The organism is Microbacterium sp. ANT_H45B (assembly GCF_008369345.1).
Taxonomy (GTDB): Bacteria; Actinomycetota; Actinomycetes; order Actinomycetales; family Microbacteriaceae; genus Microbacterium.
The window spans coordinates 171,951-226,023 of the sequence record NZ_VOBK01000002.1 but is presented as its reverse complement, the minus strand read 5'-3'; the positions used below and the strand labels follow the sequence as shown (position 1 = coordinate 226,023).

The following is a 54,073-nucleotide window of genomic DNA, read 5'->3' as shown; positions in this document are numbered from 1 at the left end:
ACGCCAGCCAGGGATCGACCACCAGGATCGCGACAGCACTGAGCGCAAGGAGTCCGGCGCCCGCACTCGGCCGCCCGAACAGCACGGACAGCATCGCCACACCCGCCATCACCGCGGCGCGGATCACGCTCGGCTCGGGGGTCACGAGGATGACGAAACCGGAGAGCACCACGGCGGCGACGAGCACACGGGTCCTGCGTCCGGCTCCGCACAGCGCCGAGAACCAGAACGCCGCACCGACCACGATCGCGCAGTTCGCCCCCGACACCGCGGTGAGGTGGCTGAGCCCGCTCGTGCGCATGTCGTCGTTGAGGTCGGTCGACACCGCCCGGGTGTCGCCCACCGCGAGACCGGGGAGCAGACCCGCGCCAGGCTCCGGCATCCGCAGCGACCGCTCGATGAACGCGCTGCGCACCTCGGCCGCGACCGCGAACACCCCCGACGCCGGGACCTCGACAGCCGCCGTGCTCGCGAACACCACGAGAGCCGACCTCTCCCCCGCATCCGTCGACACTGCCTCACCCTTCACCCGCACCGTCGCGCCGAGATCGAAACCGTCGGCCGGGTCGATACCGATCCGCACCGGAGTCGACACGCCCTCGATCCGCCCCGGCGGCCCGATGCCCGTGAGCTGCACCTCCATCCACAACCGCCCGTCACGACCCACCGATGCCGACGACGTCACCTCCCCCGTCACCTCGACCACACGCCCATCCCACGACCCGGCACTCTCGCGAGCAGGCAGCGCCGACACCGCAGCGATCGAGACAGCGCCCATACCGGCCAGCACGACCAGAACGAGAGCCGCACGCGATGCCGCGCGATCGGCACGCCGCAACACGACCCCGCACACGACGACCGCTCCGCCCACCCCCACGAGCGCGCACCACATCGCCGCCGCAGGCACGAACACGCACGCCAGCGCAACCACCCACACCGCTCCTGCGATCGGCAGCAGGCGCAGATCCCGCCTCACACGAGCACCCCGTCACGGATCACAGCGATCATCCCTAGGTTGCTCGCGCTCTTCGCGGATCCTCGCATCAGGACACCGTATTGGCCGCGTTCGACTGCCGTGGAGCACGGTCACGACGGGCGTGGAGAACAAGACGACGCCGGCGGCGTGTGCAGAGACAGAGGACGGCGTCACTCGAGGTGCGTTCGGAGCCAACCGAAAAACGCCAAGCGCATCCGCCAGCACTGGACCGGTCAGAAGCAGTTTGACCGACTTCTCGCCGGCAGCGTGGAGACATCGGTGCTGTCGATCGATAGTTTCCGCGCCCTCGACACCACGCGCATCTTCGCCATGATGACCACGCAGTACTTCGCCGAGGAAGATCTTCTCCTGCAGCAGTTTCCGCCGAAGTTCGCAGTCAACCGCGGCATGGGCGGCAGAGGCGTCGAGCGCTTCGCCGGCTTGCGCGACGTCGGCGCCATCGACTCCTGATAGTGCGACGACCTGAGCACCTGAACGGAGACACCGTGACGGACCCAGAAGAGCACGCGCGTCTCGCACGTCTCCAGGAGATCCGAGGAAGCATGGAGGAGCTTCGGATCGAGGCTCTCGCGGAGCGTGGACGCAAGACCTTCACGACCGAAGAGACACTCGAGTTCATCCGGCGGCAGGATCTCGCCGCAGACACCGTGGCGAGCTGGGCCCTTGAGGGGCTGGAGCCGGATTCTGCCGTCCTGGAGCGAGTCCAGTCCTACGTCGAGGGAGAAGTGGTGATCGAGGAGCTGATCGAGCAGGCGACGCGACGCGCAAGCGCGGGGCCATAAGCCTGGGCGTCCCTCGGATCGCCAGACCCCTCAGGATGCCGCGCCACTGCGTCGGTCTTGCTTGGCCTCAAAACCCGATAGAATATGGCTCTGAAAACATTTCTGAGAGGAGGCGACATGACGAACGCATCAGTTCTCTTGCGCGCCGCTCGAAAGAGCCGCGGCCTCACACAGAAGGATCTCGCCCAACGAACTAACGTCGACCAGGGCCGAGTCTCGCGATTCGAAAGTGGTCGCGAGGCCGAGTTCAGCACCATCGAGCGCTTTCTCAGCGGCACCGGCCACCGACTGTATTCCGCGCCTACGCGGCGGGACGACGCGGCGACCATCGCCGCAGCGATCCGTAGGTACCTGCGTGCGGGCGACAAGTACGGTGCTCTTCGCGAGCTCATCCAGTTGAGTGACAACCTCGACTCCGAACACGGCCTTGTACGCGGGATCCTCGGCCTCGCCGAGCCGGAGCCGACTGGTGACCGCGTGTGGGATGCGGCCCTTGCAGCACTCGTGGATCTTCGCCTCAGCGAGGAGGGACTCCCCTCTCCCGCATGGGTTGACGCTCCGAACAGACAGCTCCGGGAGCCTCGAACCCTGGACGTCGATCCTGCGGACCCGATCCCGGCACCCGCGGATGTCCCCGCCGAGTTCCTCGAGCGTGGCGTCCTTGTCTGGCGAGACACTCTGGCGAGCGTCTGATGGGCGACTCGCTCGATCGCGACGACATCATCTCCGGCCTCCGTGACCTCGTCGGTGAGCTCCACACGGCCGGTGAAGTCGCGGGCATACGCCTCGTCGGCGGTGCCGCGCTCGTCCTTAGGTACTTCGACCGGCGCGCCACTGGAGACCTCGATTCTCTTCACATTCACCCCGGAAGCGATGACGCCGTCCTCGCCGCAGCCGAGCGTGTGGCGGATCGACGAGGATGGAGCGCCGGCTGGTTCAACTTCGCGGTGGAGAACGCAGACTCGGTGCCCACGTTCGGGCGGCGACCCGTCGAGTGGGAGACGATCTACGACCGCGACAGCGTTGTCGTCCAAGTCGCCTCGAAGGAGGCGCTCCTCGCCATGAAGCTCCGCGCCAATCGCCCGGGGCGCGACGTGGACGACATCCGCCAACTGCTCGCCCTGTGCAGCCTCACCACGCTGGCGGAGGTCGAGGAGCACTACGAGGACTTCTATCCCGGTGACGGCCTCACCGACCGCGCTATCGGCATGGTTGAGCGAATCCTCGACGGCGGATTGCCGACAGTGGTTCCCTCACCCGGACCAATCGACCTCTGACGTCACGGCGGGCAACGAAGTTCTCAGTGAAGGGTTTCACCCCGGTTGAGCATCGCCACGTACTCGGCCACGCGAGCAGCCCGCGAGGCGGACCGTTTGAGGTTGGTGACACGGAAAGCCGTCGAGAATCGGTTCTGCGCTGACTGGGATGCGAACGCTTGCGCTACGGGGTCATAAGCCTTGGTGGGTCGCCACCTCTTATGACCCCCGACCCGACTTCGGTGGAATCTCGGGGATTTCGTGCGCTCCCGTGCGCTCGGTTGCTCGAGCACTTCGACAGAGACCCCCAGTAATCGAGCGCATCCGAGCGGCCGGTGGATGAAATATCGGCGGCTAGATCGACTAGAGCCAGGAGCGGTACGGTGAGCGCATGACCCAACCCATCGAGACCGAGGCTCCGCGCGAGTGGCGAGAGACCTGCGGTCGGATCGGGTGGGCGGCTCTCGCTATCGCCACGACGATCGTGGTGGTGACGGTCATCGAGATACTCCTCGCCGGCCTCGGGCTCGCCCTAGGCGCCGGAATGACTGGGGAGGAGGCAGCGGGCATCATGCTCCGTGTCTGGATCACTCTCGGGGTCGTAGCTGCGATCGCGGTGATGTCGATCATCGCTTCGAAGTGGGGGCTGCTCGCCGCGTCGCTGCCAATCCTGGCTGTTCTGTTTGTCTTGGCCAACGGAAGACTCACCACCGTCTGATAGAGGTCTTCGACGGCCGTCCCGTACGGGGTCATAAGCCCGCGCACCCCGCCGGTGCTTATGACCCCCGATTGCTGGGGCACTTCAACGGAGGCCCCAGCAATCGAGCGCATCCGAGCGACGCGATCCGCCCGCTGCCACACGCAGCAACCTCACTACGCGGATGGCTCGTCGATCCGCGTGATTCCGGGGTTCCGTGTTTCCAACCTCACAAACCTCAGTTGCTCAGCGAGCCTCCACCCCGCTCGTTACGACCGCCTCCTGACCCTGATTGAGTGACCCCATGGACCCCATGCCCGAACCGATGTCGATCGACAAGAAGACCGCCCGGCACATCCGGGCGCTCGTCATCACGCAGGACGACGCGCTGAAGGGTCGACCCTTGGCGGTCGATGAAAGCGATCAAGCGCGCGCTGAAGGCAGGCGAGATCGACTGACCTGGGCTCGACGCTCACCACACACACGACCTCGAGGAGACACCGATGGCTCTCATCTACAGCGCGACCCCGCACGACACTGACGAGCTGGTTGCTCTGCGTCAGATCATCAACGACAACGAGCGCGCGTTCTCGGAGATCAGGACCATCTACAGCGTCGACCAGCGGCGTCTCTGTGATGAGTTCGACGCCCTCATGGCCGCGCAGCAACCGACCTACCCGACCCCCGAGCACCTGCAGGGCCTGGACATGGTCGCCGAGATGATGCGCTCCGGCACCGAGTACGGCGACCACCACGGATCGCTCAGGCAGGTCGATCACGAAGCCGGGCAAGCTCTCCCCCGCAGCGTCGACTTCTCATCGTTCGCCTGCAGGATCAGCATCCGCGCCCTCGCCCCGTACCGTTCCCGCTTCTCGCAGCACGCGTGGGCCTTCACGGAAGACGACATCGAGGGTTTCCGGGATGAGCTGACGAAGCGCTCGCTCGGCATCGCCTCCCATTGGCAGCACGAGGATGGCGTCGCCTTCCAGGTGTTCAACGCTCGCGTCTGAAGTGGGCTTTCAGGTTCGGCCGAACCCGCTCGAATCGGCCAGCCGGAAACGCTACACCACCGGTTTCGGTGCTACTGGGTTTCGGCAGGGGGTTACGGCGGGTCGATCCTCGGCGTGTCGTGACATTGACCAGGGCGATCCTCCCAGCCGCCGGTAACGATCGTTTCTGGCGGGGTTCAGGCGTTGGGCCCGGAAGGGCTGCCGGAAACGCTTGTCGCAACGGTCAATCGGCAGACCTTATCGGCGACCCGATGTTGGCCGTTCGGTTCGACTCGGAGCCCTACGACCGAGCCTTGGGCTGGCCCGCGCTGATATCTGTGACGATGCGCTCAGTGATTTGAGCGAGAGTCTCGTCAGGGCCGATTCGGCCTTCCTCGACAAACTCGAGTGGCTGCCAGCCGTCGTACCACTCGCGCATCTTGTCGGCGGTGAAGGTGTGGCGCAGCTCCCGCGCTGCGTGGCGTCTGACCGTCTCATCAAAGCCGACGTCGAACTGGTAGATCCGCGTGACGCCTCGGTGGTCTCTCCAGAGCCGTTCCAATCGATCGGCATAGTCGCGGAGATTGAAGATTCCATCGAGGATGACGTCGTACCCGAGGTCGAGCGATTGGCGAGCGGCAGCGTCGACGAGCACCGCTGCGTCGGCGGATCGAGCTTTCTTCTCGCCACTAGCCAGGAGTTCACGCCGAAAGTAGTCCTGGTGGATCACTGCAGTCTTGTGACCGAGATGGGGTCGTAGCGCCGCTGCAGTCGTCGTCTTGCCTGACCCGGAGTCACCGCGCAGCACGATGAGGCGGGTGCTCGCTGATCCAATGGCTGCCACGTATCCAGTCTCGCACCCCGAAAGTCTCGCGTTACGTCACGAAGCCGCCCGCCGAAAACGATCGTTTTCGGCAGACCCGGACAGGGCACTGCGAGAAGAACCAACGCGGCGATATAAACACCCAGGTATCTGCCGCACCCGCCCGGCAACGTGCCGGCGCTAGGTGCTGGCGTAGGTTTCGCGGAGGAATTGGGTCAGCGCTGCGCGGCTGGTGGTGAGGCAGGCGATCTTGGTGTCGAGGTCGTCGATCTGCTCGGTGACCATGCGGGCGAGGATGTCGTCGCAGGTGCTCGACCACTCCGATTGGCCGCTTTGACGGTCGAGGACAATCTTGATGAATCGCGTCGGGACACCGGACCGAGAAAGATCGCGGATCGAGACGACCTGGTCCAGGTCGGATTCGGTGTAGTCGCGGTATCCGTTGGGGTGTCGTCCAGGTTGCAGGAGCCCCTGGGCTTCGTAGTAGCGCAGCATCCGGGGCGCCACTGCACTGCGCCGAGATATCTCACCGATCCGCATCCGCTTACTCCTCGTACTCGGGTCCTGTGGTGTTGGACTTGACCTTGACAGTGATGTCAATCTTTACCGTAGTCCTATGAGCACTCGATCGACGCCGCCGCCCCTGCCCGGCACCGCCGGTCCGCACCGGACCTGGCCGATTCTGGCGGTGCTGACCGCGGCGACGCTGCTGACGGTGACGGTCGAGATGTTGCCATCCGGGCTCTTGCCGGTAATGAGCGCCGATCTGGGCGTCTCGGAATCAGCGATTGGGTTACTGGTGAGCGCCTGGGCGCTCACCATCGCGGTCGTGGGGATTCCACTCGTGCGACTCACGATCCGGTTACCCCGCACGCCACTGCTGGCAGCGTGTCTGATCGTGATCGCGGCAGCGAACCTGCTCACCGCGACTGCCTCTGGCCTCTCGCTCGCACTTACTGGCCGTATCCTCGCCGCGACGGCGCACGGTCTCTTCTGGGCACTCGTCGTTTCCTACGTCGCCTCCGTCATCCCTGCCGAGCGGCTCGGACGGGCACTGGCGATCGTCCTGGCTGGGCCCACGCTCGCCGGCCTTGCCGGCCTACCGGTGGCGGCGGCTCTGGCCGATGTGGTGGGGTGGCGGGCCATCTTCACCGGCCTATCTGTGGTTCTTGTCCTGATCGCCGGGGTGCTCTGGCTCATCCTGCCGCAGGTGCCGTCAACGTTGCCTGTCGGTGGCGGCGCGTGGGATCGCAGCGCTTCCCGAGTGATTGCGGTAGCGATCGCGGGCGGGCTGGTATTGGTCGGGCACTTCGCTGTCTTCACCTACCTCACAGCCCTAGTCACCCAGTTGGGCGGGCTACCCGGGGCCGCGATCCCCTTGATGCTGCTGGTGTTCGGCGTGAGCGGGGCAGTAGGTATCGCCGGATCCGGTTTCGCGTCCGACCGATACCCGCGCAGTGCGATCGTCGCCGCGGCAACTCTGGTGACGGTTGGTCTCGCCGTGCTCGCTCTGAGCTCAGGGCAACCGGTCGTGTTCATTACCGGAGTTGCGATCTGGGGAATCGCGGTCGGCGCGTTTCCCCCGATCCTGCAAACCCGGGTGATGCGCGTTTCCACGACTGCTTTCCGGCCTCTCGCCGGAAGCATCGTCGTCACCGTCCTCAACCTCGGCGTCGCAGCCGGAGCCACCCTCGGCGGCCTTCTCCTCGACCACGGTCCCACCGCCGTCACTCTCATCGCAGTCACCGCCGCGGCCGTGGGAACTTTCGCGCTAATGCTGATGCGCCCCCTAAACACCCCGCATGATGGTGCCCGCTAGCTTGCCGATTCCTCCCGGAGACGGGGCCGCGCCACCCGGGGTACACCCGCTCGAGAAGTGGGGTGCGCTGTCGCCTGCGGCAGCGAATGGGAGACTTGTCGGAGTTCGGCATCGAGGGGGATGCTCACCGCAACCCACCCCACGAAAGAAGCGTGCATGATCTCGCTATCCGCCGCCCTCGGTATCGCGCTCATCGAGCTTGGGCTCGCCCTCACCCCCGGCCCGAACATGATGTACCTCGTCTCGCGCAGCATCAGCCAGGGATGGCGCGCCGGGATGATGTCGCTGTCCGGCACGGCGGTGGGCTTCGTCGTGTACATGATCATGGCCAACCTCGGGTTGGCAGCAGTGTTCCTCGTTGTCCCATGGCTGTTCATCGCCTTGAAGGTGGCGGGTGCCGTCTACCTGCTCTGGCTCGCCTACAAAACGCTCCGCCCGGGCGGGAAATCGCTGTTCGAGACCAACGATCTTCCACGTGACTCGTTCGGCAAGCTCTTCCGCATGGGCCTCCTGACGAACCTACTCAACCCGAAGGTCGCGATCCTCTACCTCGCTCTCATCCCGCAGTTCATCGACCCCGCAGCAGGCAGCATCGTGGCACAAGGCTTCCAGCTCGGCGCGATCCAGATCCTCGTCGGCGTCGCCGTGAACGGCGCGATCATTATCGCCGCCGGGTCAGTCGCCACCTTCCTCCAACGCAAACCTGCCTGGATGCGCTGGCAGAAGTGGGTCACCGGCACCCTCCTCGGCGCAATCGGCGTGAAGCTCGCGATCGACGCCCCCGCCCCAGCGGTCGCACCATAGCCGATAGTGAGTGGGCGATCCTGAGGGGCGTTGACTCCTGGACCTGCCCCCGCCTACCTGAGCTATAGCGCGCCGGGGCGACCTCCTCGCCCCGGGATTATGGACCGAAAGCGTCTGCCGAAACCAGGTTCTGGCACACCTATACGGCGACCTCTAGAGCAACGAACCCGTCAAACCGCCAGAAACGATCGTTATCGGCAGGTCGACGGCCTCTTGGTTATACGCCGGCCAGCGTTCTGGTGACGTCGCGCCGCAGTGCGGCGATGGTGGGTCCCAGTGATGCGGTGAGGATCAGAACGAATCCGAGTGCGGTGACGATGAGGATGCTGAGGTAGTGGATGCCGGTGAGTGACATGCCGAGGCTGCTGCTGACGATGAAGGCGGTGGTGATGACCGCAATGAACGCGAGGAGCATCGCGGTGAGGGTGTAGATCACGGCTTCCAGGATCGCGGAGACGGCGATTTGTCGTTGGGTGGAGCCGGCCGCTTGGAGTAGTGCGATCTCGCGTTGGCGCGCGCCTCCTGACATGAACACGGTGGCTGCAGCGCCGATGCCGGCGATGAGCAGTGGGCCGCCGAGCAGCTGGACTGCTTGCCCTGGTTCGAGGACATACCCCGAGGCGTCACCCGACTGTTGGCGCACGTACTCGGCGAGGATTTCGACGCATGTGTAGATCCCGCCAGCCAGGCCAATGCCGACCATCAACGGGCTGATCGTGGCCGTGCTTTGCGTTACCCGGTAGCGCGCCGCGTGACGGGCGAGATACCAGGATGTCGAAACTCGCGCGGGAACGATCCACGTCCAGGCGCGCAGCGTCAACGGCAACAGCAACGGACCTGCGGCTGCCATAATCATCACGATCGCAGGGGCGATCAGGATCGATGTGCTGGTCACGGTTTGCACGTCGCCGCCGACCATCATGCTCACGAGACCGTAAGTCGCGGCGACCGCGAGCGCTGTCAAGAGGTACCGGATCCAGGTCATCCGGATCTTGGGAGGTTCAGGTTCGGTCAACGCTTGAAGCGGAGAGGTAATCGCGGCGTTCCTCGCACTCCGGAGACCGGCGATGACGACGACGGCGATGATCGCGAGGATGACGGCGATGAGTGTCGAGATGTTCGTGTGTGGTTCCACCGGGGTGCTGAAGTTCCACGAAGCGAAGAGAAACTCGAACAGACGCCGGAATGCGACCGCGGAGAGCATCGCACCAATGATCGCGCCGAGCGCGGACACGATCGCGAGTTGAAGCTCGACGATCAGCGCGACGAGAATCGGCCGCACGTTGAAGATCTGCCAGAGCGCGTAGGAGCGGCGTTGCAGCGAGACCGTGAGGTTCGCTGTCGAGCTCAGGACGACGAGTGCGGTGAATCCGGAGAAGATCAGGACGGGTGAGCTGGCATTCTGAAGTGCCTTGCGGGTAGGTCCCTCGTATGCGTTCGCGGTCTCCAGAAGGCCGGCACCGATGCTGGCCGTGAAACCGGCGGCCGCGGCGACGAGGAGTATCCCGACCCAGACGCGCGCGTTCGCGCGGAGGTCGGACAGAATCAGCGTGATCACGCGTTCTCCCGTGCTCGCGCCATAGCTTCCAAGACCGCCTCGGGTGTCGGAGTGCGCAGTTCAGAGTGGATCAGCCCGTCCCGCAGCACAAGCACCCGATCGGCAAGCGCAGCAGCCTCCAAGTCGTGGGTGACCATGACGACCGAGCGGGCATCGGTCGTCACCGCCCGAAGCAGGCGAAGAACCTCCGCACCCGATGTCGTGTCTAGGGCTCCGGTCGGCTCATCGGCGAACACGATGGCTGGGCGAGCGGCGAGCACGCGGGCGATCGCGACGCGCTGCTGCTGACCTCCGGATAGCTCACTCGGCTTGTGGGAGCCTCGGTCGTCGAGTCCAACCTGCGCGAGAGCGTTATCTGCTTCCTCGCGGCTGATCGGTGTGCGCGCCAGACGTGCAGGAAGCGCGACGTTCTCGCGCGCGTTCAGCGACGGGATCAGGTTGTACGACTGGAACACGAACCCGACATGCTTCCGGCGAACCGCCGCTACGGCGCTCCGCCCCATGCGCGTCACATCCTCACCTGCGAGATGCACGTTGCCGGCTGTGGGCTTCTCCAAACCAGACAGGCAATACAGCAGTGTCGACTTTCCCGACCCGCTCGGCCCGACGATGCTGACCATCTCTCCCGCAGCGACTTCGAGAGAGACGCCCTTCAAGACACTGACATCCGGCTCCTTCCGGCCGCCCGGATACGACTTGGTGACGTTCGAGGCAGCAACAATTGGGCCGGTCATGCTCCCAACCTATCGACCGGTCCCGCCGGAGCACACGTCGGCAACCCGCCACTTCTGGCGTATCCGCCCCGCCACCACAGTTCAGCCGAAAACGTCTGCCGAACAGCCCTTCTGACCGACGATTGCGGCGAGCGTTTCGACCTGCCGCACGAGACCGCGCCGGAAACGATCGTTTTCGGCAGCAGCGCTCGATCGAGCGCTCCCGGTCCAGCATTGCGCCGCGATACGACAGCGGCCATGAGTCGCAATCGCTACGATTCTCAGATGCACACAGTGAGCGAGCCTTTCCGTCATGGGATGCTCGTCAGGCCGCACGGCGCACAGGTCTATTGGGAAACCTCGGGAAATCCGTCCGGGATCCCGGCTCTTTATTTGCATGGTGGACCAGGCAGCGGGCTCGGCAACGGCGGATATCGGCGCAGGTTCGACCCCGATCGCTACCTGGTTGTCGGACTCGATCAGCGGGGGTGTGGACGCAGCACGCCGTGGGCGATCGACGACCTCGACAATCTCGACGAGAACAACACTGGTGCGGTCATCGCCGACATTGAGGCGTTGCGCGAGCATCTGGGAATCTCGGCTTGGCTTGTCCATGGAGTTTCGTGGGGCTCAACTCTTGCCTTGGCCTATGCGCTGGAGCACCCCACACGAGTCACTGCACTAGTTCTCATGGCAGTGACGACCGGCAGTCGCGAAGAAGTCGACTGGCTCACGAGTGGTGTGGGGGTGATCTTCCCCGAGGCTTGGGAGCGCTTTGCTGCTGCAGTTCCTGACGGGCAGCGGCCTGTTGAGTACTACGCGCAAGTACTCCGCAGCCCTGATGCCCGCGCACGCGGTGAGGCGGCGATGGCGTGGGACGAATGGGAATCGGCACACGTTTCTCTTGACCCAGCGTGGCTGCCTGGGCACCGCCACGAGGATCCGCGAACGCGGGAGAACTTCGCTACCCTCGTCACCCACTACTGGGCCCAGGACTGCTTCTTAACCGGTGACAATCGCATACTGGAGCGCGCAAGTCGGCTCGCGGGCACCCCAGGTGACCTCATTCATGGGCGACGGGACGTGAGTTCCCCGTCAGTCACGCCGTGGCGACTGCACAAGGCATGGTCGGAAAGCCGACTGCAAATAGTGGAAGCCGAAGGACACGGCGGAAAGATCGCTAAGCAGCTGGCTACCGAGGCCATCGACACAGTCCTAGCGCGCTGACACGCGGCGGCTCAGTAGAGTTGCCGCCAAGCAGAATCGAGAACCTCGAAGCAGATATCCACTCCTCAGCCGGAAACCCCTGCCGATTGGCGATTGTGACGATCGTTTCCGGCAGCCCTTCCGAGCTCAACGCCTGGCTTGCGCCATGAACGATCGTTTTCGGCCTACGTTCCACGGATGAGCCGGTGCAGCGTTGCGGATGATTCGAGGAGCGCGACGCTGCGTTGAGCGAGCTGCGTTAGCCGGCTGGCCAGCAGCTCGTCGGCATCGGTTGGATTGGAGTAGTCCCGCAACCGCTCGAGCACGGCCGCGATTGTCGGGATGCGGTGGCCGCCGGCCCGGAGGGCGGCAGCAATTCGTGCATCGACGATGGCTTGCCACGAGTAGCGTCTGGCCTGGCTGGAACCGATACGGTCAGGGCGCACCAACCCTTCCGCCTCCCAGTGCCGCAAAGTGGACGCGGGGACACCTAGAGCGGTCGCGAGTTCGCTGATCGTCATGCTGTCACGGGAGCCGTCGAACACGTCGCCGGCTTCGGAGCGGATGAGGTCGAGCCCCCTCCTCGCACTCAGCACAGCGGCCCGCTCGGCGCTCAGCTCGGCGTGAAGGTCGTCGACGATCGCGGCGGCCTCGGGAAGCGGGGATGCCAGCAGCAGCGGCATCATCTTTCGCGCTCGAACCGGCCCGGCCGCGAGGGCGAGGCCACGGTAGGCGCGCAGCGCCTCGACGTGATCCGACCGGTACACCCTGTACCCGCGCGGCGTCCGCTCGGCGGCCGGGAGCACCCCTAGGCGCTCCAAGTCTCGGACTTGCTGTGTGAAGTATCCGACCTGACGTCCAACCTCGGAGGTACTCATCGTTGCTGTGTTGATACTTTCGCCCTCCTCAGCCCGTGATTACGGAGACAACTCCACATAAGCACTTTAGGTTGACGATTGAAGCATGGATATGGAATCGATCATCAGAACAGTTCAGACCTTCGAGGGCGCGACCGTGTTTCAGCCGGAGCCGGGGAGTGCCTATCCGGAGATTTCGTGGGGGGATGCGTACTTCTACTACGCCCCTGACGGTGTGATGCCGGAGCGCACCCAGCCATACGGAACCATCATCACAAAGGACTACCCCGACGACGCATCCTCGAACCTCGACGAGCACGGCCGATTCCGCGTCAACGTCAACGCCGGCCGTGGAGCCGTTGCACAGCTGCCCGACGGCCTCGACCCGGCATCCGTTGACACTTTCTTCCCTCACCCCCTCTACGGTGCGGGCGGGTGGATATCCGTCATCAACCCGACCACGACAGCCGACCAACTCATGGAGTGGTTGCGTGCAGCTCACGACGCGGCCCGTGCTCGCACAGAGCGGCGATCGGCCGGCTGAAGGTTCCCGCAGACCCGCGCCGCCGAAAACGTCTGCCGACTGCTGGTTCCGGTCATCGATTTTGGCGGCGCGTTCGGCGCTCAAAGCCCACACTCACCAGAAACGAACGTTCCTGGTGGACCGGTTGAAGCGGATTTAAGCGCCTCAGCCCAACAGTCGGTTTCCGAAAAGCGGCAAGGTAAGGGCCGCGCGGCCCGCCACGTACGTTCCTGCGAGAAGAAGGATCAGCAGGACGCTGCCCACTATCGGCGTCCATAGCATTGCCCGACCGTGAGCTCGGAGAAAGAACATCCCCACTCCGCTCGCGACAAGCAAGACGATCGCACCGATGTACAGAGTGTTGATCGCTACGGAGAAGGCGGAGTAGTCGCACGACGTGGCGGTGCAACTCGCGATGCTCAGCGTGGAACCGAAGGTGAAGGCGCAGGCGAGCAGCGTGAGAACGAGCTGTATGCCAACCCAACCCAAGGTAGGGACTGCCCACCACGGATCCCCCAGGGATGCTTCCTTGTCGGCGGTCCTCACTGCTGCATAGTAACCGAGCAGTGGTCGTCGACCTAGTGCTCAGATAGCCGGGATTGTATGGTGCGCATCTCGTCTTCCAGCGCCCGCCTCCGGTCATCGAGCGCTAACCCTCCGCCGACGCTGATACTCGACAGCCGCAGCTCCGCCTGCTGAGCTTCGAGGTCTCAGACGGGCACGCAGCCGATCGCGCTCTCCGTTTGAGTCTCCAGTCACCATGTCGGAATGGTACCCGCCCGGCGCGATTGTGCCGTGGCTCGTTCCTTCATGGGCCGGCATAGCTCGGTCCAGATTTCTCCGACGCCGAAACCGTCCGCCGAAATCAAGTTCTGGAGACCGACATCGGCAGGAGCTAGAACGCGACCACCTCGATCCCTCGGAAAACGATCGTTTACGGCGCAGGTTTCGACTGTTGCGATGAAGTCCGCACGATGGTCCCGCACGTTCGTCGTTCGTGAGGACTGCGGCTCGCCGCCGAGTCTGAAACGCTTGACGCGTGGAGGTTGTCTCACGGGTGACGATCAATCTGTTTTGTGAACATAAGCGTCGCGTCATCATCTAGGGGCACAGTCTCGCCGGCCGGCACCGGTTGATTTTCGTACATCACACCGCGCCCGTCAGGAATATAGCCGCGGCGGACGTAGATCCGCTGTGCTGCTCCGTAGTCCGCGTACAAACCGACGCCAAGCCCGACCACAGACGAACGCTGCGCCGCAGCCTGCTCGATCTGATCCAGCAGGCCGGACGCGATGCCGGATCTGCGGAAACGCGGGAGTACGTTGAGGTCGGAAACCTCAGGTATGCCCTCCTCAGCAAACGGCGGATACTCGGATTTCCACACAAGAGGGAGCTGAACCCGGTCTTGTGGACACCTGATCTGAGCGGCGAGAGTCGTTCGTGAAGGAGTCATCATGCCTGCAGCTCACCCGGTGGAGGTTCGTCGGAGGGCGGTCGTGCTCGCGCGGGCAAAGGAGAAGCCGGTGGCGCAGCTCGCGGCCGATCTGGGGATCAGCGAGTCGTGTCTGCGCCGGTGGATGAAGATCGCCGACGTTGACGAGGGCGTCGAGGAAGGCGTGACCTCGGATGAACGCGCCGAGCTGGTCCGGCTGCGGCGCGAGAACCGGGTTCAGGCCGCGGAGATCGAGATCCTCCGGCAGGCGTCGGCGTATTTCGCGCGGGAGGTGGTCGGCCCAAAAGGGTCTTCCCGGTGATCGATCGCCTCGTCGCCACCGGGATAGACGCGGCCCTTGCCTGTCGGGTGTTGCGGGTCTCGCGGTCGGGGTACTACGCGTGGAAGAGTCGCCCTCCGTCGGAGCGAGCACGGGTGGACGAGGAGCTGACGGTCACGATCGTCCGCGTTCACCGGGACTCCCGAACCAGCTACGGCGCGAGGCGCGTGCACGCGGAGCTGCGGCTCGGGTTGCAGATCCGATGCGGGAAGAAGCGGGTGGCCCGGCTGATGCGTCTGGCGGGGATCGCTGGGATCAGCCACCGCCGCAAACGCGGGAAGGTCCGCCCGCTGCCGGCACCGCATGAGGATCTCGTGAAACGCCAGTTCGTCGCGGACGGCCCGAACAAGCTCTGGGTCACCGACATCACGGAACATCCGACGAAGACCGGGAAGGTCTACTGCGCGGCCGTCGTGGACGTGTTCTCCCGTCGCGTGGTCGGGTGGGCGATCGCCGATCACATCCGTGCAGAGCTCGTTGTCGATGCGCTCGACATGGCAAGGTGGCGACGCAAACCCGAGCCGGGAACCGTGGTCCATTCGGACCGCGGATCCCAATACACCTCGTGGGTGTTCGGGCACCGGCTCCGCCAAGCCGGGCTGCTCGGATCGATGGGCAGGGTCGCGTCCAGCGTCAACAACGGACTCATGGAGTCGTTCTGGTCCACGATGCAACGCGAACTCCTCGACCAGCACGTTTGGCAAAGCCGAGACGAACTGGGGCAGGCGATCTTCGAATGGATCGAGGCCTGGTACAACCCGAAACGCCGCCACTCCGGCATCGGCGACGTCTCACCACTCGAGTTCGAGAACACCCATCACGCCGCTATCGCGGCATAATTCAACACACAACCCGTGTCCACCGAACCGGGTTCAGCTCCGATGCAGGTGGAGCGTGCAGAGACAGACAACCGCGTGAGCTGCGTCCCGCGCGTCAGGAATTGGTGTTGAGCGGCATCCTCAGGCTTGTGGAACGGGCGGGTTGACATGACCTCCCTGCGTCGATTCGTCCCTCGGCCGCACGCCGGCGCGGAGTCGCGTCAGTCGCGGCCACGTCGCGAGCGGCGGGTGCCGATGCCCGGAGTGCCGTTGTGCGCTGATTTGTCGGGGGCGGATGCCTCGCACAAAGGGGCGACACGCACGGTCGCACCCCCACCGGAGTCCGCGCCGCCGTTACCGCGCGGGGGTGTCGCCGACGTACAGCAATTCGCCGTCGCCCTCGCCCTCGCGCGCTTCGAGGTGCTCGAGGATGCGCGCACGTGCATCCGATTCCGCCGGTGTTGCGACGTTCGCCGGACCAGGCTCGTGCCGGTCCTCGCCCAGGTTCTCGGGCAGCGGCTCCTGGCTGTTCGCGAATGCATCGGGATTCGTCATGGTCTGCTCCACTCGTCGGCAATCTGAACTCCAGCATCATCCGGATGCCACCCGAGCACATAGTCGTTGACAGTGGGGCGCAGTAAGAGTAACCGCACGGGCACGCGTTCCCACAGCGGTCGTCGATCACCGATAGGTTCCGGGTATGACGACGACACAGATCGCCCTCGGCGAGCCTCTCTACGGAGCCTCGTTCCCACAAGCCGTCTCACGCTTCTTCCTCAAGTACGCGACTTTCAGCGGACGGGCCAGCCGGAGCGAGTACTGGTGGTGGGTGCTGGCGAACGTGCTCGTGGCCCTGGCCTTCAATCTCATCGGGTCACAGACCGACCCACAGTGGACGTCTCGCCCCATCGACGTATTCTCACCGTTCGCCTCCGGCGGCGCGTTCGCGTTGGCGAGCCCGGTCGGCGTTGTATTTCTGATCTACGCAACGGGAATCCTCATCCCCGCACTCGCCCTGACCTGGCGGCGGCTCCATGACATTGATCGCAGCGGCGCGTGGTTCTTCATCGTGCTGGTCCCGCTTATCGGCGCCATCGTGCTCCTCGTCTTCACCCTGCTGAGCGCTCGCCCCGCCGGTTCCCGCTTCGACGAGTAGTCCAGACTCTGCGAAGGAGCGGCCACACGGCGCAGTGCCGCACACGGCAAGAACGCCACATCACGCGACCCGTGAGTGAGACCGCGAAGCCCACAACCACCCGCGCACCTGAACAGAGACACCGTGGCTGACATCCAGAAGTTAGACAGAGAGATGGACTGGATCCGCGTCCATCCGGACTACATCCTGACCCATGTCGCCCACGGCAAGAGCCGCCGAGCACGGGGCTCAGCGGCTCTTGTCCAGCACGTGTCCTCGGCAGCCCTCTACCGGGCTTCGAGTAGCACCTTCGCGAGTTGATTGTCGGCGTAGGGCGACGTCGAGAACGGACGAACGGGCGTGTAGCCGAGCCTGCGATACAGCCGGTGCGCCTCGGCGAGATCATCCCGAACTGTCAACCGGAGGGTATGCACGCCGCGACGCGCGCTCAGGGTTTCGATCTCCCTCACCAACGCCTTGCCCGCGCCGAGTCCACGAACAGAATCATCGACAAACACCCGTGTCAACTCAGCGATCCCCGGCTCGACGACCTTCGCACCCCCGCACCCCCGCACCCGACGATCCGCTCTCCATCTCGGACGATGACAAGAAAGCCGGTATCTCCTCTGAGATCATCGCTGGGCTCATCGAGCATCGCCTGCTCGACCTCAGCGTCGCTCACTTCCCGGCCCCAATAGCGTCCGACGATTTCTACGAAGAAGCGTCTAATGACTGCGCGCCCGAGTGAAGACGTCGGATCGACAAGCATCATGTCGAAGGCCGTGGTCGCGTGGGACGGACCCACCGCTTCATGTTGCATGGTCTGATTCTCGTCTACCTGCGGCCATCGCAGGCGTCTCGATAGGCGATACTCCACGCCATTCGTCTTCGTCAACCGCGGCGGTCGCAGCTACACGACGACCCCCTGGGGGCCTTCGCACCGGCCATCGACGGACCGGAGTTCTCCGAATTCAAGATCTCTTACTCCACCCACAACAGCTACTCTCTCCCTTGTCTCTTCGGAAGTGCTGTCTGCACGGCGAGGGCTAACGTTCAACTATGACATTTTCCTCATCAACCAGCAGTTTCACTCCGCGGGCAACCGTCGTCGGCGGAGTCGGGATGGTGGCTGGTGGCGTGATCCTCGTCGCCACGCTCTTCATTCAGCCGGGTCCAGGAAGCATCCTCGTTGGCTTCACCAGTCAGCTTCTTGGGTTCTTGCTTCTTGCCATCGGCACGCTCCTCGTGTCCCCCTCGACCTCGCGAGCTGGTCGGTGGTTAGCTTTTTCGGGGTCGCTGATCTGGCTCATCAGCTGGTCGTGGCCCCTGTTCGGAGGGTGGTTCATACCCATCTCGATCTGGGCATGGGCATGTATCGCTGCGTTCGTGTATCTAATAGCAGCAGTCGTCTACTTTTCGCGAGGTGGTGTCATCGGAGGGATATTCAGCGCGATTCTTGCCGTAGGCTCCGTCGGGTCGGCTATCCCGTCGTACCTCAGCCCCATTTTCGCTCCCACAAACACTTACCTGGGGATCGCCCTCGGAGCTGTGTGCGCCGCGGTGGTCAGTTGGGTGACTCACAAGAACCGCAGAGAGGTTTCGATTAGGTGATGTGGGCCTCGATACCCGCGTCTCGCACAGGGCTGGTTTGGAAGCCTATATGCACGAGGACGGAACATAGATAGCCAATCTGCCGCGATCGAAGGTCGGGAATATCGAGCACAATCTCGCGCTCCGGGACCACAGCAGCGAAAGCGACACTCGCCGTCCCGCCGCACCGCCAGGGCACGGGCTATGTGCGCCCCTGCGGGATCAGCCCAGCCGAACCCCTTTGCCATTCGACGGTTATGACGAGTGCGTGGCAGGCGTTCAGAGATCCATACTGAGGGGATGGTGGAAAAGGATCGGTCGAGTCCCCCGTCCCCACAGATAGTCAGCGCATTCGGCGGTGTGGGAGCGCCGGTCTTGCTGCCCGGTGGGCGCGGCCTGACCTGGCGCGCCGGTCACGTGGTTCTGAGGCCGACCGGCGATGCTATTGAGACGACCTGGAAGTCGGGAGTACTGGCCAAGCTGCCGAAATCGAGCGAGTTCAGTGTCCCTCGGCCACTTATGGACGAGGAGGGCAGTTGGGTACGAGGCGGGTGGCACGCTATGGAGCGGGTATCCGGCGAATCAGACGAAACGCGGGTCGAAGACATCGTGCGGGCGGGGCTGGCGTTTCAAGAGGCCATCGCTGTGGAACCTCGCCCGTCCTTTATCGAGGCGTCCTCGGATCCGTGGAGTCGAGCTGACCGGATGGCTTGGGGTGAGGTGGCGTCACCGAACGATAGTCTCCTTGCGCGAATCGGGAGCGAGTGCCGGTCGATCGCAGCACCCGAGCAGGTGATCCACGGAGACCTCTTAGGCAACGTGATGTTCGCCGACGGGCACCCTCCCGTCGTCATCGACTGGGCCCCGTATTGGCGTCCTCCCGGTCTCGGCGCTGCGATCGCCGTGGTCGACGCCGTCTGTTGGCATGGATATCCCCTACGGAAGCTGGGCCGCGATTTCGGCATCGAGCACTGGCGCCAACTGTTGCTTAGAGCGTTGCTATTCCGGACCACGACGCTACACCTCCTCGGGTATTGGACCGACGATCAGCACCAACGGCATGTGCCCGTAGCTGACGCCATCATCGCCTTGCGCGACTAGTCATTGACAGCCGGTACCGGTATCGAGGGCCTGCTCCGGAACTGGAAGCGGATGGGTGGCCGCGTTTGCGGCGACCCAGCACGCCACGGGACCTTTGTGCTCCGATATCTCCGCCTTCAGGGGGATGTGTGGTCGCGGTGTGTGTGGTGCACTCGGAACACTCGAGTCGATGTGTGGAAGAGGAGAAATGGACGTTTCAAGCCTTCGGTGGTTGCGGTTGGTCAACGTGATGGCTCCCATCGGCGCGGGCGCTGCGATCGTCTGGTTCGGGTTCGCTGCCGCCGATGCGTCTGGTGCTCAGATGGCGGCTGCCAGCGCGATGTTCGCCGCAGTCGCCAGCGGGTGGGCGGGCGCTTTCGCAGCCATCAACGCAAAGTTGAGGCATCCTCCGGTCACTCGGCCGCCTCGATGATCTCTTTCAACGCGGCTGTATGTCCTCGATATGCGCGACGTCCGAGTTCTGTGAGTGACAGGCGCAGGCGTGAGTGCCCTCCTCTTGTCCGGTGTTCCTCCCGCAGGTAGCCGTAACCGACGAGCTGGGCGATGTGCTTGCTGAGGGCGGACTTCGATATGCCCAGTCGCTCCTGAAGCTCACGGAATTCGACATGCGTGGTGGCGTGTGCGATCGCGCAGATTCTCAGCCGATGCGGGGCATGGATCAAGGGATCGAACTTCGCCTCAGCCACGACCGAATGCCTTGCGGTACCGACGCCCCATCTCAAGAGTCGCCACCCCTGCCAGCACTCCCGCGATGATCCACAGCCACGGGATCTCGAGACTCACCGCGAGCACGGCCGGAACACCGACCAGGATCATCATCGCGATCATGTAGGGAAAGACCGCCTGACCATCAGGCCAGACGACCCCATACCCCGGCCTGGTGAAGACCATCCGCATACCGACACCCACCACAGCCACAAGTCCGAGGATGGTGACCACTCTCGATGGCCCCAGGGCGAGCATCTGCGCACTGCTGATCGCGGCCAGAAGCACTGCTTGCGTGATGAAGAACCACCACGGCAATGGCGGGTTCCTCGTCTCTGCCTCGGCGCGGCGTGCGTCTTCGAGCATTGCGTGCGCGTCATCGCGCCCTGGGGGTCGACCACTACCGGTTTCCATGATGGAAACAGTACCAGCCAGTTTCCATAGAGGAAACTGGGTAGATCGAACCGCACAGCACCCTACGGATAGGGTCTCGAGCGGCTGTCGCGATGGCCACGACGTACCAGTACGGCAGCGAAGATCAAGCCTGGACCGCGGCCGCCGGTTCGGGTTCGGGGCTGAAGGGTCGCTCGCGCACGGGCCACCGGAACCGCTCGACGAATCCGGTTATCGTCTTCGAGCGCGTCAGGAGGACGAACAGGCCGTAGCCGATGATCCCGCCCAGGATGTTCGTCATCCAGTCGTTGATGTCCGCGAGGTGTCCACCCAGCGCGAGCCGTGCCGTGGCCATCTGCGTCAGCTCGATGGCCAGGCTCGAACCGGCGACGATCGCCACGACCTTCCACCAGCTCGGCCGCACCGCGAGCAGCGGTACGAGCACACCGAGCGGGACGAACACCGCGATGTTGATCAGAGCATCCTCGAACCCGTAGTCGACGAACGGCACCAGGTACAACGGCAGCGGACGCGGCCCATCGTAGAATCCCGTCCCGACGCGGAGAAAGATCGGGAAGACAGTGTTGGCGAGCACTCCGCCCGCGTAGACCGCGAGGACGGCGGCGACGCTCGTCCGGGCGAGCGTGACGCGCCCGCGCGAGCGGAGCACCCAGATCAGCACCAGGAAGACCACGACTCCGAACGGGATCACGATCGGGAGCATGGGGACTTCGATGAATGTCATTCTCTGCTCCCGGTGAGTGCGGTGTTCGTTCCAGGGTCTGATCCGACGTCGCGCCTGCGCGGGCTTCCGTCTCGGCGCCGGCGAGAAGCATCGAACACGAGCGTGAGCAGGACCGGAAGAGCCATGCCGAGGAGTGCACCGATCGCGACGTCGTGCACGTAGTGCACGCCTTCCACGACGCGGCCGATCGCGACGAGCGCCCCAACGCCGACCATCGCCCACGTGAGCGCCGCTCTGGCGAGCAGCACCGCGACCACCGCCACCGCACCGAAGGCGAGGGTGGCGTGGTTGGAGGGCAGCGACCAGTCCCCCGCCGGCGGGCACTCCGCCGCTGTCACCCATCGAGAACACGGACGCGCCTGTGCGAACAACGCCTTCAGGGCTTCGCTCGTCACGTAGGCCAACAAGACCCCGATCGATGCGACCACGGCACGCGGCCGCTGCGACGGATGCTTCCACCAGACCCAGCCGATCACCGAGGCCGCAGCCAACGCGAGAAGCACGAGCGTGACCTCGGAGACAAGGTCGACGCGCGGGACGGACAGCCCGAAAGAGCTCAGCCACTTCGTGCTCACGACGCTGAAGCTGCCCGGGGCCGGAGCCAGGATCAGTGCTGTGGCCGCCATGGTGACGGCGATGAGCGGAGCGAGCCTGCGGGCGCGCAGAGTGCGAGAGGGCATGATCTCGACCATATTCGTGAGCTCAGCGTCCGGGCGTCAGTCCTGCGATGTACACGCATCAGCCCCGAGGTGGAGATCAGCGGCGAGACGCGTTGCATTCCCTGGAAGAGCACCCGCTCGGCGGGCCTACTGCGCCGCAGCCAGCTATCAGGAGAAGAGCTGGCGAAGCTGGTCGGGATCGCCGGAGTCGACCGCCTTCTGGACCGCGTCAATGGTCTCCTGATCCAGGAACATGCCTTTGAGGGTGCCGTTCCACATCTCCCTCACGGCATCCACATCACCGGCGTCGACCGCCCGCCCCGCGGACTCGATCGCCTGCTGATACGGAATCTGCAGGAACCCCTCAGGCGCGTCATTCGGGCCATAGTAAGGAATCCAGGGACTGTCGGGGTCGGGGGTGAGCCAGAGCACCTGCCCCGGCTGGATCACGCGTACGTGGTTCATCGAGCCCAGGGTGGGGTACGCGCAGAACCGTTCAGCGATCACAGCCTCCACGTCGCCGGGCTCGACCGTATACGTCAACGGGGTGCCGTCCTCATCGACTGTCACCTCGCCCGCCGCGAAGTCGCGTGGACCCAGGTCGCGGAGAGTCCCCTCTCGCGCCCAATACAGACCGCCGGTGCGGCTGATGACCTCGGACATGCCGGAGCAGGTTTCCGACTCGGTCGATTCCGACTCGGTCGATTCCGGCGCCGGTGAAGCCTCGGTCACCGGCTCTGCGACGGCCGCGGGAGCGGATGGCGTGGGCGTCTGAGATGCGCTCGGTGGGGTGGCGGTGCACCCGGCGAGCGCAGCAGCCGTCACGGCCAGTGCGACGAGTACAGGAGCGAGCTTGTGTGCGCCGGACATGACGTCATACTGACAGACGGAGTTGACCTTCTCCACGTCGATGGCTCTAAGGGATGAACTCTGTCGACCAGTAGTCGACGACGAGATTCAGGACGCTCCCCGCCGGCCGAGCTGACACCCGGACGGTCCGCGGATCCCAGAGGGTCCCCGGTACCGACAGCTGCGGAGTCGCGCCCATCTCTTCCGCGAGATCTTCCGGCGACTGCCCTGACGCGAGCCTATCGGCGGCGCACCTTCAGCCTTCTGACCGGCGCACTCGCTGGTTGTGCAGGCCCACCGCGATGATCGCTGCCACCGGGCCGACAAGAATGACCATCACAGCCCAGAGCACACCCCCGGTACTCATGAGTCCCGCTCCGAGGACGATCAGACCTGCACCTGCCGCACGCATCGCGACGGATCCGCGCGGGATCGTCTTCGTGCGTCCCCCCATCGGGATCCGATCCGCTGCGTTCGCTCGCAGAGTCCTGCCCAGAGCGACATGGAAGAGAACGACTCCGAGGACAGCGGCGACCACACCTGCGACGAACATGACATCGACGCTACCAAGCGCGCCCGGGCCGTGCTCACCTCGGCGGCTGCGAGCGCTCGGTCGAGGATCCCGACGACGCCCACGCTCGCTGGAGCGCGGCGAGCGCGGTATCGAACGCATCCGGAGCGAGGTACGTCGGGCCGTCTGCGATGTTCACAGTGCGGAGAGGATCATCGGTCGCGTGCTGAGGGAGCAGGTGACAGTGCAGGTGTGGCATCCGGTGGCCCATGACGAGGTAGTCGATCTTCTTCGATCGGAACACCTCGTCGATGGCGCGCCCCGCGCGTTGCACGTCCGCCCAGAAGGCGGACAACTGCGCCGGAGACAGTTCCGACATGTCCACGACGTGTTTCCGCAGAATCACCAGGCAGTATCCGGCGTGATGCTGATTGCGAGCGAGCCGCACATGACTGGTTTCCGTGGTGGCGACGAGAGCACTGTGATCGTTCGCCAGCAGGTGCGCGTCACCGCACATACCGCAGTGCTCCGCCGCTGCCAGCGCCGCCCATTCGTCTTCCGACCACCACATGGCTCCCACCGTAAGCGATGGCCTTCGGCTGGCAGACGGGACTCGGCAAATGCTCGGGGGTTCGCCGTAGGCTTCGGACGTGACGCCGATCTCTGACCACCCCCAGCGACGGCAGGTCAGGATCGCCGGCGGCTTGTTCGCAGGCGCAACGGCGATCGTCATCGCGGTCATCACCGTCGATCGACTCTCCGCAGGCGCTGCATCCGTGCTCCTCGGTCCCCTCGACGACCAGATCATCCTCAGCGCGTCGATGCTGGTCGCCTCTCTTGCTCTTGTGGCGGGCCTATGGAACGTGTCACCGCCGACCTGGATGCTGCCGTTCAAGATACTCGGGCTCCTCGGGGCGGTGGTCACCGTCCTCGGAGCGGGGGTCTTCACACTCTTCAGCATCGATGTCTCCCGCACGACGCTGATCGAGGGCGGATGCGACACCGGATACGTCGTCGTCGAACGCACGCTGCTGTTCGGGTCGAAGGGGACGGTCTACCAGCAGGAGGGTCTGTTCATCGCCTCACCGATGGGCCGCACCTCGGGGGACGACGCCCATGAGCCGTTCGCCGAGGGCGACTACACCGTCACAACGACGGACGGCACCCTGACCATCGAATACGGCGTGGATCGCGGGGGCCCTACCGCCACGCTTTCGCTCCCCGCGATCGTAGATCGCGTGCCGAGCTGCGGGTATGCGCCCACCAGCCTGGACACTCCGCCGGGGTCCACGGAGCCGACGACGCCGACCGAGGTTCTCACCCCGACGTCGGTGGACGCGGCGATCGATCAGCTTCTCGACGACTCGCTCACCGCCGCGGCAGGGACACCCGTCGATGCGTCGGGCACCCCGATCGACGCGTCGACAGCGGAGCGCAGTCTCGTTCCCTGTGTCGATGGATCAGGCGTGCAGCATCACGTTGATCTCCAGTTCCGCACGGATGACAACGCGACGTCGGTCGCTCAGATCCTCGGCGTCTGGGAAGACGCAGGGTATGAGCCGGACAGAGCGATGCAGGAGGACATCCGATACAGCGAGACGGGCCCGGTCGCACGCCTGACCATGCGCGATACGACGAGCATCGACGGGTTCGTGCGCATGACGATCACCTCGGCGTGTGTGCCTGCGCAGTAGGCCTGCCGCTGCACTTCCTGACCGCCGACGACGATCGATCACTCTGGTGCAGCGACCTCACTCCCCCGCATCCGTCGTGGCGCCGAGCTCGAACGGGTGAGTGAGCCGCCACCACTCGGTGGGCGGGTCGATGCGGCCCTTGATCACCACGGGAGCGGTGACGGTGTTGGGGCCGGCCGTCCAGGTGATGGTCCCCACGACCTCTCCGTCGCGGTACGTGACGGGGCGACCGATATCGGTCGTCATCTCGATGGGCGTGTCAGACCACGTCAGGATCGACGCGCCCTCGCCCAGGACGAGCGTTGCGGTCGACCCCCAGGGGGTCGACAGGGATCCCACCTCCTGGCCCTCCTCCGCGACGAACACGTCGTGGAAGCCGGAGCGGATGCCGTCGAGCGCCGCGATCACGGCGGCGTTCAGCGAGGCTCGTGACAACTCCCCCAGGATGACGCCGGTGACCTCGAGCGGATCGACCGCGCCGACATCCAGGGTCGCCGTGTAGAGCAGGTTGTGCCTGCCCTCGCCGAGGTTCCCGGTCTTCAGCCCGGTGATTCCGGCGGTGCCGAGGAGGGCGTTGGTGTTGACGAGCTGACCGCCGCCGGGGACCGAGACCGACGGTTTCGCGACGATCCGCGCGATCACCGGATGTGCCGCGGCGATCTTCGCGATGGCCAGCAGGTCGGCAGGAGTGCTCGTGTTGCTCGGACTGATGCCCGTGGGTTCCGTGACCGTCGTCCCGGTGAGCCCGTGGGTCGCGAGCCAGTCTCGGGTGGCGCCGAGGAACGCGGCCTGCGATCCGAAGATCCGTGATGACAGTGCCTCGGCGTAGTTGCTCGCGGAGGGCACGAGCATGACGGCCAGGGCGTCGTGCAGCGACATCGACGTACCCGTCGGCATGGGGGCGATCGTCGCGCCCTGCACGTAGTACGCGTCGTAGAGGTCGTGGTCGGCCTTGTCGAACGTGATGGTCGGCCCCGGATCGTACGCGTCGGCGAGCGGCACCTTCTCGAGGATGACGAGAGCGGTGATGAGCTTGGTGATGCTCGCGATCGGAAGCGGCTCCCCCGTCCCTGTCGCCGCCCAGGTTCCGCTCGCCGTCTCGCCGAGATAGGCGTCAGCGCCGGCGACGCTGATCGCCGACGCGGCAGCGGTCGATGTGACGGGAGCGACCGGATCAGTGACGGGCACTGGGGGGAATCGGGTCGACACCGCCGTCGCACCCACCGGCGCCGTGAGCGCCCACCCGACGTAGCCGCCGGTGACGGCCAGCAACAGCACCAGGCAGACGGCGGTGACGATGAGCCCTCGCCGGCGGCGTCCCCGGCGAACGCCGGGATCGATCGGATCCCCGGCGAACTCCTGCTCGCGCGTCATGAGGTCCGCGAAGTCGGACAGATCATCCACCGGCTGATCACGTGCCGTCATAAAGAGCCCCTCATCGCGCCCCACCTGTCGCTCGCAATCGTCCGAAAAGGCCATCATCGCGCATCCGCGCGACCTCCGGTATCGGCCGTTCGGGGGACAAAACCCGACGCACGGCGGGCGATGACGGGTGACGACGACGCCGTGCCCCATCCCCTACTCTGGTGGCTATCGCGAAACCCGGCCGCACGGCGGGTGGCGAACCGAGGAGGAACACGATGGGCATCGCATTCCCGTCCGGCTCGATCTCTGTCACGACCACGACAGGTGACACCGTCATCCTGCGCATCTGCGATCTGTGCGGTGCGACCGTCATCGACGCAGATGACACCGATCTCGCATTCCACAAGCGCTGGCACCGGATGACAGGATCCGGCAACTGGGTCGACCCCGCGACGCGCACCGTCCACGGCCCCGGCAGCCTTCCTCGCTGAACACCATCAGACGCCCGCGACCGCTCTGTCGCGGCGACGCAGGAGTCGCGCATGCTGCTCGATGTGAGTGTCGCGCAGCTGCCGACGACGCCCCACCGGAGCCGGCATCCGTTTGCGAGGGATCCCTGCTCCCCGTACGATCGAGGCGTGCATTTGTTCTTCCTCTGATGGCTGAGTGAGGCCCACCGCGCTCGTCGAACTCTCCGAGCTCGCGGCGGCCGCTCGTTCTCGAGCATGCCGGTCGCCATCAGTTCCGCACTCACTGCGCGTCAGCGCAGTCTTCGGTGCGTCGTCTCGAAGGACTCGAATGCTCACCCCACCCACGAACTCACCAGCGCGCCATCGCGCGCAGCTCATCGCCTCCGACATCTCCGTGACACGCGGAGCGAGGCTCGTGCTCCACGATGTCGGTCTCACCGTGACACCGGCCTCGCGAATCGCGATCGTCGGAGAGAACGGTCGAGGAAAGTCCACGCTGCTCCACGTCCTCGCGGGCACCCTGATTCCGGATGCCGGCACGGTGCACTGCACCGGCACTCTGGGCATCGCGGTTCAGGAGATGACCGCGGGCGACGGGCGCACCGTCGGACAGACCATCGCAGAGGCCATCGAGGAGCCCCTCGCTGCTCTCGCCGCCCTCGATACCGCGGCGCGCGGACTCTCGTCCGGTGACTCCGGAGCTGATGAACGGTACGCCGCAGCTCTCGAACACGCCGAAGCCCTCGACGCATGGGATGCGGAGCGTCGCGTGCAGATCGCGCTCGAGGCGCTGGAGGCCGAGACGGACCCCGACCGATCCCTGAGCGAGCTCTCCGTGGGACAGCGGTACCGCGTGCGGCTCGCGTGCCTGCTTGGAGCGGACCGTGATTTCATCCTGCTCGACGAACCGACCAATCATCTCGACCGATCCGGGCTGGAGTTCCTGACAGCGCAGCTGCGCTCGCGCACGGGAGGTGTCGTGGTGGTCACGCACGATCGGGCCCTGCTGACGGACGTCGCAGACACCATCGTCGATCTCGACCCGAGCCCCGACGGTCGACCCCGGATCTACGGCAACGGGTATGCGGGGTATCGCGAGGGTCGGAAGGCCGAACGGGAACGATGGGAACGGGAGTATCTCGCGCAGCAAGCCGAGCATGCGCGCCTGCAGGACAGCCTCAGCGCTGCGCAGAACCGTCTCGTCTCCGGCTGGCGGCCCGAGAAGGGCACGAACAAGCATGGCCGTGCCACTCGTGCAGGCGGTCTGGTCCAGAGCGTGCGTCGCCATCGTGAGCAGCTCGAAGCCCGAGCACTGACCGTTCCGGAGCCGCCGCAGCAGTTCCGCCTCCCCGAGATGCCGACCAGGGCCGGCGCGGTTCTCCTGAGAGCGGAGGACGTGAGCGTGACACGGCGCCTGACCGGTCCTGTGTCCCTCTCGCTGTCGCACCGCAGCAGGTTGGTGGTGACGGGCCCGAACGGTGCCGGAAAGTCGAGCATGCTCGCCGTGCTCGCGGGTGACCTGCAGCCCGACGCCGGGGCCGTGCGGATGCCGCAGAGCGCGCGGCTCGGGTTCCTTCGCCAGGAGACGGATCTCCCCCTCCATCGACGCGCGAGTGAGCTGTATTCCGCGCATCTGGACACCCTGATAGCTGCCGGGACCCTCGCGGCATCCGAGGCCGTGGGACTCTCACAGCTCGGCCTTCTGCGAGCCCGTCAGACGAACCTGCGGATCGGAGAGCTGTCGATGGGCCAGCAACGTCGGCTCGACCTCGCCCTGGTACTCGCGGCCCGACCTCACGTGCTTCTGCTCGACGAGCCGACCAACCATCTCTCCATCGCGCTCGTGGACGAACTCACCGAGGCGCTCAGCGCGACGCAGGCCGCGGTGGTGGTCTCCTCGCACGATCGCCAACTTCTGCGTGACGTGGACGACTGGCCGCACCTGCGTCTCGGAGGAAAGACGGAGAGAGAGGTGCTGGCGTGAAGTAGCGCTGTGGCGCCGTCGTGAGCACGTGAGCACGAGAGCACGGCCAGGACTCTCACCGCTGCGCGACGCCCGTCATGACGATGTCACGCTCACGGCGATCTGAGCCGCGAATTGCGCGTCGACGCACGTCTGACGGACAAGATCGCGGCGAAATCTGCCAGAGGTCGACCGCAGGCGCTCGCGACGCCGGCTCCGATGCCATGATCGGGAGATGCGCCGATCCGAAGAACTCGATCACGCCGTGGACGTCTACTTCCGCGGCATCCACGACGGCGATGTGACGCTGCTCGACCAGGTGTTCCACCCCGCGAGTTCGCTGTTCGATGTCGATGAGGGTGTGGTGACCGTCGATCCGTATCCCGCCTGGCGGCACATCGTCGAGACCCGGGCATCTCCGGCGTCGATCGGCCAGGCGCGCGAGGAGGAGGTGCTCTCGATCGACTGGCTCTCGGATGCCGCAGCAGTCGTGCACGTGCGACTGCGCGTGATCGACAGCATCTTCGTGGATCAGCTCTCTTTCGTCGATGGACCGCACGGGTGGCAGATCGTCGCGAAGGTGTGGCACCTGGAATCCACCCTCTAGGCCCCCGCCCTCTCGCCGCCCGCCGGCCTCTCGCCGCCCCCGTCGCCGAGAGGACGGCGGCGGTTCGCGCATCACACCCTCACCCCGTCTCGAATGCCTGCGAGGAGCTTCTCACCGATGCCGGGTACGGCGAGCAGGTCGTCGACGGACTGGAATCGGCCGTTGTCCTCCCGCCAGGCGATGATCCGTTCGGCCAGCGCGGGGCCGATCCGCGGCAGGGTCTCCAACGCGGCCTGATCGGCAGCGTTCAGATCGACGAGACCGTCATCGGGGCTGGTCGCGCCCGACTCAGCCCCCGTCGCACCGATGGCCGGAACGACGATCTGCTCCCCGTCGGAGAGCACCCTGGCAAGATTCACCGCCGCCAGGTCGGCGGCATCGGTCGTTCCTCCTGCCGCGGCGATCGCGTCGACGAGACGCGAATCGACATCGAGCACGTAGAGTCCGGGAACCTCCACGGCGCCGAGCACATGGACGTACAGCTCACCCGAGGAACCGGCGTCGATCGCGGCATCCGTCGCCAGCGGAACCGATTCGGTCGGAGGCGCCTGCCCCCGCATCAGCCCGAGCCCCACCGCGACGGAGAGCACGACGAGCGCGACGACGATCGCGGCGCCCACACTCAGGCGCAGCGCCCGGGGATGAGGGGTCGCTGCGGGCGGATCTGGCATCCCGCAACGCTAAGGGCGCGGGCGGTCACCCCTGACGCATCCGGCCGCTCTGCGTGAGGAATCCACGAAGAGCGGCCGGATGTGCAGAACGAGAGTCCGGAGGTGAGATCCCCCGGCGAGTCAGCCCTTGACGACGATGCTGACGATCTTCGGCGCACGGACGACGACCTTGATGATCTCGCGATCGCCGATCGAGCGGATGACGCGCTCGTCCGCACGGGCGAGCGCTTCGAGATCCGCCTCTCCGATGCGGGCGGGCACCTCGAGCTGGGCGCGCACCTTGCCACCCACCTGCACGACCGCCGTCACCGTGTCCTCGACGAGGAGCGCGGGGTCGGCGGAGCGCCAGGTGACGAGACCGACCGAGGGCTCATGTCCGAGGATCTCCCACATCTCCTCCGCCGTGTGCGGGGCGATGAGGTCGAGCATCACGGCGAGGGTCTCTGCCGCTTCGCGGACCGCCGGATCGGCCGCGCCTGCCGCACCGTCGATGGTCTTGCGGGTGATGTTCGCGAGCTCCATCAGACGCGCGACGAGCACGTTGAACTTGGTCTGCTCGACCAGGGACGGAGCTTCGGAGAGCAGCTTGTGCGTGGCGCGTCGCAGGGCGGCGTCGCCGCCGGCGAAGACCACATCGACCGGGCTCGAGACTTCGTTGGCGATGCGCAGCGCGCGTGCCAGGAACTTCTGTGCACCCGTGGTCGAGACGTCGGCCCAGTCCTTGTCGTCCTCTACGGGGCCTGCGAACGCGAGACCCACGCGCAGCGCATCGGCGCCGTGCGCGTCGAGCTCCTCCTCGAACAGCACCAGGTTGCCCTTGCTCTTCGACATCTTCGCGCCGTCGAGCAGGACCATGCCCTGGTTGATGAGGTTCGAGAAAGGCTCCGTGAAGTCGATCAGGCCCATGTCGAACAGCACCTTGGTGATGAAGCGCGCGTAGAGCAGGTGCAGGATGGCGTGCTCGACACCGCCGATGTAGGAGTCGACCGGCGACCAGCGTGCCGCCTGCTTCGGGTCGAACGCCACGGTCTCGCTGTGGGGCGAGAGGAAGCGCAGGAAGTACCACGAGCTGTCCACGAACGTGTCCATGGTGTCGGGATCACGCAGCACGGGATCCCCGCTCTCGGCGTCGACCGTGCGCACCCAGCTCTCCGCCGCACCCAGCGGCGACGATCCCTTCGGCTTCAGGTCGAGACCCTCCACGCTGGGCAGCTTCACCGGGAGCTGGTCCTCGGGGACCGGGATGATCCGGCCGTCCTCGGCGTGCAGCATCGGGATGGGCGTGCCCCAGAAACGCTGACGCGAGATCAGCCAGTCGCGCAGACGGTAGTTCTTCGCTGCACGACCCGTGCCGGTGGACTCGAGCTGCTCGATCGCGCGGGCGATCGCGTTGCGCTTCGAGAGGCCGTTGAGCGCGCCGGAGTTGATCATCCGACCCTCGCCTGTGAGGGCGATGCCGGTGGATGCCGGGTTCTGCTCGTCGAGCGCCGCGCCGGTGTCGATCGGCACGCCCTCGTCATCGACCTCGATGACCGGCATCGCACCGGTGATGGGGGCCGTGGTGTCCACGACGACCTTGACCGGCAGATCGAAGGCGCGGGCGAAGTCGAGGTCGCGCTGATCGTGAGCAGGCACGGCCATCACCGCGCCGTGGCCGTAGTCGGCCAGCACGTAGTCGGCCGCCCAGACCGGCAGCTTCTCGCCGTTGACCGGGTTGATGGCGTAGCGCTCCAGGAACACGCCGGTCTTGGGGCGATCGGTCGCCTGCCGGTCGACGTCGGTGGTCTTCTGCACGTCGGCGAGGTACTTCTGGAAGCGCGTGCGCACCTCGTCGGGCGCATCGGCCGCGATCTCGCTCGCCAGATCGGAGTCGGGGGCGACCACGAAGAACGTCGCTCCGTGCAGCGTGTCGGGGCGCGTGGAGAACACGGTGACGGGCTCGTCGCGTCCCTCGATGCGGAAGTCGACGTCAGCGCCGATGGAGCGCCCGATCCAGTTGCGCTGCATCTGCAGCACCTTGTGCGGCCAGAACCCCTCGAGCTGGTTCAGGTCGTCGAGCAGTCGGTCGGCGTAATCGGTGATCTTGAAGTACCACTGCGTCAGCTTCTTCTTCACGACCTCCGCACCGCAGCGATCGCAGCGCCCGTCGACGACCTGCTCGTTCGCCAGCACGGTCTGGTCGTTCGGGCACCAGTTCACGGCGCTCTTCTTGCGGTAGGCGAGGCCGCGCTCGTGCAGCTTCAGGAACAGCCACTGGTTCCAGCGGTAGTACTCGGGATCCGAGGTGTGCAGCACGCGGGACCAGTCGAACGAGACACCGTAGTTCCGGAACGCCTGCTTCTGCTGGGCGATGTTCTGGTACGTCCACTCACGCGGGTCCGCCCCCTGGCGGATCGCCGCATTCTCGGCAGGCAGACCGAAGGAGTCCCACCCGATGGGGTTGAGGACGTTGTGCCCGCGGTGACGCCAGAACCGGGCCACGATGTCGGAGTACAGGTAGTTCTCGGCGTGCCCCATGTGCAGGTCGCCGGACGGGTACGGGAACATCGCCAGCACGTAGCGGCGTGGCCGCGTGTCGTCGTCGCCGCCGGTGAGGAACGTCTCGTTCTCCGCCCAGTACTTCTGCCACTTGGCCTGGATAGCGTGCGCCGAGGAGGTCTCCTCGTCGACGGGAGAGGTGGACAGGTTCTCAGACAACGAACGCACGACCAATCTGATGGGAAAAGGGGATCAGCTCAGGATATCGGAAGCCCAGGCCGCGGGCGTTTCCGCACCGAGAGCAGCAAGGGGGGCGCGGGCTTTGGTCGCCACCTCCCCGACCTCCCGGGCGGCGGCGGATCCCCAGGTGATCCCGCCGCCGGCTCCGACCACGGCGCGATCGCCGTCGACGACGATGCTGCGGATGACCATCGCCAGGTCGAGCCCGCCGTCGTCGCCGATGTACCCGAAGCATCCCGCATAGACACCGCGCGGGCCGGCCTCGAGGTCGTGCAGACGCGTCATCGCCGACAGTTTAGGCGCCCCCGTCATGCTGCCGGCCGGGAAGGCCGCCGCGAAGAGGTCGCCGACAGTCACTCCCTCGGCAGCCGTGCCGCTGACCGTGCTGACCAGCTGGTGCACGGCCGGGTAGGTCTCGACCTCCCACAGCGCATCGACACGGATCGACCCGGGAACACACACTCGCGAGAGGTCGTTGCGCATCAGGTCGACGATCATCACGTTCTCCGCGCGCTCCTTCGCGTCGACGGCGAGTTCTGCGGCGAGCGCGGCATCGGACTCCGCATCCTGGCCACGCGGCCTGGTGCCTTTGATCGGCCGGGTGCGGATCACCCCGCCCTCGGCGTGCAGGAACTGCTCCGGGCTCGCGCTGAGGAGCGCCCGCCCCCCGATCCGCACGAAACCGCCGTGGTGCGCGGGGGTCGCCGAGCGGAGTCGACGGTACGCGGATGCCGCGTCGTGTGCGCCCTCGACGGTGAAGCGCGTCGTGAGGCAGAGCTGGTAGGCGATGCCCTGTCGGATGAGATCGCGGCAGCGTTCGATCAGCACCGCGTACTCTTCGGGCGTGTGCCGCGCGTCGGCGATCCTCGGGGCGTCCGGGGGCGGTGCGACCTCCGTGACGGGCGATCTGCTGTCCGCCATCCGGGCGACCTCGTCCGCCCACTCGGCGAGATCGTTCCGAGGCGCGGAGACCCAGGTGCGACCGGTCCTGTGGTCGAGGGCGACGAGACGAGTCACCTGCAGCCACGCCCCGTCGGCACGGCCGACCTCACCGGACACCGGCGCACCGGCGGCGCTCGCGCCGGTCTCGTAGTCCTGCCAGCCGACCCAGCCTCCGCGCAGCGGCGGGTGATCGGGCTCGGCGACGGGTGCGCCGGTGAGGGGACCACCGGAGGGGAACCCACAGCGCTCACCCGTTCCGATGAAGCTCCATCCCTCGACGGCGTCGGCTCCCGCGTCGAGCCAGAACAGGTCTGCCCCTCGCGCCTCGAGCGCGAGGAAGAGCGCGAGGGGCTCGACCTCGGCGGAGAGGATGCGGGCGCTCAGACGTTCGGGCACGTTCTCAGCCTAGGCCGCGGCGACTCCCGTACTCTCGAGGAGTGGACGAGCTCGTACCGTGGTTGATCGACTTCATGAGGTCGATCGATCCGATCGCCCGCACACTGATCGCCGGTGTCGCCGTGCTCCTCGAGACGAGCGTGCTGATCGGTCTGATCTTCCCCGGCGACACGGTCGTCCTCGTCGCCTCCATCGGCATCACCACCGTCCCCCAGGGCATCGCCATGGTCCTTGCGGTCGTGGTCGGCGCGCTGATCGGCGAGAGCATCGGCTTCTGGCTCGGTCGATGGATCGGTCCGCACATCCGCGCCTCCTGGGTGGGGCGACGGGTCGGCGAGGAGAACTGGGTACGCGCCGAGCGGTATCTGGCACGACGGGGCGGCATCGCGATCTTCCTGTCGCGCTTCCTCCCCGTGCTGCATTCGCTGGTCCCCCTCACCGTCGGGATGAGCCATTACTCCTACCGCCGCTTCCTCGCATGGACGGCCCCCGCCTGTCTGCTGTGGGCGACCGCCTACGTCAGCATCACCTCTCTCGCGGCGGGGAGTTTCGATGAGCTCGCGGACCGTGTGCACTACGCGGGGTACATCTTCGTGGGCATCATCGCCCTGTTCCTCCTCGCGGTGTTCATCGGCAAGAAGGTGCTCTCCCGTCTCGAGGCCCGTCACCTCGACATCTCCGATGCGGAGGGCGCGGACGAGGCGACCGACGTGAAAGACTGAAGCAATGGCTTCGTCACCCCAGACGCCCCGGATCCACTGGTTCGCGCGTCTCGAACACCGCCTCCACGTATGGCGGGAAGGACGAGCGCGCCGCCGCGGTCGCACGGCGACCATCCTCCCGTTCCCCGGCTACGGCGGGCCCGGTTGGGTGCGTGTCGTCGGTCGGGTTCTCATCGTTCCGCCCGCACGCAGCACCAAGGACGGCGAGCTGGCGAGTGTGCGCGGGTGGCGCAGCTTCGTCGGCATCCCGGTCAGCTTCGCGAAGGTCACCGTACGGATCGGGGATTCCGATCATGATGTCGTCGCGGATCGGGGCGGGGTGATCGACTCGGTCGTGCACGCGGATCTCGAACCGGGATGGCAGAACTTCACCTTCTCGGTGGAGGGCGGGGATGCCGTCGAGGCGACCGCGTTCATCGTCTCGGCGTCCACGCACTTCGGTGTCGTGTCGGACGTCGATGACACGGTCATGGTGACGGCCCTCCCCCGCCCCTTCATCGCCGCCTGGAACTCCTTCGTCGTCGACGAACACGCGCGTCTCCCGGTCCCCGGTATGGCCGTGCTCCTCGACCAGGTGCTGCGCGAGCACCCCGGCGCTCCGATGGTCTACCTCTCCACGGGCGCCTGGAACGTGGCTCCGACATTGCGGCGCTTCCTCGGTCGCCACCTGTTCCCCGCCGGATCCATGCTCCTCACCGACTGGGGGCCCACGCACGACCGGTGGTTCCGCAGCGGTCGCGAGCACAAGCTGACCAACCTCCGTCGACTCGCCACGGAGTTCCCCCATGTGAAGTGGCTGCTCATCGGAGACGACGGTCAGCACGACGAGGCGATCTACTCCGAGTTCATGGAGGAGCACCCCACCTCCGTCGCCGGCGTCGCGATCCGTCGACTGCTGCCGGCCGAGGCCGTGCTCGCCGGTGGTCGAGCAGGTCGCGAGCCGCACTCCGAGGACGTCGCTCCCTGGGTCAGTGCCGAAGACGGTGCAGGACTCCGCGACCTGCTCGGCGAAGCCGGCATCCTCCGCTGACATGAGCGCCTCCCTCCCCCGCCACGTCTGGCTGGAGCGCGAGCACGAGCATCAGGCCCGGGCGGACGCACTCACCGCAGCACACCGCGAGCGCGCGTCGCGGCGCGAGAAGCATCCGGTCTGGGACTTCCTCTTCACCTACTACAGCTACAAGCCGGCACAGCTGCGCCGCTGGCATCCGGGCGCCGGCGTCGAGCTCGAGGATGCTCCCGAACGCCGGTCCTGGCGCTGGTACACCGAAGGATCAACTCCCGAGGGTGTGACGCCCGACGCGGCACTCTTCGCCCACGAGAAATCGGACCTGGCGGGCCTCATCGAGCGGATGCTGCGCCGCACCGCCTCACGCCCCGGGCAGTTCGGCTGCTTCGGACTGCACGAGTGGGCGATGGTGTACCGCGCAGACGAGCACCGGCACGCCGTCGCTCTGCGTCTCGGCCAGGCCGAAACCGATCGTGTCGTCGAGGCGCACGACCTCCGCTGCACGCACTTCGACGCCTTCCGGTTCTTCACCCCCGAGGCCGTGCCCCGCAATCGCTCACCTCTGACGCGTGACGACCAGTCGCTGTTCGAGCAGCCCGGATGCCTGCACGCCGGCATGGATCTGTACAAGTGGGCGCTGAAGCTGGGCCCCCTCGTGCCGGGTGAGCTCCTGCTCGACGCCTTCGAGCTGGCGAGGGACATCAGGCTCCTCGACATGCAGGCCGCACCCTACGACCTGTCGGCATGGGGCGTCGTCCCGGTGCCGATCGAGACCGCCGAGGGCAAGGCCGAGTACGTCCGCCAGCAGCGCGGCTTCGCCGAGCGGGGAACGCGGTTGCGTGTCGACCTTCTCGACGCCTGGCTCGGCACGCCCGTCGCCGCGCACGTCTGAGCGGTCTCAGCCCGCGGGCTCGCAGTCAGGACACAGCGCCCACTCGGCGCTCGCCGCGGTCGACTGGAGCCGCAGGGTCATGACCCTCGTGGCCGCCTCCGCCAGGCGCGCTTCCGGCAGCGTTCCCGCGTCGACGGCCGCGCTGAGCCCTGCGGCGATCTGACCCGCGGTGTCGGCGGTGGATCCGGCGATCATCAAGACCAGGTCCGTCCCGGCGGACACGGCGGTGACGGCGTTCGCCACCGGATCGGCGTACTCGGCGATCCCCGACGATTGCAGCATGCCCAGATCATCGGTGACGATGACGCCCTCGAAGCCGAGCTCCTCGCGTGCGATCTCGTGCCACCGCGCCGACAGCGAGGCGGGGGCCGGATCGACGGCCGTGTACGCGAGGTGCCCGAACATCAGCACGGATGCGCCGGCGTCCACCCCCGCGACGAAGGGGACCGCGTCGCTCGCCCGCCACTCCTCGAGAGTCTTCGCCGTCTCGGGGACGGCATGGTGTGAGTCGCCCGGCGCGGCACCGTGTCCGGGGAAGTGCTTCAGCGTCGACGCGATGAGCGACTCCTGCGCCGTGGTCGCTGCCGCGACACGATCAGCCGCTGACTGCGGGTCCGTGCCCAGCGCGCGTCCGAAGATGAACGACCCGGGGTCGGCGGTGACATCGGCGACCGTGCCGAAGTCGACCGAGATCCCGGCGTCGGCGACGAGTGCGGCGCGCGCGGAGAATGCCGCCGACGTCTCGGCGACGGGAGACGTCTTGAGCGTCGTCGAGGCCGGGTAGGTGTCACCGGGCAGACGGGAGACGATCCCGCCCTCCTGGTCGACGGCGACGAGAGGCGGCAGCTCGGGGTCGACGGTGAGCGCATCCGTGATGGTCGTGAGCGCTGTGCCGTCGTCGGGGATGTTCGCACCCATCAGGATGAAACCGCCAAGGCCCTGCGACATGTACTGCCGCAGAGCGGCCGTGTCCGTCGTCGGGATGTGTCCCATCACGATGCTCGCCGCCTGCTCGTCGGTCGACATCTGCTCGACGAGAGCGGCGGCTCGGTGCTGCGGCCCGTCGGACACCCCGGCCGTCAGCCCTTCGGCCGTCAGCCCTTCGGCCGTCAGCCCTTCGGCCGTCGACCCCTCGTTGTTCGGTGGAGTGCGCGTCGAGACGCCCTCGCCGACGACAGCCCCGTGGGCCGACGCCGACAGGCACAGTCCCATGATCACGGCCGTGGCGACGGCCACGGCCCGCCGTCGCGGCACCGCGCTCAGGCGTGGAGCGCGTCGGCGATCGGCAGCGCCGCGTCGGCCGGGCCGTTGCCGAAGCGGATCGTGCGGCCGATGGTAGACGGGTTGCCGACGACCTCGGCGATCACCGCCGCGACGTCTGCCCGCGACACCTCGCCGTGCCCCTCGGGATCGAGAACGATACGACCGGTCGGCGCATCGAAGGTGAGGGTGCCCGGTCCGAGGATCGTGCCCTCGAGGGCGGTGCCGCGCAGATGCTCGTCCGCCGCCCACTTCGCGTCGGCGTAGGCGAAGAACCCGTCGTCCTGGGGCACTCCGTGGTCGGCCTTCGAGCCGATCCACGACACCATGACGTAGCGCGCGACATCGGCCTCGCCTGCGGCGTCCATGGTGCGGATCGCCGCATCGCGGTCGACGGCGTACGTGCGCTCTGCGGATCCTCCGCCGGCGCCCGCTGACCAGACGACGGCGTCGTGCCCGCGGATGATGTCGGAGAGCGCCGCGGTGTCGAGGGTCTCGACATCGGCGACGAGCGCGCGAGCGCCGGTCTGCTCGACCTCCTCGACGTGATCGGGGTTGCGGATCACGGATGTGACCTCATCGCCGCGGGCGACGAGAAGAGGGGCGAGCAGGAGTGCGATGCGGCCGTGGCCGCCGAAAACGATGATTCGCGACATGCTTTCACCCTACGCGCCTCTGCCGACACCGGCTCGGGGGTGCGCTCAGCGAGGACCCTGCGAACTGTCGATGACGAAGGCCTGCGGGTGCCCCGGGAGGTAGCGGACCACGACCGGCTCGCCGGAGGGCAGGTAAGCATCGCGATCCGGGTACACGGCCGGCGTGAAGAAGTTGCTCTCGATCGTGTACTCCACGCCGCTCGGGGTCGTGAACGTCACCCAGTCGCCGTCGACGGTGCCGGTCGTCGGCTGACCGTGCTCGTGGATGTAGGCGCGCGTGATCGGCACCCCCGTGAGGCTGAGGATGCCGATCACGAGGTTCGCCAGCATGACGACGGCGAGCGCCCGGAACACGAGGCGCCGCACAGCGCCCACCGCCTTCCCACGCGTGGCGATGTGGCCGTGGAGCAGCCCTTCGCGCTCTCGGACGCGCCGCAGCGACGCTCCGGGCGCTGCACCGCCCGCGGACATGGCGAACAGTCCGAGGATCGAGAAGCCCGCGATGAACACCATCGCGTACCCGTGCGACGCGGGGAAGTCGATCAGCCAGATGAGGGTGTCGAGGATGTTCATCGTCCGGCCTCCTTCTCGATAGTCACGGCCACGGTCTTCGGATCCTCGCGCCGGTAGAAGGCCCAGATCGGTGAGCCGACCTGGAACCGCGAGATCGCCTCGGGGTACGCGAACACCGTGGTGTCGGCCTCCCACGTCGAAGCGCCTTCGGGGGCCATGAGCACCTTCAGCTCGAGCTCGCTCTGCCCCTCTCTGCGCCTCCCTGTCGGGCGCACCGCCAGCACGGACGCAGGCACCTGCGTTCCCGTCGTCCGCGCTCTCACCAGGCGAGGGTCGATGAGACCACGATCGATCCGCCACTGCAGCAGTGCATCATGGACCGCCTGATCCGTGACGTCGGCGAGCTCGATCGTGTCGTGGTCTGTGGGGCTGAACCTCACCGGGATCGGCTGCCCCACCTGGAGCCACGCGAGGTCGGTGGTGTCGGCCAGCATCCGCAGCTGTCCGACGAATTCCTCCCCCGCCGTCGGGGTGACCCGGATGAACAGGTCGTACTGCGGGAGGTCGTTGACGGTCAGGCCGGTTCGGGTGACCTCGACGATGCGGCCCACACCGATCTGCGACTCGCCTCGAACTCTGCGGCGGCGGCCCAGGCCCGACATCGTGCCGCCGAAGGTGAGGATCAGTCCCCAGGCGACCCCGATGATGATCGGCCCGCCCAGGGTGTCCTCTCCGGAGAACGGCAGGATCGAGTCCCGCTGATCTATGCCGAAGAGCCCTTCGCCGGTCCAGATGACGAGCCATGCCGACAGCAGCAGCCAGATGACCAGGACGACGATGCGGATCACGCCATCAGCGTAGCGATCATGCGTCGACGCAGTGCGGAGCGTGGCGGGCGGGATCCCGCCGGCTCACTCGGTGCGGACGGGCGCCGCAGCCAGCGCACGCTGCACGCCCGTCGCCGCCGAGCGCCCCGCGCGATTCGCCCCGATGGTGCTCGCCGAGGGGCCGTAGCCCACGAGCTGGATCCGAGGATCCCGCACCGCGGTGGTGCCCCGGCCATGTCGATCGAGCTGGATGCCGCCGGCGGCGCTGCGCAGATGCAGGGGCGCGAGATGAGAGATCGCCGGTCGGAACCCCGTCGCCCACAGGATCGCGTCCACCGGCTCGAAGGATCCGTCCGCCCACCGCACTCCATCGGGCTCGACGCTCTGGAACATCGGCCGACGCGCGGCGTAGGCGCCGAGGCGCTCCGCCTCGCGCTCCTGCGGGCGCAGCATCAGACCCGTCACGCTGACCACGCTCTGCGGGGGAAGGCCCTGCGCCACCCGCTGCTCGACGAGTGCGACCGCGGCCGCCCCGGCTTCAGGGGTGAAGTCGTCATCGCGCCACACGGGCTCGCGACGGGTCGCCCAGAGCGTGTCTGTGAGCGGGGCAAGCGCCCCGAGGAACTGCACAGCCGACGCGCCGCCGCCGACCACCAGCACCCGTTTGCCGATGAAGTGCTGCGGGCCCGGATAGTCGACCGTGTGCAGCTGCTCCCCGAGGAACGTCTCCATGCCGGGATAGTGCGGGATGAACGGATGCGTCCAGGTGCCCGTCGCGTTCACCAGGGTGCGTGTGCGCCACTCGCGCTCCCCCGCACGCACCAGGAAGATGCCGCCGTCGTCCTCGACACGATCCACCCGCACCGGGCGCACGACCGGAAGTCGATGCGCGCGCTCGTACGCGGCGAAGTATGCCGGAACCGCCATGTTCGCGCGCTGGCCGTCACGCGGAGGGGGTGTGTCGCCCGGGAGCTCGGCCACGCCGTGCACGTCCCGCATCGTCAGCGCATCCCACCGGTGCCGCCACGCTCCTCCCGGTTCATCGTCGGAGTCGAGCAGCACATGCGAGACCCCCAGACGGGTCAGATGGAACGATGACGAGAGACCGGCTTGGCCTGCGCCGATCACGAGACTGTCCAGGATGCTCACGACGATGACAACGCACGCGGGACCCGGAGTGTTCCGCGCGACGACGCGCCCGGGGGCCGCCGCCCGATTGGTGCTGTGCGCGATCCGTGTAGTACTCTGTTCAAGTTGCTTCGAGCAGTTCGGAAGCAGTTCTGGGCCTGTGGCGCAGCTGGTAGCGCACCTGCATGGCATGCAGGGGGTCGGGGGTTCGAGTCCCCCCAGGTCCACAACGAAACCCGCGAGAGATCGCGGGTTTTTTGTGTCTTTGAACAGTTTTGAGTCCTCGAATCTATTCGCAGCACGGCCGTCGCGAAAGTCTTGAGACGTGGCCATCCACGATTGACCATTGCCCGTCACCACCGGTCATAAGCGCTTACAGCCAGGAAGCCAGGTAGCGCCGCTCTGCAGCGGTGAAGCCGGGTCGAGCTGCTTCCGTGCTTGCTTGCGGGTGCCTCAACAGCGTTAGGAACTACCCGAGTGCGGGGCTGAGGGGTGTCGGTGCCGGAGCAGAGACTAGCTCCATGACCACAGCGACGCTAGACGCCACCCAAATTCGGTTCCTAACCCGGCTTCAACACAAACTGCGCCGCCAGAACCGAGAGCTTCGGGAGGGGCATGTTCGTCTCGCTCTCTCCGCTCAGGAGTCCTCATCGCTGACCCATGCAGTGACGGCGCCTGTCTTCGGGTTCCCCGTCGTCGTGGCGCTCGCAGCGCTGGCATTCCCCGTCACTGCCCCGGTGACGCCGAACCAGCTTGTCATCGCCACTGTCGTCCTCGCTATTGGAGTTGCGTTCTACGGTGTGATTTGGGGTCTGGGCCCGCATCTCCAGCGCACCCAGGCCGTTGCGGAGATTACCCGGGCGGAACTCGACGACCAACGCGTGATTGCCGGACTGCGCGGTCGAGCCCGTCGCGATGCCGAAGCGTCCCTCGCGTCGTTCAGCGCGCCTTGGACGCCTGCACGCGTGGGGAGGACGAACTGATGCGCCTTCACGCGCCCACGAAGCTGATGACCAGGGCGGCCACGGAGATGATGAAGGCGCAGGCCGGCAACACGTTTTCCATGCATTCCGTGCTCTTCGAGAACCGCAAGCAACACTTGGCCTTTCGAGCGGGAGATTCTCAAGGACATTAGGCATTCGATTTGAGTTCGAGCGCTGACGATACTCGAGAGTGTCTCCCACGCAGGAGAACTCGGTCGCCGAGACCTCACGAGAGGGACGAAGATGCGCACCGCTCCGCCATTTCAGGAAGTCCAACGCCTCCACACCGGCGCCCGCGCCCCTGGTGAGTTCTCCGTCGAGCGAGTTTGCGAGATCCATGCAACGCGCGAGCGTGGAGAGGGACGCCTACTGATCGACGGCTACGACTCGGCGCGGAAGGCTCTTCGAGTACAGACGAGCCCTAACTACGAACCACGCACCTGATCCCAGGAAGGGCACTGCGAAGATCGCGAGGATCCACAGGATTACCTGGATCGTCGAGAGACCCTTAGTGAGAACGAGCGACACGAAGGCGAAAATGCCCAGCGCGAACCCGACTGCCAGGGCGGACATTAGGACTCCGTCAATGAACGTCGGAACAAGCGGATTCATAGATTCTCCTTCAGTCCGAACCGAGTAGGCCCGCTCGATGCCCAAGTGGGCCTACTCGGCATGCATCTACCTATTATCGCCATCCACCTGAGACGTAACTACCCGTGCCGCTGCCGGTGACGTACTGAATTCCGGACGAGGTGCTCCAGCTCCAGGTGCCCCAGGGTGTGGGTGCACCGCGCTTGACCACGACCTTGCACTCTCCTACCGCGTTGCTGCCAGAAATGTACGAGCCGGCCTTCGACGACGTGATCGAAGCCGTCGGATCGGCGTTTTGCTCGACCGTGCAGGTGTAGGACGCCACGCTAGTTGCCCGGCCGCCGCTCACATAGTAGTTCAGGGAGACCTTGGTCTCAGTGATCTTGATACCGGCGAATGAGAACCACTGCTTTCCCCAGACATTCTTAATCGTAGCCGCCGCCAGTGCAGCCCCCTTCGTGACGGGGGCAGCCGCCGATTGCGAGAAGGCGAAGTCTCCGTCACGCTGTGTCTTCGTCGTGCCTGACGTCGACCCCAGGCCGAAGTTCGGGGTGACTTCCCCGACGAAGTAGCCGGCGAGTTCCGCCCTCTGCTCGGCGTTCAGCGCGTCGAACTTTGCGACCCCCGCCGAGTCTCCACGCTCAACCAAATTGGTACGGAACTCCGCGAGAGCCGTTGCCTCCGGTGCCGATACTTCTGTCGCGACAGCGGGAGCTGCCGAGAACGCCATCATGCCCACAACAATTGCGGCTGCAAGCGATGACATGCGAGTTTTAATACCCATAGGATTTCTCTCCGGTTCGTCTTGTAGGCCCCGTGCGGGACGAACTGTTCGAACGTATTGAAGAAGTAGTCAACTCCCACACAACTTCCGACCACACTCGATATCGACTTTCGGCCACATCTCGAGCGGGCGTCCGAGAGCAGTGGCCTAATTCAGGCTTTCACTGCGTCAAGCACGGTCGAAGCTCGCTCTGTTCCCAGGGCACGACTATGGTTCCGGATCGGCAGAGAACGGCTACGACGGCGATAGAACACCGCGTCGACGCAGACCAGGCCGTCCCGAGACATCAGCACCACTCACCTCGAGTCGAGCAAGCGGACCACGTGATCGACGCGGCGTCAGCCAGATGGCCCAGCGCGCCGGCTTGGCTTGCTCGGCTCTTGTGTTTCTCTGCGCTCTGGGGAGTGGATGACGCGGATGCTGCACCACTCACGCTCCCGACATGCCTCGTCTCCTGACCTAAGGTGAGGAGATGAACTCGGGTGAGGCGCGGACGATCGACACTCGTTCCCGTCGCCTGCGCCTTCTGGTGGATGTTCTCTTGGTTGTCGTTGCGGGGCTCGTCGTGTTTACGCAGGCCGGCGGGACGTGGTGGGGCGGTCTGGCTGGCGACGCGCTGTACGCCGCGCTGATCTACCTCATCGTCGCGATCGCGTTTCCACGAACGAAGATCGCGGTCATCGCCTCCGTCGCGTTCGCCATCTGCGCGGCCATCGAACTGTTCCAGCTGACGGGAATGCCAACGACCTGGGCGGATACCTTCTGGCCCATTCGGCTGGTTCTCGGAGTGGGGTTCGACCCGCTCGACCTGGTCGCATACGCAGTGGGTGCGGCCGCTGCGGCCGGCTACGACACGGTGCTCTGGCGCGCTGGACACCGAGCGCGTGCCCGCCACACAGCGAACCCCTCTTGAGGTGGACAGCGCTCCGTGTCACCACGTCTCCATCTCCAGCGCCAGGGACTTGCTATCTGCGGTCGTCCTGGATAGAAAGGCGAGGCCGTCCTTGATCTCCTCGACGGCTCTTCGACAACTGGAGGCTACGGGTGCTGGGACTCTTTCGACGCGCTGAGACGATGATCGACAGCGCGGTGCCCCGCCCTGAGCCCGGGCTCTGGTCACGCGGTCTCGGACTCGCTGCGACCAGGAGCCTGCAGACGCTCGCGGTGCTCGCGCTCGTCGCCGTGGGTGTGCTGGTCATCACGCAGCTGTCCCTCGTCTTCATCCCGGTGACCATCGCCCTGATCCTGGCGTGTGCGATCCATCCGCTCGTCGCCTTCATGCGCCGGCGCGGCGTCCCCTCGATCCTCGCGACCTGGATCGCGCTGATCGGCATCATCGTGGTGCTGGGCGGCGTCGTCTGGGTGATCGTTCTCACCGTGCGCTCCCAGTGGGACGACCTGGTCGATTCCGCCAGCGACGGCATCGCCCAGGTGACGTCATGGCTGAACACCCTCCCCTTCGATTTCGCGTCGATCGACCTCGACGATGTCTGGGCCGGTGCCGGTGAGTTCCTCACCAGTGCCTCCTTCGGACGCGGGGCGCTCGCCGGCGTCTCCGCGACCGCGAGCTTCTTCACCGGGCTCGCCCTGATGATCGTCGTGCTGTTCTTCTTCCTCAAAGACGGCCCGCGCATCTGGGAGTTCCTGCTGCGCCCGTTCACCGGTGCCAGCTACGAGCGTGCCCGTCGCATCGGCGACAAGACCGTCGACGTGTTCGGCGGCTACATCCGCGGGACCTCGATCGTCGCCGCGGCGGACGCCCTCGGCATCGGAATCGGGCTCGCGATCCTGCAGATCCCGCTGGCGCTCCCGCTCGCCGTGATCGTGTTCCTCACGGCGTTCATCCCGCTCGTGGGTGCGACGGCCGCCGGCATCCTCGCGGCCCTGGTCGCCCTCGTCACGCACGGTCCGCTGGCTGCGCTCATCGTCATCGGCATCGTGGTGCTGGTCAACCAGCTCGAGGGCAACTTCCTGCAGCCGGTCGTGATGGCGCGGTCGCTCAAGCTGCACGCCCTCGTCATCCTGCTTGCCCTGACCACCGGCACGATCCTCGGAGGGATCGTCGGCGCCGTCCTGTCGGTGCCGATCGCCGCGGTCGCGTGGGGCATCATCACGGTGTGGGACGGCGAGAACACGCCCGCCAAGCCGTTCCGCAAGAAGCGGCCCGAACAGGTCTGACCCCGCGTCGCGTCGGGCCCCCACCGGCCGTGACGCGGACTGCTCGGAGACCCTTCTGACTCATGCCAGACTTGACGGGTGACCGAGTCCAGGAAGCCCGCCGTCGTCCGCGGCTTCGCTGCGTCGTCGCTGGCGATCTTCATCGCTCTCGCCGGTCACCTCACCGGCGGCGGCGCGATGCCCGGACCTCTGGGAATCGTCGTGCCCTGGCTGCTCTCCGTGATGATCTGCGTCCTGCTCGCGGGACGCCGCCTCTCGCTGACTCGCATGAGCCTGTCGGTCGCCCTGAGCCAGTTCCTCTTCCACGTGCTGTTCGTGCTCGGCACCGTCGCGCCGTCGGGTGTCTCAGCGCCCCACGTGCACGGCGGGCCGATCGTGATCCCCACAGGTCCCGGCATCTCTGAGGCCGTCGTCGCCGATGGCAGCATGTGGATCGGCCACGGCATCGCCGCCCTGGTGACCGTTCTCGCCCTGCACCGGGGCGAACGCCTGATCCTCGCCCTGCACGCGCTGTCCGGGCAGGCCGTGCGATGGATGCGGCGTCGGCTCGACGCCGCGCTCGTCCGCCCCGCGCTTCCCGCTCTCGTCCGGACTCGCGGAGAGTTCCTTCTCCAGCGCGCATCCGCCCCCGTCCACCTCACGACCCTTCGAGGCCGCGCCCCTCCGGCGGTCCCTGCGATCTGATCCGCGCGCGCGGCCCCAAGGGCCCCGACGCGCGTCCTCGCCGTGCGCCCCTGCGCTCACGGCGCTGCACGCAGGAACGACGTCGATGATCGACGTCCGTCGAAAGGTCTCCCTCTCCCATGTCCCCTCTCCGCAGATCTGCGGTGGGGCTGGCGCTGGCCGCCGTCGCGGTGCTCGCGTCGGCCGTCCCCGCGTCCGCCCACGACCAACTCGTCTCGAGCACCCCCGGCGACGGGGAACAGCTCGCGTCCGCACCCTCGACCGTCTCCATGACCTTCTCGGGCGAACTGCTCGTGCTGGATTCCGAACTGACCGGCGCCGTCGTGCTCGTCGTTGACGAGTCCGGCACGGACTGGGTGACCGGCCCGGTGACCGTCGCCGGGAACACGGTGACCGCGCCGGTGGACCCTGAGATGCCGGTGGCCGGCTATCAGGTGCGGTGGCAGGTCGTATCGGAGGACGGACACCCGATCTCGGGCGTCATCCCCTTCACGATCGGCGACGCCGAGCCGATGCCGATCGGCGCGACGCCGGCCGGCGACGGGCCTGCCGACGGAGCAGCCACGACCGGCTCGACCCCTGCCGCAGATCAGATCGCCGACGAGACGGGCGGTGCCACCAGGGTGCTGCTCGTCGGAGCAGGCGGGGCGGCCGTGGCCGCGCTCGCCTTCGTCCTGTATCGAATCCTTCGTCGTCCTCGCACGACAGATGAGCTGTGAAAGGCACCACCATGAACACCACCCCCCTTTCCCGAATGACCGCGATCCTCACGGTCTCGCTGCTCGCCCTCACCGGCTGCGCGGCCGGCAGCGCCCCCGCCGAGACGAAGAGCGCCCCTGCGGGCGACGTCGTCACGATCGACGACGCCTGGGTCAAGGCAGCCGACGACGGCATGTCGGCCGCGTTCGGCGTGCTCTCCAACAGCGGCGACGAGGATGTGACCGTGGTCTCGGTCTCGTCCCCCTCCTCCGACATGCTCGAACTCCACGAGACCGTCGAGAACGAATCCGGCGAGATGGTCATGCGCGAGATCGAGGGCGGATTCGTCATCCCCGCCGGCTCGGAGCTCACGCTGGAGCCGGGCGGGAACCACATCATGCTGATGGATCTCACCGCGCCGCTGCTCGCCGGTGACGAGGCGACGTTCACCCTCACATTCTCCGACGACTCGACCTACGAGTTCACCGCTCCGGTGAAGGACTACTCGGGCGCGAACGAGAACTACGAAGACGGCTCCGAGCACGAAGAGGGCATGGATCACTGATGGCGGCGCCCACTGAGGGCGCCCGCTCCCGTCGCTCCGGGTCGACCCGGCGGCAGTTCCTCCTCGGAGGAGCTGTCGCCGGTGTCGGCGCGGTCGCGGCGGTGGGAGCGGACATCGCCCTGAATCGACCCTCGACGGACAGCACGGCCGTCTCGACCCCGATGAACGGAACGGAGACCGTGCCGTTCTTCGGCGCACATCAGGCCGGGGTGGACACCGCCGCCCAGGCGCACGGAGTCTTCGTGGCCCTCGATCTGCACGACGACACCGACAGGACCGCGCTGACCCGCCTGATGCGCATCCTCACGGACGACGCCGCGCGACTCACCCAGGGACGGCCCGCGCTCGCGGACTCCGAACCCGAGCTCGCGCTGTCTCCGGCACGCCTCACCGTCACGTTCGGCTTCGGTCCCGGATTCGTCGCGCGGGCGGGCGGCACCCCGCCCGCCTGGCTCGCTCCCCTCCCCGCCTTCCGCGTGGATCGGCTGCAGCCCGAGTTCTCTGACGGAGACCTGCTGCTGCAGATCGCCGGAGACGATCCGCTGACCGTCGCCCACGCCCTGCGGATGCTGTTGAAGGATGCCCGCGGGTTCGCCGGCGTCCGCTGGACCCAACAGGGTTTTCGCCGCGCCTACGGCACCGAGCGTCCGGGCACGACCATGCGCAACCTGTTCGGCCAGGTCGACGGCACCGCCAACCCGGAGCCAGGGACGGCCGACTTCGACCGGATCGTGTGGACCGAGGAGGGCTGGCTCTCCGGAGGGACGGGCATGGTCATCCGCCGCATCCGCATGGACCTCGACAAGTGGGACCGCCTCGATCGCAGCGGCCGCGATGCCTCGGTCGGCCGGACTCTCGCGAACGGCGCGCCCCTCACCGGCACGAAGGAGTTCGACGAGCCGGACTTCGAGGCGAAGACCGCGATCGGCTTCCCCGTCATCCCGGCGTTCGCGCACATCCGTCGCGCTCGCGGCGACGGGGCGGAGCGGATCTTCCGACGCGGCTACAACTACGACGAGCGTCCGAGCGGCGCCGAGGTCTCGGAGTCGGGCCTGCTCTTCGTGTCCTTCCAGGCCGACATCGAACGCCAGTTCACGCCGATGCAGAAACGCCTCGACGAGCTGGACCTGCTCAACGAGTGGACCGTGCCGATCGGCTCGGCCGTGTTCGCCGTGCCACCGGGATGCGCCGAGGGCGGGTTCATCGGTGAGACCCTTCTCACCGGAGGGGTGGGCGCATGAGCGTCCGTGAACGCGCCGTCGTCTCACCTCCGGCTCCCGCCGGGCCGCCTCGGCGACGCGGCGGCTCCCGTCTCGGCGCACTGCTGCTGCGCCTGCACTTCTACGCCGGGATCCTGGTGGGCCCGTTCATCCTCGTCGCGGCACTCAGCGGCGCGCTCTACGCCCTGACCCCGCAACTCGAGCAGGCCGTGTACGCCCACGAGCTGCATGCGCCGGCACCGGACTCCACGGTGCCGCTCGCCGCGCAGATCGAGGCCGCGAACACGCACGTGGGCGAGGGGACGGCGTTGTTCGCCGTGCGCCCGGCACCGGAACCCGGAGACACGACGCGCATCATGTACGCCGTGGACGGCCTCGGCCCGAGCGAGTCACTGGCCGTGTTCGTCGACCCCGGCACAGCGGAGATCCGTGGGGAGCTGGTGGTCTACGGCACCAGCGGCGCCACTCCCCTGCGCACCTGGGTCAGCAACCTGCACCGCACGCTGAACCTCGGCGACCCCGGCCGGTTGTACAGCGAGCTCGCGGCCTCCTGGCTCGGGATCGTCGCCATCGCCGGCATCGCGCTCTGGGTCATCCGGCTGCGCAAGGCCAGGGTCAAGCGCGATCTGCTCCGCCCCGACCCCGCCCACCGGGGGTATCGCAGGCTGTTCGGCTGGCACGCCTCGCTCGGCGTGTGGGTGCTTCTGGGAGCACTGTTCCTGTCAGCCACGGGAATCACCTGGTCGCAGTACGCCGGGGCGAACGTCGACAGTCTGCGGGCAACCCTCGACTGGGGAACCCCCACGGTCAGCACCAGCCTCGACGGCACGACGGCCGGGTCCGACGGACATGCGCATCATCACGGCGCGGAGAGCGCCCCCAGCGGATCGGCGAACCCGGCGACGTTCGACGCCGTCCTCGCGATCGCGCAACGGCAGAACGTCAACACCGGACAGGTGGAGATCAAGCCGCCCGCCGAGCCCGGGGCGGCCTGGACGGTCCGCGAGATCAAGACCGGATTCCCCACCGAATCCGACTCGCTCGCGATCGACGGAACCACCATGCAGGTCGTCGACCGCGTCGACTTCGCCGACATCCCGCTCGCAGCCAAGCTCGCGAGCTGGGGCATCAACATCCACATGGGGGTGATGTTCGGACTCGCCAATCAGATCGTGCTGTTCGTCGTCGCCCTCGCCATCGCCATCATGGTCGTGCTCGGCTACCTGATGTGGTGGCGACGGCGTCCGCGTCGCGACCCGTCGCGGATCGTCGGAAGCCCTCCCGGGAGGGCGCTCCGAGGGGCGCCGTGGTGGGAGATCGGGATCGTCGCGGTCGCAGCGGTCCTCGTCGGTCTCTGGCTGCCGTTGGTCGGCTGGACGCTGCTGGGGTTCCTCGTCCTCGACACCCTGATCCCCTGGGTTCGCCGCGCGGCACACGCCCGTCGGCCACGGGGACAACAGGAGGTGTGACGCCGGCTACCCTCCGCCGACGATGCCGTCAACCCGCTGCCGCGCGACCGGTGAGCATTCTATGGTCGCCATCACACACACGAGAGGAGTCACCATGTCCACACCGATCCCCCCGCTGGTCCCGCGACCCGACGACGACGGCGACATCGACGCAGTGCCGCACCGCGAGGTCGATGGCGAAAAGGTCCTCGACACCGATGTCGACGCGGATCAGGTCGACGGCGCCACCGCTGACAGACTCGCAGCGGAGCAGCCGGCGGATGCCGACACGGACGCCGACTGAACCGCTTCGCGACCGAACCGACTCATGACTGTGGGGCAGGGCCACCGAGGTGGCCCTGCCCCACAGTCTGTGCTCTGTGCGTCTTTCAGGTGGCGTAGAGCGGTGGCAGGTGCGGGATGGCTATCGGCCTCGTCGCCCTGCTCGGATCCTGGATCCGCGCGACCTCGTCGAGCACCTCCTGCGCATTCGCGTACCGTGCCGACAGCGGCAGGTCGCGAAGCCAGACGACCTCGACCTCGGTGTCGGCATACTCGTAGATGCATCCGACCACGTTGCGCGGGTCGTCGGGCGAATAGCGACGATCGTTGATCACCCACTCCGACGGAGTGACACGGTGAAGAACGTATCTCGGCTCTGGATCTCCTGTCATGCGGTTTCCCTCCAACACTCGTCCCCAGCTTTCATCATCCGCCGAGGATGTGCGGGTGCACAGCCCCTTGACAGAGGTTCGCGGGGGTCGAGCGCGGAGTTCAGCCCGCAGGGCGGATCGTCAGATCCGTCAGCGCGGCGTCGTCCGGGAGGTCGAGTGCCGTCAGGATCATGGACGCGACGGAGTCGGCGGTGATGAATCGCTCGGCATCGTATTCACGCCCCTCCTGCTGATGCACGCGCTCCTGCATCGGAGTCGCGGTGCGGCCCGGATAGATCGACGTCACTCGCACCCCGTGCTCCGACTCCTCGGCGCGCAGGGAGTCGGCCAGCGCCTTGAGACCATGCTTGGAGGCGGCGTACGCCGACCACCCCGCGTGGGCGTGCAGACCGGCACCGGAGTTCACGAACACGACCCTGGCACGGGAGACGCGCAGCACCGGCAACAGGAGACGCGTCAGTTCCGCGGGCCCCACGAGATTGACAGCGAGCTGCTGCTCCCAGAGGTTCGCGGGCAGGTCGGCCACCGGACCGAGGTCGACGACACCCGCGACATGGATCAGCGAGTCGATGCGCTCGGGAAGGGGCTGCTTCGAGAGCGCCCACGACAACCGTCCCGGCTGCGCGAGGTCGCCGACGAGGGCGGTGGCGCCCGGGAGTCCGGCGGTGATCTCCCTCGCTCGACCCGCATCGCGGGCGAGGACCGTCACCTGATCGCCGCGCTCGAGAAGGCGGCGCGCGACGACGGCGCCGATCCCCGACCCGGCACCGGTGATCAGGTGTGCACGCATGTCAGTCGCGGTCTGCGACCGAGGCGGACTCGGAGAGCTCGAACGGGACCACGGGGCAGTCCTTCCACAGGCGCTCCAGGCCGTAGTACACGCGCTCCTCCTGATGGAAGACGTGGACGATCAGGTCGCCGAAATCGAGCAGGACCCAGCGGGCCTCCGCACGACCTTCGCGGCGGACCCGCTTGTGACCGGACTCGATGAGCCGGTCCTCGATCTCATCGGCGATCGCGGCGACGTTGCGCTCGCTGTTTCCGGTGACCAGCAGGAAGATGTCGACGAGCGGGAGAGGCTCCGACACGTTGAGCGCGACGAGATCCTCACCGCCCTTCGAGACGGCGGCGTCTGCCGCGAGCTGGAGCATCTCTTCGGCGGTTTCAGGTGACTGCATCAGAACACATTCGTGGTGAAGGCGATGATCAGGGAGACGCCCAGCGCGAGCGCGAGACCACCCGCCACGATCGCGAGGATGAGCATGAGTTTGTTGCCCTTTTCGGGGGCTGGCGGGCGGATGACCTCGCCGGCGGGCTTGATGGTGCTGACCGCCGCGCTGGCGGCGATCGGCGTGGGCGAGGATGCCGGGGGCAGCTCGCCGTCGATGAGCACGGCGTCGATGTCCTTGCCATCGGTCGTGCCGTGCGCGTGTCCCTGCGAGCCGAGGCCGCGGGGCAGCTCGTAGGAGCCCGTGATCAGGATCTCTCCCGTGGACGCGACCGGCCCGGAGAGATCACCGTCGCCCGCAGACGGGGTGAAGATCAGGGTGTTGGGAGCGAGGTGCTGAGATCCCGTCGAGTCGCCGACCGTGAGCAGCTCGTCGAACGACGGAGCGAACGGCGCGCGGGCCTCGTTCGGATCGGAGAGCAGATCCTGTCCGAACGCCGGGTTGACCGTCGGGTTCTCCTCCACAGAGATGTCTGCGGCATCCGCATCGTCGACGTCGGCGAGGACGTCCTCCGACTCGGACGCCTCGGCGTCGTCATCCTCGGCGAGGCCGAGCTCGGCGACGGAGGCAGCGGGTTCCTCGTCGGAGGCCTGTGTGGCGGAATCCTGTGCGGCGGAATCGTCTGCGCCGATGACCTCTTCGTCGCGCACGTCCTCATCGACGGCGTGTTCCTGCGCGCCGGAGGACGAGGCGGTCGCGGCGCTGACGGGAGCGGGAAGCTGTGCGGCATCCGCGTCGTCCGCACCGTCGGTGTCGGCGGGAGTCGCGGTGCCTGCTCGCTGCCTCTCGAGCTCTCGGACCTGTCGGCGGGTCAACCCCCCGGTACTCGCAGCGGCGCCACTGGCGGGTGCGGCGGGGGCGGCCGGGGTCGTCGCGTCGTGGGACGCGGCATTCGAGGTCGCAGCGCTGTCGGCGCGCTCCTCGGCGTTCGTGTCGTCGCGTCCGGGCGCTGCGGACTGCGCGTCGGGCACGACTGCGGCGGCCGCCGCAGCCTCCTCCGCGGTGATGACCGGCGTGGAACCCGTCAACCGGATCTCACGCAGCTGCTTTCGCGTCAGCGGACCCTGCTCCTGCCGATCCGATGTACTCATGCCTTGCTCCGATACAGATGATGCTTCGCGATGTATTGAACGACTCCGTCGGGAACGAGATACCAGACCGGCTCGTCGTCTCGGACCCGCGCGCGGCAGGCCGTCGACGAGATGGACAGCGCCGGCACCTCCAGTTGGCTGACGTTGTCGCTGGGGAGGCCGTCTGTGCTCAAGACGTGTCCTGGGCGTGAGACCGCGACGAAGTGGGCCAACTCCCACAGTTCATCATGGTCCCTCCAACTGAGAATCTGCGCCACGGCGTCTGCACCCGTGATGAAGAAGAGCTCAGCGTCGGGACGCCGCTCCTTGAGATCACGCAGGGTGTCGATCGTGTACGTCGGTCCTTCGCGATCGATGTCGACCCGACTCACGGTGAACTGCGGATTGGATGCCGTCGCGATGACCGTCATCAGATAACGGTGCTCGCTCGGCGTGACCTCGGCCTTCTGCCACGGGCGTCCCGTGGGTACGAAGACGACCTCGTCGAGATCGAAGGAGTGCGCGACCTCGCTGGCGGCGACCAGGTGCCCGTGATGGATGGGGTCGAAGGTGCCGCCCATCACACCGATGCGCGCCGGACGCGAGGTCGTATCGTTCATAGGCGCCTAGTGGCCGTGCCCTGCCTCGTGGCCGTCCTTGCCGTGGCGCGCAGCCCAGGCGTCCGCCTTCGCGGAGTGGCGGTTGGCGACGTTCTTGTACGACAGGGTGACGAAGCCGAGGAACGCGAAGACGATGATCGCGACGACGCCGAAGATCAGGGTCTCGAGCTGGACGTTGCCGTGGTGCTCGGTC

Annotated in this window: 66 protein-coding genes and 1 tRNA gene (2 of these 67 only partly in view); 31 read left to right on the top strand and 36 right to left on the bottom strand. The window is 66.6% G+C overall.

The annotated features are described in order from the left end of the window. A protein-coding gene (locus tag FQ142_RS07450; RefSeq protein ID WP_262492090.1) for a ComEC/Rec2 family competence protein crosses the window boundary here: on the bottom strand, positions 1-976 show its 5' portion. It extends 1,316 nt beyond the left edge of the window; the window shows 976 of its 2,292 coding nt (coding positions 1-976); it begins with the start codon at positions 974-976; the stop codon falls past the left edge of the window. Positions 977-1,255: 279 nt separating this feature from the next. Here FQ142_RS07450 and FQ142_RS07445 point away from each other — a divergent pair, with 279 nt between their 5' ends. From FQ142_RS07445 to FQ142_RS07430, 4 genes are all read left to right on the top strand, one after another. Next, positions 1,256-1,447 (top strand): hypothetical protein, encoded by a 192-nt coding sequence (locus tag FQ142_RS07445; protein ID WP_045254613.1) that lies wholly within the window; start codon positions 1,256-1,258, stop codon positions 1,445-1,447. Positions 1,448-1,482: 35 nt separating this feature from the next. Beyond that, positions 1,483-1,779, top strand: a complete 297-nt coding sequence (locus tag FQ142_RS07440; protein WP_149422845.1) for an antitoxin VbhA family protein — start codon at positions 1,483-1,485, stop codon at positions 1,777-1,779. A gap of 117 nt (positions 1,780-1,896) precedes the next feature. Next, positions 1,897-2,472, top strand: coding sequence for a helix-turn-helix domain-containing protein (locus FQ142_RS07435; protein WP_045254615.1), 576 nt, complete (start codon positions 1,897-1,899; stop codon positions 2,470-2,472). Next, positions 2,472-3,056: a DUF6036 family nucleotidyltransferase gene (locus FQ142_RS07430; RefSeq protein ID WP_056418257.1), complete on the top strand. Its 585-nt coding sequence runs from the start codon at positions 2,472-2,474 to the stop codon at positions 3,054-3,056. The genes FQ142_RS07435 and FQ142_RS07430 overlap by 1 nt, the downstream gene beginning before the upstream one ends. Before the next feature lie 23 nt (positions 3,057-3,079). Here FQ142_RS07430 and FQ142_RS07425 read toward each other — a convergent pair whose 3' ends face one another. Then, positions 3,080-3,328 (bottom strand): YdeI/OmpD-associated family protein, encoded by a 249-nt coding sequence (locus FQ142_RS07425; protein ID WP_262492089.1) that lies wholly within the window; start codon positions 3,326-3,328, stop codon positions 3,080-3,082. A gap of 98 nt (positions 3,329-3,426) precedes the next feature. On the opposite strand from FQ142_RS07425, the gene FQ142_RS07420 reads away from it, so the two are divergent. Both FQ142_RS07420 and FQ142_RS07415 read left to right on the top strand, forming a co-directional pair. Further along, positions 3,427-3,753, top strand: a complete 327-nt coding sequence (locus tag FQ142_RS07420) for a hypothetical protein (protein ID WP_149422844.1) — start codon at positions 3,427-3,429, stop codon at positions 3,751-3,753. 482 nt (positions 3,754-4,235) lie between these two features. Then, positions 4,236-4,742, top strand: a complete 507-nt coding sequence (locus FQ142_RS07415) for a hypothetical protein (RefSeq protein ID WP_149422843.1) — start codon at positions 4,236-4,238, stop codon at positions 4,740-4,742. Positions 4,743-5,022: 280 nt separating this feature from the next. On the opposite strand, the gene FQ142_RS07410 is transcribed toward FQ142_RS07415, so the two are convergent. Then, on the bottom strand, positions 5,023-5,565 hold the full coding sequence (locus FQ142_RS07410) for an AAA family ATPase (RefSeq protein WP_149422842.1): 543 nt from the start codon (positions 5,563-5,565) through the stop codon (positions 5,023-5,025). 159 nt (positions 5,566-5,724) lie between these two features. Continuing rightward, on the bottom strand, positions 5,725-6,084 hold the full coding sequence (locus FQ142_RS07405; protein ID WP_149422841.1) for a MerR family transcriptional regulator: 360 nt from the start codon (positions 6,082-6,084) through the stop codon (positions 5,725-5,727). Positions 6,085-6,160: 76 nt separating this feature from the next. Between FQ142_RS07405 and FQ142_RS07400 the strand changes: the two genes are divergently transcribed. Together FQ142_RS07400 and FQ142_RS07395 are read left to right on the top strand one after the other, a co-directional pair. Next, on the top strand, positions 6,161-7,363 hold the full coding sequence (locus FQ142_RS07400; RefSeq protein WP_149422840.1) for an MFS transporter: 1,203 nt from the start codon (positions 6,161-6,163) through the stop codon (positions 7,361-7,363). Between the two features lie 120 nt (positions 7,364-7,483). Beyond that, positions 7,484-8,167 carry a LysE family translocator gene (locus FQ142_RS07395; RefSeq protein ID WP_262492088.1) on the top strand — a complete coding sequence of 228 codons (684 nt, stop codon included), beginning with the start codon at positions 7,484-7,486 and terminating at the stop codon, positions 8,165-8,167. Positions 8,168-8,384: 217 nt separating this feature from the next. On the opposite strand, the gene FQ142_RS07390 is transcribed toward FQ142_RS07395, so the two are convergent. Both FQ142_RS07390 and FQ142_RS07385 read right to left on the bottom strand, forming a co-directional pair. Continuing rightward, positions 8,385-9,725, bottom strand: a complete 1,341-nt coding sequence (locus tag FQ142_RS07390; protein WP_149422839.1) for an FtsX-like permease family protein — start codon at positions 9,723-9,725, stop codon at positions 8,385-8,387. After that, on the bottom strand, positions 9,722-10,459 hold the full coding sequence (locus tag FQ142_RS07385) for an ABC transporter ATP-binding protein (RefSeq protein ID WP_149422838.1): 738 nt from the start codon (positions 10,457-10,459) through the stop codon (positions 9,722-9,724). The genes FQ142_RS07390 and FQ142_RS07385 overlap by 4 nt, the downstream gene beginning before the upstream one ends. A 264-nt stretch (positions 10,460-10,723) precedes the next feature. Here FQ142_RS07385 and pip point away from each other — a divergent pair, with 264 nt between their 5' ends. Then, entirely contained in the window at positions 10,724-11,665 is a 942-nt protein-coding gene (pip, locus tag FQ142_RS07380; RefSeq protein ID WP_149422837.1) for a prolyl aminopeptidase, read from the top strand. Between the two features lie 164 nt (positions 11,666-11,829). Here the strand turns inward: pip and FQ142_RS07375 are convergent, their stop codons facing one another. After that, positions 11,830-12,522, bottom strand: coding sequence for a MerR family transcriptional regulator (locus FQ142_RS07375; RefSeq protein WP_149422836.1), 693 nt, complete (start codon positions 12,520-12,522; stop codon positions 11,830-11,832). Positions 12,523-12,607: 85 nt separating this feature from the next. Between FQ142_RS07375 and FQ142_RS07370 the strand changes: the two genes are divergently transcribed. Next, positions 12,608-13,045 carry a DUF6194 family protein gene (locus FQ142_RS07370; protein ID WP_149422835.1) on the top strand — a complete coding sequence of 146 codons (438 nt, stop codon included), beginning with the start codon at positions 12,608-12,610 and terminating at the stop codon, positions 13,043-13,045. A gap of 144 nt (positions 13,046-13,189) precedes the next feature. Here FQ142_RS07370 and FQ142_RS07365 read toward each other — a convergent pair whose 3' ends face one another. Together FQ142_RS07365 and FQ142_RS07360 are read right to left on the bottom strand one after the other, a co-directional pair. Beyond that, entirely contained in the window at positions 13,190-13,570 is a 381-nt protein-coding gene (locus FQ142_RS07365; RefSeq protein ID WP_149422834.1) for a hypothetical protein, read from the bottom strand. Between the two features lie 505 nt (positions 13,571-14,075). After that, the gene (locus FQ142_RS07360; RefSeq protein WP_223145278.1) at positions 14,076-14,408 is read right to left on the bottom strand and encodes a GNAT family N-acetyltransferase; all 333 of its coding nucleotides are present in this window, start codon (positions 14,406-14,408) and stop codon (positions 14,076-14,078) included. Between the two features lie 70 nt (positions 14,409-14,478). Here FQ142_RS07360 and FQ142_RS07355 point away from each other — a divergent pair, with 70 nt between their 5' ends. Beyond that, a complete protein-coding gene (locus tag FQ142_RS07355; protein ID WP_149422832.1) occupies positions 14,479-14,778 on the top strand; it encodes a helix-turn-helix domain-containing protein in 300 nt (99 codons plus the stop codon). Beyond that, complete coding sequence (locus FQ142_RS07350; protein ID WP_149422831.1) at positions 14,775-15,635, top strand: IS3 family transposase; 861 nt, start codon at positions 14,775-14,777, stop codon at positions 15,633-15,635. Before FQ142_RS07355 ends, FQ142_RS07350 begins: the two co-directional genes overlap by 4 nt. Before the next feature lie 333 nt (positions 15,636-15,968). Here the strand turns inward: FQ142_RS07350 and FQ142_RS07345 are convergent, their stop codons facing one another. Then, positions 15,969-16,169 (bottom strand): hypothetical protein, encoded by a 201-nt coding sequence (locus FQ142_RS07345; RefSeq protein WP_149422830.1) that lies wholly within the window; start codon positions 16,167-16,169, stop codon positions 15,969-15,971. Positions 16,170-16,314: 145 nt separating this feature from the next. Between FQ142_RS07345 and FQ142_RS07340 the strand changes: the two genes are divergently transcribed. Further along, positions 16,315-16,770, top strand: a complete 456-nt coding sequence (locus tag FQ142_RS07340; protein WP_149422829.1) for a DUF805 domain-containing protein — start codon at positions 16,315-16,317, stop codon at positions 16,768-16,770. Positions 16,771-17,036: 266 nt separating this feature from the next. Here the strand turns inward: FQ142_RS07340 and FQ142_RS07335 are convergent, their stop codons facing one another. Then, positions 17,037-17,324, bottom strand: a complete 288-nt coding sequence (locus FQ142_RS07335) for a GNAT family N-acetyltransferase (RefSeq protein WP_149422828.1) — start codon at positions 17,322-17,324, stop codon at positions 17,037-17,039. Then, entirely contained in the window at positions 17,273-17,569 is a 297-nt protein-coding gene (locus FQ142_RS17455) for a hypothetical protein (protein WP_188042345.1), read from the bottom strand. Before FQ142_RS17455 ends, FQ142_RS07335 begins: the two co-directional genes overlap by 52 nt. A 239-nt stretch (positions 17,570-17,808) precedes the next feature. On the opposite strand from FQ142_RS17455, the gene FQ142_RS07330 reads away from it, so the two are divergent. Next, the gene (locus FQ142_RS07330; protein ID WP_149422827.1) at positions 17,809-18,360 is read left to right on the top strand and encodes a hypothetical protein; all 552 of its coding nucleotides are present in this window, start codon (positions 17,809-17,811) and stop codon (positions 18,358-18,360) included. A 1,472-nt stretch (positions 18,361-19,832) separates the two neighbouring features. Here the strand turns inward: FQ142_RS07330 and FQ142_RS07320 are convergent. The 7 genes from FQ142_RS07320 to FQ142_RS07290 form a co-directional block, all read right to left on the bottom strand. Further along, positions 19,833-20,126 (bottom strand): transcriptional regulator, encoded by a 294-nt coding sequence (locus FQ142_RS07320; protein ID WP_149422825.1) that lies wholly within the window; start codon positions 20,124-20,126, stop codon positions 19,833-19,835. After that, the gene (locus FQ142_RS07315; protein WP_149422824.1) at positions 20,119-20,511 is read right to left on the bottom strand and encodes a hypothetical protein; all 393 of its coding nucleotides are present in this window, start codon (positions 20,509-20,511) and stop codon (positions 20,119-20,121) included. The genes FQ142_RS07320 and FQ142_RS07315 overlap by 8 nt, the downstream gene beginning before the upstream one ends. Positions 20,512-20,683: 172 nt before the next feature. Then, entirely contained in the window at positions 20,684-21,283 is a 600-nt protein-coding gene (locus FQ142_RS07310) for a VanZ family protein (RefSeq protein WP_149422823.1), read from the bottom strand. Further along, positions 21,280-21,963: a phosphatase PAP2 family protein gene (locus tag FQ142_RS07305; protein ID WP_188042344.1), complete on the bottom strand. Its 684-nt coding sequence runs from the start codon at positions 21,961-21,963 to the stop codon at positions 21,280-21,282. The genes FQ142_RS07310 and FQ142_RS07305 overlap by 4 nt, the downstream gene beginning before the upstream one ends. Positions 21,964-22,110: 147 nt before the next feature. Next, positions 22,111-22,848 (bottom strand): hypothetical protein, encoded by a 738-nt coding sequence (locus FQ142_RS07300; protein ID WP_149422821.1) that lies wholly within the window; start codon positions 22,846-22,848, stop codon positions 22,111-22,113. A 199-nt stretch (positions 22,849-23,047) separates the two neighbouring features. Then, positions 23,048-23,344 (bottom strand): hypothetical protein, encoded by a 297-nt coding sequence (locus FQ142_RS07295; RefSeq protein ID WP_149422820.1) that lies wholly within the window; start codon positions 23,342-23,344, stop codon positions 23,048-23,050. A gap of 34 nt (positions 23,345-23,378) precedes the next feature. Then, positions 23,379-24,035 carry an HIT family protein gene (locus tag FQ142_RS07290; RefSeq protein ID WP_188042343.1) on the bottom strand — a complete coding sequence of 219 codons (657 nt, stop codon included), beginning with the start codon at positions 24,033-24,035 and terminating at the stop codon, positions 23,379-23,381. On the opposite strand from FQ142_RS07290, the gene FQ142_RS07285 reads away from it, so the two are divergent. Beyond that, the gene (locus tag FQ142_RS07285; RefSeq protein ID WP_188042342.1) at positions 24,007-24,996 is read left to right on the top strand and encodes a hypothetical protein; all 990 of its coding nucleotides are present in this window, start codon (positions 24,007-24,009) and stop codon (positions 24,994-24,996) included. The genes FQ142_RS07290 and FQ142_RS07285 overlap by 29 nt on opposite strands. Before the next feature lie 57 nt (positions 24,997-25,053). On the opposite strand, the gene FQ142_RS07280 is transcribed toward FQ142_RS07285, so the two are convergent. Further along, entirely contained in the window at positions 25,054-26,421 is a 1,368-nt protein-coding gene (locus tag FQ142_RS07280; RefSeq protein ID WP_149422817.1) for a D-alanyl-D-alanine carboxypeptidase family protein, read from the bottom strand. Between the two features lie 215 nt (positions 26,422-26,636). Between FQ142_RS07280 and FQ142_RS07275 the strand changes: the two genes are divergently transcribed. Further along, a complete protein-coding gene (locus FQ142_RS07275; protein WP_149422816.1) occupies positions 26,637-26,852 on the top strand; it encodes a histidine ammonia-lyase in 216 nt (71 codons plus the stop codon). 6 nt (positions 26,853-26,858) lie between these two features. Here FQ142_RS07275 and FQ142_RS17450 read toward each other — a convergent pair whose 3' ends face one another. Further along, positions 26,859-27,005: a hypothetical protein gene (locus FQ142_RS17450; RefSeq protein ID WP_188042341.1), complete on the bottom strand. Its 147-nt coding sequence runs from the start codon at positions 27,003-27,005 to the stop codon at positions 26,859-26,861. Positions 27,006-27,159: 154 nt separating this feature from the next. Between FQ142_RS17450 and FQ142_RS07270 the strand changes: the two genes are divergently transcribed. Further along, positions 27,160-28,815 (top strand): ABC-F family ATP-binding cassette domain-containing protein, encoded by a 1,656-nt coding sequence (locus tag FQ142_RS07270; RefSeq protein ID WP_149422815.1) that lies wholly within the window; start codon positions 27,160-27,162, stop codon positions 28,813-28,815. Positions 28,816-29,029: 214 nt separating this feature from the next. Then, positions 29,030-29,401, top strand: a complete 372-nt coding sequence (locus FQ142_RS07265; protein WP_149422814.1) for a nuclear transport factor 2 family protein — start codon at positions 29,030-29,032, stop codon at positions 29,399-29,401. Between the two features lie 71 nt (positions 29,402-29,472). Here the strand turns inward: FQ142_RS07265 and FQ142_RS07260 are convergent, their stop codons facing one another. The 3 genes from FQ142_RS07260 to FQ142_RS07250 all read right to left on the bottom strand — a co-directional run bounded on the left by FQ142_RS07260 (position 29,473) and on the right by FQ142_RS07250 (position 34,128). Then, a complete protein-coding gene (locus FQ142_RS07260; protein ID WP_149422813.1) occupies positions 29,473-30,072 on the bottom strand; it encodes a ComEA family DNA-binding protein in 600 nt (199 codons plus the stop codon). Between the two features lie 120 nt (positions 30,073-30,192). Beyond that, the gene (gene leuS, locus FQ142_RS07255; RefSeq protein ID WP_149423470.1) at positions 30,193-32,769 is read right to left on the bottom strand and encodes a leucine--tRNA ligase; all 2,577 of its coding nucleotides are present in this window, start codon (positions 32,767-32,769) and stop codon (positions 30,193-30,195) included. A 33-nt stretch (positions 32,770-32,802) separates the two neighbouring features. Further along, the gene (locus FQ142_RS07250; protein WP_149422812.1) at positions 32,803-34,128 is read right to left on the bottom strand and encodes an anthranilate synthase component I family protein; all 1,326 of its coding nucleotides are present in this window, start codon (positions 34,126-34,128) and stop codon (positions 32,803-32,805) included. Between the two features lie 41 nt (positions 34,129-34,169). Here FQ142_RS07250 and FQ142_RS07245 point away from each other — a divergent pair, with 41 nt between their 5' ends. From FQ142_RS07245 to FQ142_RS07235, 3 genes are read left to right on the top strand one after another with little or no spacing between them, the layout of a single operon-like run. Then, positions 34,170-34,850: a DedA family protein gene (locus FQ142_RS07245; protein WP_056418310.1), complete on the top strand. Its 681-nt coding sequence runs from the start codon at positions 34,170-34,172 to the stop codon at positions 34,848-34,850. Positions 34,851-34,854: 4 nt separating this feature from the next. Further along, positions 34,855-35,880, top strand: a complete 1,026-nt coding sequence (locus FQ142_RS07240) for an App1 family protein (protein WP_056418312.1) — start codon at positions 34,855-34,857, stop codon at positions 35,878-35,880. A gap of 1 nt (position 35,881) precedes the next feature. Further along, the gene (locus tag FQ142_RS07235) at positions 35,882-36,751 is read left to right on the top strand and encodes a 3-methyladenine DNA glycosylase (protein WP_149422811.1); all 870 of its coding nucleotides are present in this window, start codon (positions 35,882-35,884) and stop codon (positions 36,749-36,751) included. 6 nt (positions 36,752-36,757) lie between these two features. Here FQ142_RS07235 and FQ142_RS07230 read toward each other — a convergent pair whose 3' ends face one another. From FQ142_RS07230 to FQ142_RS07210, 5 genes are all read right to left on the bottom strand, one after another. Beyond that, positions 36,758-38,005 (bottom strand): glycoside hydrolase family 3 N-terminal domain-containing protein, encoded by a 1,248-nt coding sequence (locus FQ142_RS07230; protein WP_262492087.1) that lies wholly within the window; start codon positions 38,003-38,005, stop codon positions 36,758-36,760. Between the two features lie 5 nt (positions 38,006-38,010). Beyond that, complete coding sequence (locus tag FQ142_RS07225; RefSeq protein ID WP_149422810.1) at positions 38,011-38,667, bottom strand: SDR family oxidoreductase; 657 nt, start codon at positions 38,665-38,667, stop codon at positions 38,011-38,013. A gap of 45 nt (positions 38,668-38,712) precedes the next feature. Next, on the bottom strand, positions 38,713-39,240 hold the full coding sequence (locus tag FQ142_RS07220) for a hypothetical protein (protein ID WP_149422809.1): 528 nt from the start codon (positions 39,238-39,240) through the stop codon (positions 38,713-38,715). Beyond that, complete coding sequence (locus FQ142_RS07215; protein ID WP_149422808.1) at positions 39,237-40,028, bottom strand: hypothetical protein; 792 nt, start codon at positions 40,026-40,028, stop codon at positions 39,237-39,239. The genes FQ142_RS07220 and FQ142_RS07215 overlap by 4 nt, the downstream gene beginning before the upstream one ends. A 63-nt stretch (positions 40,029-40,091) precedes the next feature. Then, positions 40,092-41,156, bottom strand: a complete 1,065-nt coding sequence (locus tag FQ142_RS07210) for an NAD(P)-binding domain-containing protein (protein WP_149422807.1) — start codon at positions 41,154-41,156, stop codon at positions 40,092-40,094. Positions 41,157-41,289: 133 nt separating this feature from the next. Between FQ142_RS07210 and FQ142_RS07205 the strand changes: the two genes are divergently transcribed. Next, positions 41,290-41,362, top strand: a tRNA-Ala gene (locus tag FQ142_RS07205). A 294-nt stretch (positions 41,363-41,656) separates the two neighbouring features. Continuing rightward, entirely contained in the window at positions 41,657-42,118 is a 462-nt protein-coding gene (locus tag FQ142_RS07200) for a hypothetical protein (RefSeq protein WP_149422806.1), read from the top strand. A 685-nt stretch (positions 42,119-42,803) separates the two neighbouring features. Here FQ142_RS07200 and FQ142_RS07190 read toward each other — a convergent pair. Then, positions 42,804-43,475, bottom strand: coding sequence for a hypothetical protein (locus FQ142_RS07190; RefSeq protein ID WP_149422804.1), 672 nt, complete (start codon positions 43,473-43,475; stop codon positions 42,804-42,806). Positions 43,476-43,965: 490 nt separating this feature from the next. Between FQ142_RS07190 and FQ142_RS07185 the strand changes: the two genes are divergently transcribed. The 8 genes from FQ142_RS07185 to FQ142_RS07150 all read left to right on the top strand — a co-directional run bounded on the left by FQ142_RS07185 (position 43,966) and on the right by FQ142_RS07150 (position 50,591). Further along, positions 43,966-44,406 carry a DUF2809 domain-containing protein gene (locus FQ142_RS07185; RefSeq protein ID WP_149422803.1) on the top strand — a complete coding sequence of 147 codons (441 nt, stop codon included), beginning with the start codon at positions 43,966-43,968 and terminating at the stop codon, positions 44,404-44,406. A gap of 161 nt (positions 44,407-44,567) precedes the next feature. Beyond that, positions 44,568-45,671 (top strand): AI-2E family transporter, encoded by a 1,104-nt coding sequence (locus FQ142_RS07180; RefSeq protein ID WP_149422802.1) that lies wholly within the window; start codon positions 44,568-44,570, stop codon positions 45,669-45,671. A gap of 78 nt (positions 45,672-45,749) precedes the next feature. Then, entirely contained in the window at positions 45,750-46,355 is a 606-nt protein-coding gene (locus FQ142_RS07175; RefSeq protein ID WP_149422801.1) for a hypothetical protein, read from the top strand. 119 nt (positions 46,356-46,474) lie between these two features. Continuing rightward, the gene (locus tag FQ142_RS07170) at positions 46,475-47,074 is read left to right on the top strand and encodes a copper resistance protein CopC (RefSeq protein WP_149422800.1); all 600 of its coding nucleotides are present in this window, start codon (positions 46,475-46,477) and stop codon (positions 47,072-47,074) included. A gap of 11 nt (positions 47,075-47,085) precedes the next feature. After that, positions 47,086-47,619 carry a copper chaperone PCu(A)C gene (locus FQ142_RS07165; protein ID WP_149422799.1) on the top strand — a complete coding sequence of 178 codons (534 nt, stop codon included), beginning with the start codon at positions 47,086-47,088 and terminating at the stop codon, positions 47,617-47,619. Beyond that, positions 47,619-48,860: a Dyp-type peroxidase gene (locus FQ142_RS07160; protein ID WP_149422798.1), complete on the top strand. Its 1,242-nt coding sequence runs from the start codon at positions 47,619-47,621 to the stop codon at positions 48,858-48,860. Before FQ142_RS07165 ends, FQ142_RS07160 begins: the two co-directional genes overlap by 1 nt. Then, positions 48,857-50,308 (top strand): PepSY-associated TM helix domain-containing protein, encoded by a 1,452-nt coding sequence (locus FQ142_RS07155; RefSeq protein ID WP_149422797.1) that lies wholly within the window; start codon positions 48,857-48,859, stop codon positions 50,306-50,308. The genes FQ142_RS07160 and FQ142_RS07155 overlap by 4 nt, the downstream gene beginning before the upstream one ends. A gap of 94 nt (positions 50,309-50,402) precedes the next feature. Beyond that, complete coding sequence (locus FQ142_RS07150; protein WP_149422796.1) at positions 50,403-50,591, top strand: hypothetical protein; 189 nt, start codon at positions 50,403-50,405, stop codon at positions 50,589-50,591. A gap of 85 nt (positions 50,592-50,676) precedes the next feature. Here the strand turns inward: FQ142_RS07150 and FQ142_RS07145 are convergent, their stop codons facing one another. The 6 genes from FQ142_RS07145 to FQ142_RS07120 all read right to left on the bottom strand — a co-directional run. Further along, the gene (locus FQ142_RS07145; protein ID WP_149422795.1) at positions 50,677-50,961 is read right to left on the bottom strand and encodes a hypothetical protein; all 285 of its coding nucleotides are present in this window, start codon (positions 50,959-50,961) and stop codon (positions 50,677-50,679) included. A gap of 100 nt (positions 50,962-51,061) precedes the next feature. After that, positions 51,062-51,751: an SDR family oxidoreductase gene (locus FQ142_RS07140; protein WP_056418343.1), complete on the bottom strand. Its 690-nt coding sequence runs from the start codon at positions 51,749-51,751 to the stop codon at positions 51,062-51,064. 1 nt (position 51,752) lies between these two features. After that, positions 51,753-52,139 (bottom strand): ribosome silencing factor, encoded by a 387-nt coding sequence (gene rsfS / locus FQ142_RS07135; protein WP_149422794.1) that lies wholly within the window; start codon positions 52,137-52,139, stop codon positions 51,753-51,755. Then, positions 52,139-53,281: a hypothetical protein gene (locus FQ142_RS07130; RefSeq protein WP_149422793.1), complete on the bottom strand. Its 1,143-nt coding sequence runs from the start codon at positions 53,279-53,281 to the stop codon at positions 52,139-52,141. The genes rsfS and FQ142_RS07130 overlap by 1 nt, the downstream gene beginning before the upstream one ends. Then, positions 53,278-53,880, bottom strand: a complete 603-nt coding sequence (gene nadD / locus FQ142_RS07125; protein WP_045254643.1) for a nicotinate-nucleotide adenylyltransferase — start codon at positions 53,878-53,880, stop codon at positions 53,278-53,280. The genes FQ142_RS07130 and nadD overlap by 4 nt, the downstream gene beginning before the upstream one ends. A gap of 6 nt (positions 53,881-53,886) precedes the next feature. Continuing rightward, positions 53,887-54,073, bottom strand: the 3' portion of a protein-coding gene (locus FQ142_RS07120) for a hypothetical protein (RefSeq protein WP_056418351.1). The gene runs 38 nt beyond the window's last position; the window shows 187 of its 225 coding nt (coding positions 39-225); its start codon lies beyond the right edge, outside the window; it ends in the stop codon at positions 53,887-53,889.

Bases quoted from the DNA above. Each gene is read 5' to 3' on its own strand.
- FQ142_RS07225 (WP_149422810.1), bottom strand. From the start codon at position 38,667: ATGTCGCGAATCATCGTTTTCGGCGGCCACGGCCGCATCGCACTCCTG.
- FQ142_RS07165 (WP_149422799.1), top strand. From the start codon at position 47,086: ATGAACACCACCCCCCTTTCCCGAATGACCGCGATCCTCACGGTCTCG.
- FQ142_RS07130 (WP_149422793.1), bottom strand. From the start codon at position 53,281: ATGAGTACATCGGATCGGCAGGAGCAGGGTCCGCTGACGCGAAAGCAG.
- FQ142_RS07330 (WP_149422827.1), top strand. From the start codon at position 17,809: ATGACATTTTCCTCATCAACCAGCAGTTTCACTCCGCGGGCAACCGTC.
- pip (WP_149422837.1), top strand. From the start codon at position 10,724: ATGCACACAGTGAGCGAGCCTTTCCGTCATGGGATGCTCGTCAGGCCG.
- FQ142_RS07275 (WP_149422816.1), top strand. From the start codon at position 26,637: ATGGGCATCGCATTCCCGTCCGGCTCGATCTCTGTCACGACCACGACA.
- FQ142_RS17455 (WP_188042345.1), bottom strand. From the start codon at position 17,569: ATGCAACATGAAGCGGTGGGTCCGTCCCACGCGACCACGGCCTTCGAC.
- FQ142_RS07155 (WP_149422797.1), top strand. From the start codon at position 48,857: ATGAGCGTCCGTGAACGCGCCGTCGTCTCACCTCCGGCTCCCGCCGGG.
- FQ142_RS07420 (WP_149422844.1), top strand. From the start codon at position 3,427: ATGACCCAACCCATCGAGACCGAGGCTCCGCGCGAGTGGCGAGAGACC.
- FQ142_RS07200 (WP_149422806.1), top strand. From the start codon at position 41,657: ATGACCACAGCGACGCTAGACGCCACCCAAATTCGGTTCCTAACCCGG.
- FQ142_RS07140 (WP_056418343.1), bottom strand. From the start codon at position 51,751: ATGCGTGCACACCTGATCACCGGTGCCGGGTCGGGGATCGGCGCCGTC.
- FQ142_RS07345 (WP_149422830.1), bottom strand. From the start codon at position 16,169: ATGACGAATCCCGATGCATTCGCGAACAGCCAGGAGCCGCTGCCCGAG.
- FQ142_RS07235 (WP_149422811.1), top strand. From the start codon at position 35,882: ATGAGCGCCTCCCTCCCCCGCCACGTCTGGCTGGAGCGCGAGCACGAG.
- FQ142_RS07280 (WP_149422817.1), bottom strand. From the start codon at position 26,421: ATGACGGCACGTGATCAGCCGGTGGATGATCTGTCCGACTTCGCGGAC.
- FQ142_RS07415 (WP_149422843.1), top strand. From the start codon at position 4,236: ATGGCTCTCATCTACAGCGCGACCCCGCACGACACTGACGAGCTGGTT.
- rsfS (WP_149422794.1), bottom strand. From the start codon at position 52,139: ATGCAGTCACCTGAAACCGCCGAAGAGATGCTCCAGCTCGCGGCAGAC.
- FQ142_RS07305 (WP_188042344.1), bottom strand. From the start codon at position 21,963: ATGCCCTCTCGCACTCTGCGCGCCCGCAGGCTCGCTCCGCTCATCGCC.
- FQ142_RS07160 (WP_149422798.1), top strand. From the start codon at position 47,619: ATGGCGGCGCCCACTGAGGGCGCCCGCTCCCGTCGCTCCGGGTCGACC.
- FQ142_RS07190 (WP_149422804.1), bottom strand. From the start codon at position 43,475: ATGTCATCGCTTGCAGCCGCAATTGTTGTGGGCATGATGGCGTTCTCG.
- FQ142_RS17450 (WP_188042341.1), bottom strand. From the start codon at position 27,005: ATGCACGCCTCGATCGTACGGGGAGCAGGGATCCCTCGCAAACGGATG.
- nadD (WP_045254643.1), bottom strand. From the start codon at position 53,880: ATGAACGATACGACCTCGCGTCCGGCGCGCATCGGTGTGATGGGCGGC.
- FQ142_RS07265 (WP_149422814.1), top strand. From the start codon at position 29,030: ATGCGCCGATCCGAAGAACTCGATCACGCCGTGGACGTCTACTTCCGC.
- FQ142_RS07430 (WP_056418257.1), top strand. From the start codon at position 2,472: ATGGGCGACTCGCTCGATCGCGACGACATCATCTCCGGCCTCCGTGAC.
- FQ142_RS07355 (WP_149422832.1), top strand. From the start codon at position 14,479: ATGCCTGCAGCTCACCCGGTGGAGGTTCGTCGGAGGGCGGTCGTGCTC.
- FQ142_RS07220 (WP_149422809.1), bottom strand. From the start codon at position 39,240: ATGAACATCCTCGACACCCTCATCTGGCTGATCGACTTCCCCGCGTCG.
- FQ142_RS07370 (WP_149422835.1), top strand. From the start codon at position 12,608: ATGGATATGGAATCGATCATCAGAACAGTTCAGACCTTCGAGGGCGCG.
- FQ142_RS07395 (WP_262492088.1), top strand. From the start codon at position 7,484: ATGCTCACCGCAACCCACCCCACGAAAGAAGCGTGCATGATCTCGCTA.
- FQ142_RS07310 (WP_149422823.1), bottom strand. From the start codon at position 21,283: ATGACATTCATCGAAGTCCCCATGCTCCCGATCGTGATCCCGTTCGGA.
- FQ142_RS07240 (WP_056418312.1), top strand. From the start codon at position 34,855: ATGGCTTCGTCACCCCAGACGCCCCGGATCCACTGGTTCGCGCGTCTC.
- FQ142_RS07435 (WP_045254615.1), top strand. From the start codon at position 1,897: ATGACGAACGCATCAGTTCTCTTGCGCGCCGCTCGAAAGAGCCGCGGC.
- FQ142_RS07180 (WP_149422802.1), top strand. From the start codon at position 44,568: ATGATCGACAGCGCGGTGCCCCGCCCTGAGCCCGGGCTCTGGTCACGC.
- FQ142_RS07295 (WP_149422820.1), bottom strand. From the start codon at position 23,344: ATGTTCGTCGCAGGTGTGGTCGCCGCTGTCCTCGGAGTCGTTCTCTTC.
- FQ142_RS07385 (WP_149422838.1), bottom strand. From the start codon at position 10,459: ATGACCGGCCCAATTGTTGCTGCCTCGAACGTCACCAAGTCGTATCCG.
- FQ142_RS07400 (WP_149422840.1), top strand. From the start codon at position 6,161: ATGAGCACTCGATCGACGCCGCCGCCCCTGCCCGGCACCGCCGGTCCG.
- FQ142_RS07270 (WP_149422815.1), top strand. From the start codon at position 27,160: ATGCTCACCCCACCCACGAACTCACCAGCGCGCCATCGCGCGCAGCTC.
- FQ142_RS07405 (WP_149422841.1), bottom strand. From the start codon at position 6,084: ATGCGGATCGGTGAGATATCTCGGCGCAGTGCAGTGGCGCCCCGGATG.
- FQ142_RS07145 (WP_149422795.1), bottom strand. From the start codon at position 50,961: ATGACAGGAGATCCAGAGCCGAGATACGTTCTTCACCGTGTCACTCCG.
- FQ142_RS07315 (WP_149422824.1), bottom strand. From the start codon at position 20,511: ATGCTCGAAGACGCACGCCGCGCCGAGGCAGAGACGAGGAACCCGCCA.
- FQ142_RS07260 (WP_149422813.1), bottom strand. From the start codon at position 30,072: ATGCCAGATCCGCCCGCAGCGACCCCTCATCCCCGGGCGCTGCGCCTG.
- FQ142_RS07170 (WP_149422800.1), top strand. From the start codon at position 46,475: ATGTCCCCTCTCCGCAGATCTGCGGTGGGGCTGGCGCTGGCCGCCGTC.
- FQ142_RS07375 (WP_149422836.1), bottom strand. From the start codon at position 12,522: ATGAGTACCTCCGAGGTTGGACGTCAGGTCGGATACTTCACACAGCAA.
- FQ142_RS07150 (WP_149422796.1), top strand. From the start codon at position 50,403: ATGTCCACACCGATCCCCCCGCTGGTCCCGCGACCCGACGACGACGGC.
- FQ142_RS07185 (WP_149422803.1), top strand. From the start codon at position 43,966: ATGAACTCGGGTGAGGCGCGGACGATCGACACTCGTTCCCGTCGCCTG.
- FQ142_RS07340 (WP_149422829.1), top strand. From the start codon at position 16,315: ATGACGACGACACAGATCGCCCTCGGCGAGCCTCTCTACGGAGCCTCG.
- FQ142_RS07290 (WP_188042343.1), bottom strand. From the start codon at position 24,035: ATGACGATCGCCGTTGCGCCTGCGAACAAGCCGCCGGCGATCCTGACC.